At 36.9% G+C, this 46,155-nt stretch carries 54 protein-coding genes, 1 tRNA gene and 3 pseudogenes; 43 read left to right on the top strand and 15 right to left on the bottom strand.

What is annotated here, in order from left to right:
• Window positions 1-209, top strand: a 209-nt coding sequence (locus FJR37_RS07280) for a WD40 repeat domain-containing protein (protein ID WP_168465662.1), incomplete at its 5' end; no start/stop codon positions are given.
• A gap of 147 nt (window positions 210-356) precedes the next feature.
• On the opposite strand, the gene FJR37_RS07275 is transcribed toward FJR37_RS07280, so the two are convergent.
• Window positions 357-617, bottom strand: coding sequence for a Calvin cycle protein CP12 (locus FJR37_RS07275; RefSeq protein ID WP_168465661.1), 261 nt, complete (start codon window positions 615-617; stop codon window positions 357-359).
• A gap of 257 nt (window positions 618-874) precedes the next feature.
• Between FJR37_RS07275 and FJR37_RS07270 the strand changes: the two genes are divergently transcribed.
• The 3 genes from FJR37_RS07270 (at window position 875) to FJR37_RS07260 (ending at window position 1,736) form a co-directional block, all read left to right on the top strand.
• Window positions 875-1,156, top strand: a complete 282-nt coding sequence (locus FJR37_RS07270) for a hypothetical protein (protein WP_027402973.1) — start codon at window positions 875-877, stop codon at window positions 1,154-1,156.
• A 5-nt stretch (window positions 1,157-1,161) separates the two neighbouring features.
• Window positions 1,162-1,323 (top strand): hypothetical protein, encoded by a 162-nt coding sequence (locus FJR37_RS07265; protein ID WP_254434531.1) that lies wholly within the window; start codon window positions 1,162-1,164, stop codon window positions 1,321-1,323.
• Window positions 1,324-1,448: 125 nt separating this feature from the next.
• The gene (locus FJR37_RS07260; protein ID WP_152608946.1) at window positions 1,449-1,736 is read left to right on the top strand and encodes a type II toxin-antitoxin system PemK/MazF family toxin; all 288 of its coding nucleotides are present in this window, start codon (window positions 1,449-1,451) and stop codon (window positions 1,734-1,736) included.
• 196 nt (window positions 1,737-1,932) lie between these two features.
• Here the strand turns inward: FJR37_RS07260 and FJR37_RS07255 are convergent, their stop codons facing one another.
• The 5 genes and pseudogenes from FJR37_RS07255 to FJR37_RS07235 form a co-directional block, all read right to left on the bottom strand.
• Window positions 1,933-3,291, bottom strand: a complete 1,359-nt coding sequence (locus tag FJR37_RS07255) for a GTP-binding protein (RefSeq protein WP_168465660.1) — start codon at window positions 3,289-3,291, stop codon at window positions 1,933-1,935.
• A 54-nt stretch (window positions 3,292-3,345) separates the two neighbouring features.
• Window positions 3,346-3,558, bottom strand: a pseudogene (locus FJR37_RS07250) (type II toxin-antitoxin system HicB family antitoxin).
• A 194-nt stretch (window positions 3,559-3,752) separates the two neighbouring features.
• Window positions 3,753-4,538 (bottom strand): ABC transporter ATP-binding protein, encoded by a 786-nt coding sequence (locus FJR37_RS07245; RefSeq protein WP_168465658.1) that lies wholly within the window; start codon window positions 4,536-4,538, stop codon window positions 3,753-3,755.
• A gap of 88 nt (window positions 4,539-4,626) precedes the next feature.
• Window positions 4,627-5,196 carry a Uma2 family endonuclease gene (locus FJR37_RS07240; protein WP_168465657.1) on the bottom strand — a complete coding sequence of 190 codons (570 nt, stop codon included), beginning with the start codon at window positions 5,194-5,196 and terminating at the stop codon, window positions 4,627-4,629.
• A gap of 56 nt (window positions 5,197-5,252) precedes the next feature.
• Window positions 5,253-6,386, bottom strand: coding sequence for a branched-chain amino acid ABC transporter permease (locus FJR37_RS07235; protein WP_168465656.1), 1,134 nt, complete (start codon window positions 6,384-6,386; stop codon window positions 5,253-5,255).
• A gap of 182 nt (window positions 6,387-6,568) precedes the next feature.
• Here FJR37_RS07235 and FJR37_RS07230 point away from each other — a divergent pair, with 182 nt between their 5' ends.
• Together FJR37_RS07230 and FJR37_RS07225 are read left to right on the top strand one after the other, a co-directional pair.
• A complete protein-coding gene (locus tag FJR37_RS07230) occupies window positions 6,569-8,155 on the top strand; it encodes a glucose-6-phosphate isomerase (protein ID WP_168465655.1) in 1,587 nt (528 codons plus the stop codon).
• 531 nt (window positions 8,156-8,686) lie between these two features.
• Window positions 8,687-9,475 (top strand): peptidylprolyl isomerase, encoded by a 789-nt coding sequence (locus FJR37_RS07225; RefSeq protein WP_039203440.1) that lies wholly within the window; start codon window positions 8,687-8,689, stop codon window positions 9,473-9,475.
• Window positions 9,476-9,520: 45 nt separating this feature from the next.
• On the opposite strand, the gene FJR37_RS07220 is transcribed toward FJR37_RS07225, so the two are convergent.
• The 6 genes from FJR37_RS07220 to FJR37_RS07195 form a co-directional block, all read right to left on the bottom strand.
• Window positions 9,521-10,603, bottom strand: a complete 1,083-nt coding sequence (locus FJR37_RS07220) for a T3SS effector HopA1 family protein (RefSeq protein WP_168465654.1) — start codon at window positions 10,601-10,603, stop codon at window positions 9,521-9,523.
• A 15-nt stretch (window positions 10,604-10,618) separates the two neighbouring features.
• Complete coding sequence (locus tag FJR37_RS07215) at window positions 10,619-11,782, bottom strand: phosphotransferase family protein (protein WP_174763399.1); 1,164 nt, start codon at window positions 11,780-11,782, stop codon at window positions 10,619-10,621.
• 95 nt (window positions 11,783-11,877) lie between these two features.
• Entirely contained in the window at window positions 11,878-12,087 is a 210-nt protein-coding gene (locus FJR37_RS07210) for a hypothetical protein (RefSeq protein ID WP_039203437.1), read from the bottom strand.
• A 156-nt stretch (window positions 12,088-12,243) separates the two neighbouring features.
• Window positions 12,244-12,504, bottom strand: coding sequence for a hypothetical protein (locus FJR37_RS07205; protein ID WP_039203436.1), 261 nt, complete (start codon window positions 12,502-12,504; stop codon window positions 12,244-12,246).
• 271 nt (window positions 12,505-12,775) lie between these two features.
• Entirely contained in the window at window positions 12,776-13,021 is a 246-nt protein-coding gene (locus FJR37_RS07200) for a hypothetical protein (protein WP_039203434.1), read from the bottom strand.
• 424 nt (window positions 13,022-13,445) lie between these two features.
• Window positions 13,446-14,018, bottom strand: coding sequence for a peroxiredoxin (locus tag FJR37_RS07195; protein ID WP_168465653.1), 573 nt, complete (start codon window positions 14,016-14,018; stop codon window positions 13,446-13,448).
• A gap of 223 nt (window positions 14,019-14,241) precedes the next feature.
• On the opposite strand from FJR37_RS07195, the gene FJR37_RS07190 reads away from it, so the two are divergent.
• The 19 genes from FJR37_RS07190 (at window position 14,242) to FJR37_RS07105 (ending at window position 25,604) form a co-directional block, all read left to right on the top strand.
• Window positions 14,242-14,667, top strand: a complete 426-nt coding sequence (locus tag FJR37_RS07190) for a Fur family transcriptional regulator (protein WP_039203433.1) — start codon at window positions 14,242-14,244, stop codon at window positions 14,665-14,667.
• 35 nt (window positions 14,668-14,702) lie between these two features.
• On the top strand, window positions 14,703-15,062 hold the full coding sequence (locus tag FJR37_RS07185; RefSeq protein ID WP_168465652.1) for a DUF4870 domain-containing protein: 360 nt from the start codon (window positions 14,703-14,705) through the stop codon (window positions 15,060-15,062).
• A 282-nt stretch (window positions 15,063-15,344) separates the two neighbouring features.
• The gene (gene hemB / locus FJR37_RS07180) at window positions 15,345-16,322 is read left to right on the top strand and encodes a porphobilinogen synthase (RefSeq protein ID WP_168465651.1); all 978 of its coding nucleotides are present in this window, start codon (window positions 15,345-15,347) and stop codon (window positions 16,320-16,322) included.
• 306 nt (window positions 16,323-16,628) lie between these two features.
• Complete coding sequence (locus tag FJR37_RS07175) at window positions 16,629-16,910, top strand: hypothetical protein (protein ID WP_052150000.1); 282 nt, start codon at window positions 16,629-16,631, stop codon at window positions 16,908-16,910.
• Between the two features lie 130 nt (window positions 16,911-17,040).
• On the top strand, window positions 17,041-17,217 hold the full coding sequence (locus FJR37_RS07170; protein WP_174763398.1) for a hypothetical protein: 177 nt from the start codon (window positions 17,041-17,043) through the stop codon (window positions 17,215-17,217).
• 213 nt (window positions 17,218-17,430) lie between these two features.
• Window positions 17,431-18,891: an S-layer homology domain-containing protein gene (locus tag FJR37_RS07165; RefSeq protein ID WP_168465650.1), complete on the top strand. Its 1,461-nt coding sequence runs from the start codon at window positions 17,431-17,433 to the stop codon at window positions 18,889-18,891.
• A gap of 633 nt (window positions 18,892-19,524) precedes the next feature.
• On the top strand, window positions 19,525-20,253 hold the full coding sequence (locus FJR37_RS07160; protein ID WP_168465649.1) for an HAD family phosphatase: 729 nt from the start codon (window positions 19,525-19,527) through the stop codon (window positions 20,251-20,253).
• A 43-nt stretch (window positions 20,254-20,296) separates the two neighbouring features.
• A tRNA-Ala gene (locus FJR37_RS07155) sits at window positions 20,297-20,369 on the top strand.
• A gap of 223 nt (window positions 20,370-20,592) precedes the next feature.
• Entirely contained in the window at window positions 20,593-20,784 is a 192-nt protein-coding gene (locus tag FJR37_RS26905) for a MerR family transcriptional regulator (protein WP_235335356.1), read from the top strand.
• Window positions 20,757-21,017, top strand: coding sequence for a hypothetical protein (locus FJR37_RS26900; protein ID WP_235335354.1), 261 nt, complete (start codon window positions 20,757-20,759; stop codon window positions 21,015-21,017). The genes FJR37_RS26905 and FJR37_RS26900 overlap by 28 nt, the downstream gene beginning before the upstream one ends.
• Before the next feature lie 177 nt (window positions 21,018-21,194).
• Window positions 21,195-21,545: a type I restriction-modification system subunit M N-terminal domain-containing protein gene (locus tag FJR37_RS26395; protein WP_152608955.1), complete on the top strand. Its 351-nt coding sequence runs from the start codon at window positions 21,195-21,197 to the stop codon at window positions 21,543-21,545.
• A gap of 193 nt (window positions 21,546-21,738) precedes the next feature.
• Window positions 21,739-21,867, top strand: coding sequence for a hypothetical protein (locus tag FJR37_RS27395; protein WP_256366867.1), 129 nt, complete (start codon window positions 21,739-21,741; stop codon window positions 21,865-21,867).
• A 183-nt stretch (window positions 21,868-22,050) separates the two neighbouring features.
• Window positions 22,051-22,833 (top strand): TIGR04255 family protein, encoded by a 783-nt coding sequence (locus tag FJR37_RS07140; protein WP_039204110.1) that lies wholly within the window; start codon window positions 22,051-22,053, stop codon window positions 22,831-22,833.
• Entirely contained in the window at window positions 22,833-23,486 is a 654-nt protein-coding gene (locus tag FJR37_RS07135; RefSeq protein ID WP_052150056.1) for a hypothetical protein, read from the top strand. The genes FJR37_RS07140 and FJR37_RS07135 overlap by 1 nt, the downstream gene beginning before the upstream one ends.
• Window positions 23,476-23,841 (top strand): hypothetical protein, encoded by a 366-nt coding sequence (locus FJR37_RS07130; protein WP_217355207.1) that lies wholly within the window; start codon window positions 23,476-23,478, stop codon window positions 23,839-23,841. Before FJR37_RS07135 ends, FJR37_RS07130 begins: the two co-directional genes overlap by 11 nt.
• A gap of 232 nt (window positions 23,842-24,073) precedes the next feature.
• Window positions 24,074-24,274: a hypothetical protein gene (locus FJR37_RS07125; RefSeq protein ID WP_168465628.1), complete on the top strand. Its 201-nt coding sequence runs from the start codon at window positions 24,074-24,076 to the stop codon at window positions 24,272-24,274.
• A gap of 193 nt (window positions 24,275-24,467) precedes the next feature.
• A complete protein-coding gene (locus FJR37_RS07115; protein ID WP_168465648.1) occupies window positions 24,468-24,923 on the top strand; it encodes a restriction endonuclease subunit S in 456 nt (151 codons plus the stop codon).
• A 134-nt stretch (window positions 24,924-25,057) separates the two neighbouring features.
• On the top strand, window positions 25,058-25,294 hold the full coding sequence (locus FJR37_RS07110; RefSeq protein WP_039204107.1) for a type II toxin-antitoxin system Phd/YefM family antitoxin: 237 nt from the start codon (window positions 25,058-25,060) through the stop codon (window positions 25,292-25,294).
• Between the two features lie 190 nt (window positions 25,295-25,484).
• Window positions 25,485-25,604 (top strand): YgjP-like metallopeptidase domain-containing protein, encoded by a 120-nt coding sequence (locus tag FJR37_RS07105; protein WP_081981525.1) that lies wholly within the window; start codon window positions 25,485-25,487, stop codon window positions 25,602-25,604.
• Between the two features lie 236 nt (window positions 25,605-25,840).
• Here FJR37_RS07105 and FJR37_RS07100 read toward each other — a convergent pair whose 3' ends face one another.
• Window positions 25,841-26,218 (bottom strand): hypothetical protein, encoded by a 378-nt coding sequence (locus FJR37_RS07100; RefSeq protein WP_235335352.1) that lies wholly within the window; start codon window positions 26,216-26,218, stop codon window positions 25,841-25,843.
• Between the two features lie 470 nt (window positions 26,219-26,688).
• A pseudogene (locus FJR37_RS26895) lies at window positions 26,689-26,775 on the bottom strand (helix-turn-helix domain-containing protein); the annotation flags it as partial.
• 326 nt (window positions 26,776-27,101) lie between these two features.
• Here FJR37_RS26895 and FJR37_RS26890 point away from each other — a divergent pair.
• From FJR37_RS26890 to FJR37_RS07085, 3 genes are all read left to right on the top strand, one after another.
• Window positions 27,102-27,377, top strand: a complete 276-nt coding sequence (locus FJR37_RS26890; protein WP_254434530.1) for a hypothetical protein — start codon at window positions 27,102-27,104, stop codon at window positions 27,375-27,377.
• 8 nt (window positions 27,378-27,385) lie between these two features.
• On the top strand, window positions 27,386-28,045 hold the full coding sequence (locus FJR37_RS07090) for a CbbX protein (RefSeq protein WP_235335350.1): 660 nt from the start codon (window positions 27,386-27,388) through the stop codon (window positions 28,043-28,045).
• Between the two features lie 232 nt (window positions 28,046-28,277).
• Window positions 28,278-28,541 carry a hypothetical protein gene (locus tag FJR37_RS07085; protein ID WP_039204104.1) on the top strand — a complete coding sequence of 88 codons (264 nt, stop codon included), beginning with the start codon at window positions 28,278-28,280 and terminating at the stop codon, window positions 28,539-28,541.
• A gap of 351 nt (window positions 28,542-28,892) precedes the next feature.
• On the opposite strand, the gene FJR37_RS07080 is transcribed toward FJR37_RS07085, so the two are convergent.
• The gene (locus FJR37_RS07080; RefSeq protein ID WP_039204103.1) at window positions 28,893-30,275 is read right to left on the bottom strand and encodes a response regulator; all 1,383 of its coding nucleotides are present in this window, start codon (window positions 30,273-30,275) and stop codon (window positions 28,893-28,895) included.
• Between the two features lie 673 nt (window positions 30,276-30,948).
• Between FJR37_RS07080 and FJR37_RS07075 the strand changes: the two genes are divergently transcribed.
• From FJR37_RS07075 to FJR37_RS07005, 15 genes and pseudogenes are all read left to right on the top strand, one after another.
• Window positions 30,949-31,623 carry a VWA domain-containing protein gene (locus FJR37_RS07075; protein ID WP_039204101.1) on the top strand — a complete coding sequence of 225 codons (675 nt, stop codon included), beginning with the start codon at window positions 30,949-30,951 and terminating at the stop codon, window positions 31,621-31,623.
• Window positions 31,624-31,675: 52 nt separating this feature from the next.
• On the top strand, window positions 31,676-32,458 hold the full coding sequence (locus tag FJR37_RS07070; RefSeq protein WP_052150055.1) for a PP2C family serine/threonine-protein phosphatase: 783 nt from the start codon (window positions 31,676-31,678) through the stop codon (window positions 32,456-32,458).
• 102 nt (window positions 32,459-32,560) lie between these two features.
• On the top strand, window positions 32,561-34,756 hold the full coding sequence (locus FJR37_RS07065) for a tetratricopeptide repeat protein (protein WP_039204098.1): 2,196 nt from the start codon (window positions 32,561-32,563) through the stop codon (window positions 34,754-34,756).
• Between the two features lie 33 nt (window positions 34,757-34,789).
• The gene (locus FJR37_RS07060) at window positions 34,790-34,951 is read left to right on the top strand and encodes a hypothetical protein (protein ID WP_168465647.1); all 162 of its coding nucleotides are present in this window, start codon (window positions 34,790-34,792) and stop codon (window positions 34,949-34,951) included.
• A gap of 759 nt (window positions 34,952-35,710) precedes the next feature.
• On the top strand, window positions 35,711-36,484 hold the full coding sequence (gene rfbF / locus FJR37_RS07055) for a glucose-1-phosphate cytidylyltransferase (RefSeq protein ID WP_168465646.1): 774 nt from the start codon (window positions 35,711-35,713) through the stop codon (window positions 36,482-36,484).
• Window positions 36,485-36,542: 58 nt separating this feature from the next.
• Window positions 36,543-37,754, top strand: coding sequence for an L-2-hydroxyglutarate oxidase (gene lhgO, locus FJR37_RS07050; RefSeq protein ID WP_039204095.1), 1,212 nt, complete (start codon window positions 36,543-36,545; stop codon window positions 37,752-37,754).
• 131 nt (window positions 37,755-37,885) lie between these two features.
• On the top strand, window positions 37,886-38,923 hold the full coding sequence (locus FJR37_RS07045) for an NAD(P)-dependent oxidoreductase (protein ID WP_027403013.1): 1,038 nt from the start codon (window positions 37,886-37,888) through the stop codon (window positions 38,921-38,923).
• A 215-nt stretch (window positions 38,924-39,138) separates the two neighbouring features.
• Window positions 39,139-40,107 carry a glycosyltransferase family 2 protein gene (locus FJR37_RS07040; RefSeq protein WP_039204094.1) on the top strand — a complete coding sequence of 323 codons (969 nt, stop codon included), beginning with the start codon at window positions 39,139-39,141 and terminating at the stop codon, window positions 40,105-40,107.
• 39 nt (window positions 40,108-40,146) lie between these two features.
• Window positions 40,147-41,160, top strand: a complete 1,014-nt coding sequence (locus tag FJR37_RS07035; protein ID WP_168465645.1) for a glycosyltransferase family 2 protein — start codon at window positions 40,147-40,149, stop codon at window positions 41,158-41,160.
• Window positions 41,161-41,210: 50 nt separating this feature from the next.
• Window positions 41,211-41,396 (top strand): hypothetical protein, encoded by a 186-nt coding sequence (locus FJR37_RS26180; RefSeq protein ID WP_039204092.1) that lies wholly within the window; start codon window positions 41,211-41,213, stop codon window positions 41,394-41,396.
• Between the two features lie 167 nt (window positions 41,397-41,563).
• Window positions 41,564-41,686: pseudogene (locus FJR37_RS26885) on the top strand (phytanoyl-CoA dioxygenase); the annotation flags it as partial.
• A gap of 26 nt (window positions 41,687-41,712) precedes the next feature.
• Window positions 41,713-42,537 (top strand): phytanoyl-CoA dioxygenase, encoded by an 825-nt coding sequence (locus tag FJR37_RS07020; protein WP_168465644.1) that lies wholly within the window; start codon window positions 41,713-41,715, stop codon window positions 42,535-42,537.
• A 279-nt stretch (window positions 42,538-42,816) separates the two neighbouring features.
• Complete coding sequence (gene rfbC, locus FJR37_RS07015; RefSeq protein WP_039204310.1) at window positions 42,817-43,362, top strand: dTDP-4-dehydrorhamnose 3,5-epimerase; 546 nt, start codon at window positions 42,817-42,819, stop codon at window positions 43,360-43,362.
• A 2-nt stretch (window positions 43,363-43,364) separates the two neighbouring features.
• A complete protein-coding gene (locus tag FJR37_RS07010; RefSeq protein WP_168465643.1) occupies window positions 43,365-44,678 on the top strand; it encodes an NAD(P)H-dependent oxidoreductase in 1,314 nt (437 codons plus the stop codon).
• A gap of 385 nt (window positions 44,679-45,063) precedes the next feature.
• A partial coding sequence (locus FJR37_RS07005; protein ID WP_168465642.1) for a glycosyltransferase occupies window positions 45,064-46,155 on the top strand: 1,092 nt, incomplete at its 3' end.

Raw genomic sequence — 46,155 nt, 5'->3', positions numbered from 1 at the left:
ATTTTGTTAGGTCAGTAGCCTGGAGTGGAGATGGTCTGACCTTGGCTAGTGGTAGTTATGATGAAACGGTGAAACTGTGGGATGTGCAGTCTGGGGACTGTATCGCCACCTTTGACCATAGGTTATATGCAGGGTTGAAGATTCAGGGAGTGAAGGGGTTAAGTCGGGCGGAAATATTGACTTTGAAGGCGCTGGGCGCTGTGGAATAGGGGGGTTTATATATGTACTTGAATCTCTTACTTTTACTCTTGACTAAATATCTGGTGAAAATTAAATATGTGTGATCTCAAACCAATGTAGAGACGTTCCATGGGTAGGGATTCTCGTCTCTACATTCTTCTTGATCTCAATCTAAATCAAAGATCGTAAATCAAACACTCCAACGCATCTGGATACATTTCGCAATAGGTTTCTAAGGCTGTTTTGCGGTGTTTTGCTTGTTTTTGATGGGCTTTTTCTGCTTGCAATTCTTCGACAATATCCCAAGCTACTGCACAATTAGCGGAATTATTACCATTTTCTGTACAGGTTGTCCGCGCTTCTGTAATCGCTTCAAGAATTGCTGCTTCAATGGGTTTTTTACCGTTGATAACTTCGTTTAGGGAGACCATGATCATGTTACCTTTTTTGAGGGAGATAAAGGTTAATTAGGAATTTTAAGGATTGCTAATGAAGAGAATTACTCATAATTGGTAAACTCTTTTTCAAAGTAACAATTCCAATAATTATTTTTAGTTAATTTATATACTTTTTGATTCTATGATGGTATAATCATGACTTAATTATTCACTAATGGAGTTTTAGCAATGCTAAATTATTAAATAATCCAAATATTTTAGTTATAATTTAAACAGAGTATCTGTAACTTATAATTATGCGTGAATTAGCACTTCAATCTCAATCTTTACGTGAAGCCTGGGAACAAGGGTTACAAGAAGGTTTAACTCAAGTTGCACTCAATATGCTACAAGAAGGTATTGATTTATCTCTAGTAGCTAAACTAACTAATCTACCACTTGAAAAGATTCAAAATTTGCAAGTTAGTAATGTAGATGATTTGGAAATTTTAGTAAAAGATTTTCTTGAGTTAAGTGAATCATCACTCAATAAAGTTTGGCTTGAACCAGAAGAAGACGAAGCTTGGAAGGATTTATAGAATTTATGCTTATGGAAAAATTTGCTAAAGGTGACGTTATCTCTGTACCTTTTCCATTTTCTGACGCATCTGCTACTAAAAGAAGACCTGCCTTGATTATAGCAGAATCAGATAGTAATAATATTATTCTCTGTCCTATTAGAGGGTGTTTGAAAAGTTATGGTTGATGTATCAAATATTTTTTACCCCACCCTAACCCTCCCCTTGTAAAGGGGAGGGAACTGGATTTTTATTGTTTCCCCCCTTTACAAGGGGGGACTAAGGGGGGTAGCAATGTGATGAAAATTACGGAATACCACTTTTCAAACATCCTCTTACCAGTAAACCAGGTAGAGAATATGAAATTAAGTTAGAAGACCAGGATTTTATGTTTGGTCAACTTAATTTAAGTCCCTGTTATATTCGTCCTAACATCATTGCAACAGTTGACAAAAGTAATGTTATTAGGAATATCGGAAAATTAAGGGATGAAAAAATAAATCAAGTTATTGCTACCATTATTGAAATTTTACAAAAGCCTTGTGAACCTACACTTCCAGCATCAAAAGCATGGAAAAGAGGTAAAAATCCCAAATCATAAAGTTTGTGATGGTTACTTAGAGGTTGTTTGAAAAGTATCAGATGAAACCCATAATCTCCAAAAACCTAACCCCCCTGCCCCCCTTCCCTACCAGGGAATGGGGTTTTCAAAGCCTCTCCCTGCGTCGGGGAGAGGTTTGGAGAGGGGTCAATTTATACATTCAAAACTTTTCAAACACCCTCTTAGATTCAATCTCTCAAAATTCGCCGAAATTATCGCCTAATTCTTGCTGTAAGCGATACAAAATAGTATTTTTATCAACTTGTGAGAGAATTTCCTGAATGACAGTATTAGCGCCCAATTGTCCCCAAGTACAGCCTTTTTCTAGATATAACTGGGCGGCTTTACCGACTGTATAAGCACCATAACCAGCAATTCCACCTTGGGTAATGGCACTCCCGAAAAAAGTAGTAATATTAAAGGGATTATCACCACTAGCTATGGCTGCGGCACTTTTACCTAAACCTAATATAAAACTGCTGCCAATTTCACTTAATAATAAACCACCAGAACTAAATAAAATTGTTTTTAATAATTCACTAGCTTCATAGCCAGTCATGGGTAAACCATACAATTTAGCTAATGCCCGAATTAAGGCTAAATCGGTAATTAAACCACCTATTATATCTAAGAAAGCAATAGGATTTAAGCCAATGGCTAGGGCTTTATATTGGCTAAACCTCCAAATTATATCTTCTGCTTCTTTTTCGCGGATATGAACGGTTTTTTGGGCGATATTTTCTTCGGATTCTCTAGCTTGAATGAGTGCATTTAAAGCTAAAAGAGATCGTCCTTCTCGATTTAATATATTTAAAATTGTTTGCTTTAATTCATCTACTTGCGGTGGTGGTGTTTCCCATTCAGAGGTGATGCTTCCATCTGCATATTCTACTCTCACTTCCATTGGTGCAGGTTCAGCCGCTATCATGACAATTTCATCGGGTAACAATGGCTGATTTTGGGTATTTCCTGCCCCTAATTGTTGAAGATTTTTATAAATTGCATTTTTATCTGTATCGGGATATAAATCAATTTTATTAAATACCAAAATTAAAGGTTTTTGTGCTTGACGTAATTCTAATAATCCCTGATATTCAGTTCTCGTAATATCCCCAGAAACCACAAACAAGATTAAATCAGCTTGACGCGCTACGTCTCGTGCCATTTGCGCCCGTGAATCTCCGGCAATTTCATCTAAACCGGGAGTATCAATTAATTCAACTAATACCTTATCTCCGGGTTTCCAAGGTACAGAACGCGGCCATTGAGTGACACCATTTAGGGGTCCGGTTTGGAGAATTTTTTCTCCCAATAAAGAATTTAATACTGCTGATTTTCCCCGACTGACTAAACCAAAAGCGGCAATTCTGATAACATTTGCATCTAATTTATTGAGTGTGGCATTTAAGGTTTCTATTTCTGGTTTTAGCAAACTTGCTAACTCTGGATTTGCGGCTAGTTGTCCCGATTTACGGAGATATCCATACCAAGATAATGCTTGTCTGAGACTAGCACGGGCGCGGTTTAAATGTGTTTCTTGTAGGTTACGAGTCATAGGATTTTGGATTCTGTATTTTCAGATCCCCGACTTCTTAAAGAAGTCGGGGATCTAATTAATGCCGATAATTTGCGGTTCGGGTATTGGTTGTCCGTCTTCTAAATAAGATGAAATCAGCATTTATAAAACTTCTTGGGCATTTTTTAAAGCCTCTTCATAAGTGTCTCCATGAGTACAAGGCTGCATAATATCTGTAAAATCTGGTAATGAAACTACATAACATTTATCTTCATTTGACCATTGAATAATAATTGTATATTTCATTCCTCTGATTCCTCTTTTTCTTCTGTTTCTATTTTATTTAATTCGGCTATTGCTTCATTAACTTGTCATTGCGTAAGCGTTGCGTGGCGTTAGCCATATGGAACAAAGTGAAATGAAGCAATCGGAAGGGTTGTGATTGCTTCCCTTCGCTCGCAATGACTGTAAATATTTTTGTTCAATTACCTAATATAATATCATTGTCCCAAATATGCTTCTAAAACTTTGGTATTATTTTGGATTTCTGTGGGACTACCAACGGCTAGATTTTGTCCTTCAGCTAATACCCAAACTCGATCACATAAGGACATAATTACGTCCATGTTATGTTCAATAATCAAAAATGTCATGCCGTCGTGACGATTCCAGGCTAAAATGCGATCGCATATGTCATCAATTAATCTGGGATTTACGCCAGCAGCAGGTTCATCTAGCAATATTAACTTAGGATTAGTCATCAATGCCCGACCGATTTCTAAAAGTTTCCGCTGTCCCCCAGATAAACCACCGGCATAATCAGCGGCTTTTTTTTCTAACCCTACTGACTCTAATAAAAACATTGCCCGTTCTTTTAGTTGCTTTTCTTCCTTAGCAACAATGTGGGGTTGAAATTGCACTTGCCAAAAGTTCTCACCAGTTTGTTTTTGCGCCCCCAGTAACATATTTTCTAATACTGATAACTTCGATAAAGCCCGTGCAACTTGAAAGGTTCTCACTAATCCCTGTTGGGCAATTTGGTATGGTTGTAATTGATGAATGGGTTCACCATCAAAAATCACTCTACCTTTATCTGGACGAATAAAATTAGAGAGTAAATTAAATAAAGTAGTTTTCCCAGCCCCATTCGGACCAATTAACCCAGTAATGCTACCTTTGATCACTTCAATATTAGCTTCTTGAACTGCTTTAATTCCGCCAAAATTTTTACAAAGTCCAGTTGCAGCTAAAAGAGGTAGTTGGGGTGATGCGATATTATTTACCATTATAATTTTCTTCTCAACTTCATTTTTAGGTTTTTTGTTGGTTTTTAATTATTGTTATGAAATAAAAATTGTCGGAGTTCATCAAATTTCATCCCTGTAAAACCTCAGCCACAGTTAACTTTACATCACTAAATAGAGGCGAACAAATCATATCATCCCCGCTATATACTTGCTCCTCATAAAAACCCTCCACCCATTCCAAAACTGTCACTTTTTGCCCAATTGGATCAACAATCCAATACTCAGTAATTCCCCGCGCCGCATACTCAGAACGCTTATAACGATAATCACGATTTTCCTGATTTGGACTCACTACCTCAACCACCAACAAAGGCAGCGGCATATCCATTAAAATCAGCGAGCGTGTAGCCCCCTGCATCACTTGAGCTAATTCTTCAGAAAACACCACCAAATCAGGAACACGCACCCCCACCTGGCGACTATTCACAGCAATTTCTGTTTTCATACTCAAGCGGTAATAGGGAATACCCAATTGCAGAAAATAGGCAACTAAAAACATTGCTATGCGCCGATTTATCTCACTTTCTAAAGGCATAGGAATTAATTCTCCATTCTCAAATTCATATAAATTATCCGTCCCATCGTCAAACTGAAGAAATTCTTCCAAAGTCATCTTGTTAGCAGTTGCAACTATCATGGCTATTCCTCCCATAAACGGCTTGTATCAACTATTTTAACATCACAAATGCCCAATTATTTACCAAGAGTCAGTTCCTCCTTTTTCCCTAAAATACCTTGAGGTCGCCAAATCATCAATACCATTAAAAGTAACCCAATAAACATGATCCGAAACGCACCAATCCGTTCTACATCTAGGGGAACAATTTTGGGTAAAAATTCTCTAGTGATGGCATCATAGGTAAAGAAAATGACTGCACCTAAAATAGTTCCCAGATTGTTGCCAGAACCACCTAAAATTACCATAATCCAGGCATCAAAGGTAAGTTGGGTTTGGAAGTTATCGGGGTAAATTGCGCCTAGTTGCCAAGCAAAAAATGCTCCAGCAATCCCCGCAATTGCCCCACCTAACATTAATGATTGTAGTTTATAGGAAAAAACGTTTTTTCCTAAGGCTTTGGGAATTTCTTCATCTTCACGAATAGATTTTAGCACTCTTCCCCAAGGCGATCGCACTAAAATTTCTAACCGCCAAAAGACAAAAGCTAAAATCAACAATATGAACAACATTAACCCGGCTTTGGGATTATAATTATACAGTCCGATCACACCAGAAATATAAATTGCAGCAGTTAATAACCCTAAAGCAATTCCGACTATTAACCGAGAGGTAAATTCTTGTTTAAGACTACTATTTCTAACTATATTATTACTTGCAGAAATTTGAGCAGTTCGCACCCAACGCCATAGAGAAAATAATGTGATTCCTGCTAATAAAGTTAATACTCCAATCATTACCAAGCGGAAAAATAAATTGGGAGTTGTTGATAACGGGATAACATAACTTTGCACACCGAAAGATCCCGATATCCACGTATTACCTACAGGCAAATCCTGATTATTGACTATTAATCGAATTAATTCACCTGTACCAATGGTGACAATTGAAAGATAGTCTTCGCGTAAGCGCAAAGTTGCAAAGCCAATTACTAAACCAAGCATTGCGGCCACAACTGCTCCGATTCCCGCCGATAGCAGTAATGGTACGCCCTTGAGACTTAATAAAACCGTCGTATACGCACCCAAAGTCATAAAAGCAATATGACCAAAGTTAATTAAACCGGTAAAACCCCATTGGAGATTGAGTCCTAGTCCGAACAGGGCGAAGGTGGCGGTAGAAATGGCGAGAAAAATCAGGTATTCGATCATAATTTAGCTAGTGGTCATTGGTCATTTTTTAGTTCTCAGTTATCAGCCGTTAATGTAACGCAATGTAAACTGAAACCCCTCTATATCCGTTATTCTATTAAAAACTGTATAAGACAAAGCAGGGATCGCCAAAAGCATACATTAAACTTGTGTTTGACCAACACTTTATTTGAGATTTCCCTATGGATTCTAGGGTACTTTGGCAACGATACCAGGACTGGTTGTATTTCCATCCAGGATTAGGACTATATCTAGATATTAGTCGAATGCGGTTTGATGATGCGTTCGTGGCATCATTGCAGCCTAAGTTTGACAAAGCGTTTGCGGACATGGCAGAATTGGAAAAAGGGGCGATCGCCAATCCCGACGAAAACCGCATGGTAGGACATTACTGGTTGCGGAATCCAGATTTAGCCCCCACCCCCGAACTCACCCAAGAAATAGTTCAAACCTTAGAACAAATCGAAGCATTTGCCGACCAGGTACACACCGGGGCAATTCATCCCCCCAAGGAATGCCGCTTTACAGATATCATTTCCATTGGTATTGGTGGTTCAGCCTTGGGTCCCCAATTTGTCACCCAAGCCCTATCCCCCGACGTACCACCCCTACAAATTCACTTTATAGACAATTCCGACCCCACCGGAATTGATCGGGTTCTTGCCCAACTTGGCGATAAACTAGCCACCACTTTGGTATTAGTCATTTCCAAATCTGGAGGCACACCCGAACCTCGCAACGGCATGATTGAGGTTAAACAAGCCTACACAGCCAAAAAATTAGACTTTGCTAAATATGCAGTCGCTATTACCGGACAAGATAGCAACCTGGATCAAGTCGCCAAAGCTGAAAATTGGTTAGCCCGGTTTTCCATGTACGATTGGGTAGGTGGACGTACCTCAGAAATGTCCGCTGTAGGGCTAGTACCTGCGGCATTACAGGGCATTGATATCCGTGCCATGCTAGATGGTGCAAAAGAAATGGATGATGCCACCCGCGTCCCCAATCTCAAAAACAACCCAGCCGCTTTATTAGCCCTTGCTTGGTATTTCTCAGGAAATGGCAAAGGTGAAAAAGATATGGTAGTCCTCCCTTACAAAGACAGCCTGTTGCTATTTAGTCGCTATTTGCAACAACTCATCATGGAATCTTTGGGTAAAGAAAAAGATTTAGATGGGAAAACTGTATTTCAAGGGATTGCAGTTTATGGCAACAAAGGCTCTACCGACCAACACGCTTATGTGCAACAGTTGCGCGAAGGTGTCCCCAATTTCTTTGCCACCTTAATTGAAGTTTTAGAAGATCGTCGAGGAAAATCCATAGAAGTTGATCCTGGAGTGACTTCCGGTGATTATCTCTGTGGTTTCTTGTTAGGAACTCGTCAAGCATTGTATGAGAATAACCGCGATTCGATTACAGTCAGCATCCCTCAAGTTAATGCTCGCACAGTTGGCGCGTTAATTGCATTGTATGAACGGGCTGTGAGTTTATATGCCAGTTTAGTAAATGTCAATGCTTATCACCAACCAGGTGTGGAAGCTGGTAAAAAAGCTGCCGCTGTGATTCTCGATTTACAAAAACGAGTTTTAGAAGTGTTACAAACCCAGAAAAAAGCACTTTCTATTTCTGAACTGGCAGATATGTCCGGTGCTACTGAAGAAGTGGAAGCAATTTACAAAATTCTCCGTCATTTACACACCAATAATCGGGGTGTAGTATTAACTGGTGATTTTGCTAAACCTGGAAGCTTAACTGTTTCTCTAGGTTAAAAACTTCAGATCCCCGACTTCAATTTAGATCCCCGACTTCTTAAAGAAGTCGGGGATCTTGTTTTTTGGTTTTTATTTTCAAATTTTGTGGCTATAAATTATCAAAAATATTAAAACTACCATTAGATAGAGATAAGAAAATAACATATCAGGTAAATATGATAGATACGCTAATAACTTAGTTTAAGTAATACTAATTTTATATGAGACCGCACAAAATTATGAAATCCATTAATTCATCGATCTTTATCTGCGTTCATCTGCGTTCATCTGCGGTCAATAATTCTTGAATTCTTATTTTGAAAAAATGATTTTTACTAAATTTATTCAGAGGAAGAAGCAACAGGGAACAGAAAAAACTCATGTTTAAAAACATGAGATTGAAATAATGACACTGTTTTTTTCGTGCTACGCATCTTTTAAAAACATCTTTTTCTTGACTGAGCTTTAAACGCAGCAACTTTTGTTTCTTATCTGTTCCCTATTCCCTGTTCCCTGTTCCCTTTTTTTGTAAATTAAGGAGATTAAATCATGTCTAATATTGTAAAAATATCCCAAGAAGATATTATTTATCATCTGAAAATATCTTGTCAAATTCCTGGTTTATTAGAAGCGATCGCCACCAGAACAATTATCACAGAAACTGCCCAAAAAGAAGGCATTACCATCGAAATAGCAGAATTACAACAAACCGCAGATAGTTTACGATTAGCTAACAACCTGATTAAAGCAGAAGACACCTGGGAATGGTTACAAAAACATTATCTTACCTTAGATAACTTTGAAGAAATCGCAAACATCAATCTCCTATCAGCAAAATTAGCCCATCATTTATTCGCTGAAAAAGTTGAACCATTCTTTTATGCTCACCAACTTGATTACAGCGGAGCAGTTACCTATGAAGTCATATTAGATGATGAAGATCTAGCTTTAGAAATATTTTATGCTCTTCAAGAAGGAGAAATGAGTTTTCAAGAAGTGGCTCGTCAATATATCGAAAATCCCGAAATTCGTCGCGCTGGAGGATATCAAGGTATCCGCAAACGTAGTGATTTTCGACCAGAAATTGCTGCCGCAGTTTTTGCAGCTAATCCCCCAGAAATTATTAAACCAGTCATTACTCCCAAAGGAGTCCATATCATTATAGTTGAAGAAATCATTGCCCCCGAATTGAATGAACAAATGCGCGTAGCTATTCTCGGAGATTTATTTACTAATTGGTTAAAAGAGCAAATTAATAAATTAGAAATTGTCGCCACATTAGGAGATCAAATAAATTCTCCTCCTTCCCCAATAGAAATATTTAATGAAGCTAGTTAAAATTTTAGATCCCCGACTTCTTAGAGAAGTCGGGGATCTTGGATCTTAGTAATTCAAGGGAGTATAAATATCTTCTGAGTGGGCATTAAGATAAGGATATTCTAGCTTAATTTTGTGTAATGCAAATTGTTCAAAAATAGCTTTCATACGACTTTCAGGATGATTATTCCCCCCTTGCCAAGCAGCAATTAAACCATTAGCAATCATTTGACAACGATTAGTACCAAAACTTTCCTTTTCACCAAATTTATCTTCTGGTTCTTCAGCACAACTTAATCCCGGTGCCAGTGGCTTAGTAAACAACGGTACTTCTTGAGAAAAACTGTCTCGATTTTCTAAATATACCTTTTGTAAAATCGGGTAAATAGTTTTATATTCATGTTTATTAAAATACAGCACTGCTGAATCATAACGTCTATATTCATCAGGATTATATAGAGCTTTAAAAGAGAAAGCAACTTGCATATTATTGAACTCTCTAGTCACATTATCCATCACTGATGCTGCTCCTTCTGGTGATACATTAAAGTAGATTCTGACAATATCTTGATTGTCTTGAGTGCCTAGATTAGACACTGCCATATAAAATCCATTTTGGACTAGATTTTTAGGCATTTTGATTGCCACTAAATCACCAACATTAGCTGATTTATCAATTTCTGATAAATACAAATCCCGCTGAATATGCAAAGTCAACCCATTTTTTTGGACTGCTAAACAACCATCTTCTTCTTCATTAACTACTAACCAATTTTTACTCCAATAACCTCCACCTGTATTACTCGTATGGAGTCTTTCATAAAATGCCAAATCCATGCCAAATAAGCTATTATTACTAAGATTATTTATTTGAGTATCAGCCGAAGAAAAATCATGCCAAGAACCATTGTAATAAGCACTATAGAGAAAATTACGCAATTGGATACTCAAATGCTTCTGTTGAATATCTAAGGACAAATTTTTAAACCGAGCGATTACTGATTCTGGCAATTCTAATAATTTGTAATCTGGATGCTTAATAGAATAAAATGATTTAATTTCCAGATAATCAACAATATTTTGCAGTGCTGTTTGTAATTCTTTCGGAAGTTGAAAAAGTTGACTATAAATAGAATCTAATACTTGCATATAAGCCTTCCTTCTCTAAACAAGAGATAAATTTTTAGCAGTTATTGTTGACAATTCCATCCCCAAAATTGTGGGAATAGATGCTTGAGGACGACATAATAAACTCTTAGCAACTTGGAGCATACAAATACCTGAATTATCAAAGGTTTTTTCATGTTGAAGTCTAGCTTGAATAGCTCTAATTAAAGCTAAACCGCTAAACTGCATCACTAATTGTAAGAAATCTGGACGCAATTCTAAAATCTCTGGAAAAGTAGTTAAATAAGCAGTAACTAATGTTGATAAAGAAGGTTGAATCATTGATAAGGGAATCGCAGCTAAACGCAAACATTCCTCAATTGGTATGGTTTTACTAGAGACTATGCTATATAACCAAACTTGCAGATAACTAGCAATTATTGTGCCTAAATCATTAGCAGGATCTCCCCAATTACCTCTTTCCCAATCAATTAGTCGGATGATATTTTTATTTTCAGGTAATTTATCTTCTATTTCTGTTTCCCAGTTCAAAGATACAAGAATATTATTAAGTTTGAGATCATTATGGGTGAGACAAGCAGGAGTAAAAGCCTGATTTAATTGTGTAATTGCTTTTCCTAAATTATCGTAACGTTGATAGAGAGTAAAAAACTTTAAACCATCAGCCGGAAGTTGACCAAATATTTCTGGTGTAATTCTATCTAATCCTTTGTTAATATTTTGAGATTTTAAAGAATTTTCAAAGAACTTTTGATAGTTATTATTGTCTATTGTCATGCGATGAATAGCTGCAATAGTTGTTCCAACTACCTGAGCAATTTCCTCCGGAAATTCCTGATCTTTGGCGTAAAATTCAGCTAAGTCTTGATATTGATTTAGATAGTTAAAAACAATGATAGAGTCTTCTAAATCAAAATGAATTACTTCTGATAAAGATGACCGTAAATGATTTATTTCTGGGAATTTTTGCCAAAAATCATGAATTCTCCACTCATCTATAAATTCACCTAAAGTCTTACCATTTCGATCATAACGCTCTTGTTTTACTAATAGTTGACGACCATCTGATAAAGTGATTAATAGGTTAAAGTTTTTAGCAGATTTTAATTCGATTTTACTTAGTGACTCCTCTTGTGGCTGACAAATTTTGTTTTCAACAAGGTAATTGAAAACATTTGCAAAACTAATTAGGAATGGCATGATTTCAAATGATAATAATATATGTGTGTAAAATTGTTATTGCTCAGTTAATTTCAGGTTTAGTAAAATTATTAACTTGATAGGTTGAAAATTATTTATTTTCTAAATGTCTTCGTTAATAGTGAAATGGCATCTATAGCATAAATTACTAAGACAAATTCTAGAGCCTTAATGCCATAATTAAGTATTTGATTAGCATTATTATATTCACCTCCAAATACAGATACTGCGTCCAGATTACTTAAATTAATAATAAACTTTTTTTCATCAGTATTTTCTAGATTAGAAATCCTAATGTTTGCCATTTCTTACCTCTAGAAAGATTCGATTTTTGTGTATTGCAATTTTATTAACTATCCAGAATTATTAGTAATCAATCTCATGTAAGTAACATAGATTAGTTTTTACTTTTACTCCTGGATAGTTATATCGGCTTTGTAGTCAACTACAAAGCCAAGTAATTAGTGTCCGTAGCCACCAGAGTGAGAATCATTGCTGAAGGATTTAGCGATATGCTTAATACTAGCGATCGCATAGCCATCAACTAAGAATTCTAGATATTTAACACCAAAGTCACCATAAGCACTAAAACCGCTGAAATCGCTACCACCACCATTGATTGATACGGAAGCTGCATCATTCAATTCATTAAGATAGCTTTCAGAATCTGCAAATAATTCAGAACCAGTTGTATTTAGTTGAGAAAGGGTAATAGTTGCCATAATTTCCTCCAAAAAGATTTGTTTTTGTAAGTTAGAATTTGTGAGTCGGTTAAGTTGGTGTTTCCTTAACCGTTACTCCTATTTTTATTCATAAAAAATAGAAAAATCAAGGCTTTGAACCTAGTAAAAAAGACACAAATATCTGAATTCTGTCTTTTATAAAAACTGCAAATTATGGAATTAACCTCCATAAAAAATCGTGTATCTTCAGGTTACTAAATCTGAAAACACACGAAAATCAGGAAAATATTGAATTTTTTCACAGCAGATATTAAAAATCAAACCTGTTTATCAAACTATCTGTTGTATCTTTGAGACTAATTTTCCACTGTTCCATACTACTGTCTAGTTCCTTCAATAGTGTGGAAATATCAGTTGTATTGGTGGTTATTGGCGGATTTATTCTGTCTTTTCTCATCACATAACCGCCTTTAAGCGTCTTCATTTCCCAAGGTGTTAGTTCATCCAGAATCGGTTCTGAAATCCTCAGTTCTAATTCAGAAATTGTGATTTTCACTATTAATTCACCTCCTTGAATACTCCATTTGCATGGAATCAGGCTATAAATTTATCCTGCTCTTATATTCTGGAATAGTATCTGACAAAATAAATGATTTGAAACTAATTTATTAGACAGAAATAAGATTATTTTGTCTATGGAAACAAAAAAAGCAAAGGAAGTTTCATAAAAGTAACTTCCCTTGCCTTAGAGGGTGTTTGAAAAGTTATGGTTGATGTATCAACTATTTTTTACCCCACCCTAACCCTCCCCTTGTAAAGGGGAGGGAACTGGATTTTTATTGTTTCCCCCCTTTACAAGGGGAAAGGGGGGTAGCAATGTGATGAAAATTACGGAATACCACTTTTCAAACATCCTCCTAGATGAATTAAAAACTATCTACCTCTATCAAAAGGTGGAAGTTTCTTTCTAGCTTTAGTAATTAACCAACAAATGCTAACCGAGGTGCAACCGCAGCAGGACGTTCTACACCTTTGAGGTAAGCAAGAACGGTATCAGCATCAGATACTTCAAAAGGATCACTACCACAGTTATCTTCAAAACCTGGTTCAATGAACATTTTTTCAATTTCGCAGTTATTAACAACCATTGCATAACGCCAAGAACGCATTCCAAAACCGATGTTAGATTTATCAACTAACATTCCCATTTTGCGGCTAAATTCTCCACTACCATCTGGTAACAAGAAAACATTTTTAGCGCCTTGTTGTTTGCCCCATTGGAACATTACAAATGCGTCATTAACTGACAAACAAATGATTTGATCAACACCTTGCGCTTTGAATTCCTCAAACAGTTCTTCATAGCGAGGCAAATGAGTAGAAGAACAGGTAGGAGTGAAAGCACCAGGAAGCGCAAATAATACTACTTTCTTACCGTCGAAAATTTCTTGTGTGGTGACATCTTTCCATGTGTAAGGATTTGGTCCACCGATAGATTCATCCCGCACACGAGTCTTGAATACTACATTTGGAACGTGAGTAATAGCAGTCATAAATACCTTTTTTTTAGATGGAAGATTTTAACTCGTGTTGCTGCTTTTGCTTAGGGCATCAAGGGCATCAGTAGCTTATCTCACAAATCAGAGTAATTCTGATTTAGGAATTAGTCAATAGTCATAAATACTTATTTTATAATGTATTTATTAAAAAATATCAGTTCTTAAAAAATGAACGTTATAATGGAGAATTATATTTTTATATAGCTCAGTAAATCCTATGCAGCAAAAAGCTAATGATATTATCAAAACCCTTAAAAATAGAGGGTTGCGAGTCACCCCCCAAAGATTTGGCGTTTATGCCAACCTATTAGCCAGAGAAGATCACCCGACAGTTGATCAAATTCTGAGGGACTTGAATCAAGAAGCACCTACTTCCTCCCAAGCTACCGTATATGCGGCACTCCAGGCACTGCGAGAGGCGGGTTTGGTGCGAGAAGTGCTATTACAGGAAGGTGTATCTCGTTATGATGCTAACGTTGCCCCCCACCATCATTTCCGCTGTAACTGCTGTGGCGCGATTGAAGATATCAACTGGAATACTTTCCCGAATATTGATGTCAGTCAACTGCGACAGGGGTTAAAAGTAGAACGGTATGAAGTGACAGTTGAGGGAATGTGCGATGCTTGCGGCACTCATGTTTGATATAATAATTAACTAGAATTGAATAGGAGCAAACAATGTACGACAGCGATAAACGTAAATTATTATCAGCATTGTGTCATGGAGCAATTTTTTTTAGCACCACCATTGTCTCCATTGGTTTACCTATAGCCATACTATTTGTATCAGATGATCCTGTTGTTAAAGACAATGCCAAGGAATCTATCAATTTCCATTTTAACGTTTGGTTATATGGAGCAATTCTGGGGGCATTGTTTTTTCTCTTTGGTTGGTTGATTTTACCATTATTCATCTTGTTTCCACTCGCAGGTTTAGGTTATATCCTCCACTGGGGATTGACAATTTGGGCGCTAATTGGCGTTTTTAGTGATCCTAATCAACCTTGCCGTTATCCGTTTATTTTTCGAGTTCTTTAGATCAAATCAGGGAAAATATGGTAATTTAATTAATCATAGACTTTTGATTAAACAACTTACCAAAATTAATTGCATGATTTTTTAAGATTGTTTTTTGCAAATTTGTTATAAGCAAATGTCTATCAAGTTGTAAAATATAAAATTGCCCCACAGCTTCATCAACAGCAGGGCAAAAGACAGTTAAAGCACTGCTTGTAGTTTGTCTGAATAGAGCCAGCTAGAAACTTGCTTTTGTGACGCTTTATTCTGTGTCCATCTTATTGTTTTGCCTGAACAAAATTTATGTTTCCTATACATCGCCCTCGTCGTCTGCGTAGTCATACCCAATTACGCCGTATGGTACGTGAAACTGTTTTAACTACTAACGATTTGATTTATCCATTATTTGCAGTACCAGGAGAAGGTATTGCCAAGGAAGTCAAATCTATGCCCGGTGTTTATCAACTTTCAGTAGATAAGATTGTTGAAGAAGCTAAGGAAGTTTATGACTTAGGAATTCCGGCAATTATCTTATTTGGAATTCCGGCAGATAAAGACATAGATGCTACCGGAGCATGGCATGATTGTGGCATTGTTCAAAAAGCAGCAACCGCAGTTAAAAATGCCGTTCCTGATTTAATTGTCATGGCTGATACTTGTTTATGTGAGTATACAAGTCATGGTCATTGTGGTTATTTACAAGTTGGTGATTTAACAGGTAGAGTATTAAATGACCCAACTTTAGAATTATTAAAGAAAACCGCAGTTTCTCAAGCTCAAGCAGGTGCAGATATTATCGCACCTTCGGGGATGATGGATGGTTTTGTTCAAGCAATTCGCGCAGGTTTGGATGAGGCGGGATTTGAAGATATCCCCATTATGTCTTATGCTGCTAAATATGCTTCAGCTTATTATGGACCATTTAGGGATGCAGCGGACTCAACGCCACAATTCGGAGATAGACGCACTTACCAAATGGACCCCGGTAACGCCCGCGAAGCCCTGAAAGAAATTCAGTTGGATATTGCTGAAGGCGCTGATATGCTGATGGTTAAACCAGCTTTGGCATATATGGATATTATCTGGCGCGTTAAGGAAGCTACTAATTTACCTGTGGCGGCTTACAATGTCTCTGGTGAGTATGCGATGGTGAAGGCTGCGGCTTTAAATGGCTGGATTGATGAGCAGCGTGTTGTGATGGAAACTTTGACTGGCTTTAAACGGGCTGGTGCTGATTTGATTTTGACTTACCACGCTAAGGATGCGGCTCGGTGGTTGTAAGAGAATTGCAGGTTATTAAATTTGCGTTCCTTAGGATATTATCTCACGCTCCAGGCACAGAGGCGCGGAGAGGGTTTTTGTGTTTGGGCGTGAGATTTTTGGTATTTTGGATTGCAAGATGGGACAATTATTAAGAAAATATAAAATTTATTTTTGTAAGATTTATTTTTTAAAAGCAATTTTAATTGTAAAACCTTATAGCACAAGCACTTTAAGAAAAATTGGAGAAGTGGTTGAGAAGTGGTTGACAAGTGCTAAATGTCTGAGCTATTGGTAAAAGCGTCAACGGGTGTTAAGGTAAAAATTATGATTAAGACCTCAGATAAAGCACCAAGCTACATTAATTTATTACAAACTTTTCCTCCTAGACCTATCAAATCTGATGAGGAACTACTTGCTACTCAAAATGTAATTGATTCTCTATTAGAGAATACTCCATTAACACCAGATGAGCAAGACTATCTTGATTTACTCGGTACTTTAGTTTATGAATACGAGCAAACAAAAGAACCTGTTTCTGATATTTATGGAATAGAACTACTCAAAGCTCTTAGAGGGTGTTTGAAAAGTTTTGAATGTATAAATTGACCCCTCTCCAAACCTCTCCCCGACGCGGGGAGAGGCTTTGAAAACCCCATTCCCTGGTAGGGAAGGGGGGCAGGGGGGTTAGGTTTTTGGAGATTATGGGTTTCATCTGATACTTTTCAAACAACCTCTTATGGAAGAATATGGCTTTCATCAAAAAGATTTGATTCCTGTATTTAAGACAGAATCTATGGTGTCAGATATCTTAACAGAAAAAAGCCAACTCACTGTCAGTCATATCCAAGAGTTAGCAGAGTTTTTTCATCTTTCACCTGCTGTTTTTCTACCGTTACCTACGCAAAATCCATAAAATTAAACTGTGTTAATAATTACATTTATTCTGTAAATTCCGCCGTGTGTAACAGCTTATTCACGTTGAGACTGATAATGGATAATTGTCTCCTTTTTGCTTCTTTGACAAAAGTAATATAAAATGCCCTGTGTTACCAGTACGGTTCACTAGCATCAGAAGTTTTTGAGCTAGAGAACATTAGGTCCATTGGCCAGGTGTGAGATAAATACTATGAATCCCATTAACTTAAGTTGGAGTAAGCTGGTTGTTACAGCCGTTTCTGTTGTTGCATTATCGCCAATATCTTCGGCATTAGCAGTATCAAGACTTTCTTCCCCAGTTGCATCAAAATTTAGTAATTCTCCGCAAACACGACTTCTAGTAGGTCAATCTGACAGTAGAGGAATTGACATTCCCCTTGGTACGAGTTTTTCACCAGAGAAGAAATCAGCATTCACGCTTTATATATGGCAACCTGGGGGGACAATCAAAGAAGTAATTGCTCGGATTTCTATTAAGAGTAAATATGGTAATAAATATCGGCAAGAAAGGTTTTTAGGTGATTATAAATATAAGATTAAGCAAAAGGCTAAGTTTGTTAAAGGATTTAAATTAGGCGATCGCATTGTAATCCGCTTGTATGATACCAGTAATCGCTTTATTGGTTACAGTGAATTTGTTTGTTTGCCGGAAAATACTGCGGTTAACCTGATTTTATCTGCTAATCCCACAGAAAACAAAGTAGTCCGCACCTTTTATGGTTTTGATGCCAATAATGATAGCATTGTTGATAATACCAATGCCTACGATTATTTCACGGAAGTTAATAACCAAAAAGTTACTTTCTTGAATAGTTCGGAAAAGATTAATATTGTCCAATATCAAGCCGCTGGATTTGCCAAAGTTGCCACCACTGGAGTTTATCCTACCTCCTTTAGCGAAGGTGATTTTGCTGTAGCAGGTAAATCTGTCAATGCCTTTGATTCTAACTTAGCAAAAGCCTTAACTGCTAATCCTGGTAGTTTGGTAAAGTTGACTCCAATTCAGGACAACTCCAGTTTTGAACTGGGCAAATTATTAAGTGAATATCGGACAATAGGTGTAGGTAAGGGTATTCAAGTCTCATTTTCTGATATCTCCAAAAACTATTGGGCTAAAGAATATATTTCTGAATTGGCTGCAATGGAAGTAATTGGTGGATTTCCAGATGGTACTTTCCGTCCCAATGCACCAGTAACTCGTGCCGAATTAGCAGCATTATTGCAAAAAGTTTTTATTAAAAGTAAAGTTCGAGAAGCAATTAATTTTAAAGATGTTCCTAAGCGATATTGGGCTTATGATGCGATTCGAGAAACTTATGAAATGGGCTTTTTTACTATTCTCAACAGCAAAAACTTTAACCCCACACAAAAGCTGAATCGCCTAGATGTTTTAATAACTTTAGCCAAAGGATTGAATTATAAATTTACTGGTTCAACAGAAAATATCCTTGCTGTTTATAGTGATGCTTCTAGTATTAGAAACGAACATCGGAATTTTATCGCCGCTTTAACAGAAAATAATGTAATTACTAATTATCCCAATAAGAAATTGCTAAATTCTAAAAAAGTTGCCACTAGAGCCGATGTTTGTGCTTTACTTTATCGGGCAATGGTGAGCGCTGGAGAAGTACCAGATTTACCTGCAAAATAAAGCAATATGATTTAGGGTGGGATTTCCCCGCCCCTACTAAGTAATTAGACAAAAATATTTACAGTCATTGCGAGCGAAGGGAAGCAATCACAACCCTTGGAATTGCTTCATTTCACTTCGTTCCATATGGCTAATGCCACGCTATGCCTTCGGCACACTACGTGAACGCTATCAGGAATCAAACCGGAGTCCTATATGAATTATCACTTTGTTAACCGATATCTTATCTCGTTATCTCGTTCCTAGTCTCTGACTAGGAATGCAGTTGATGAGGCTCTGCCTCTAATATCATTGAAGGCAGAGCCTTCTAGAATTCATTCCCAGTCAGAGACTGGGAACGAGATGAATTCATTCCCAGGCGGGCTATGGGTTTTACGTTAAGTTGAATTTGAGGATGCGTCCATTTTGGGTATAATTACAAGTAAACGTAATTTTACAAGGTTGTGGAATATCGTGATTACAAAAAATAAACAGGTCCCAGCACAGAAATCCGTAATCAAGAGCAAAACAAGATCCCCGACTTCTTGAAGAAGTCGGGGATCTGACTCTTGTATATCTTCAAAAATGGGTTAATCTTAAATGTATTCCGGTAATTTACTCTGATAATCTGGAGGATTGTTTCCAGTTTGCACTATGAGTTTAAAGGCAGTTTTATTTGATTTTAATGGTGTCATTATTAAAGATGGATCAATTCATATCCAATTGATAGATGAGATTCTTGTACAGGAAAATCTTCAACCTCAACGGGTAAAAGAACGTGAAGATTTTTTAGGGATAGGCTCTCGCGCGTATCTGCAAAATCTGTTAAAAAGTCGCGGGAGGGTGGTGACGGAAGCTTATATGATGCAGTTACTTACCCGCAAAGCTCAAGCTTATGTGCTGGAATTGGAGAAGCTGGAAGAATTGCCTTTGTATTCGGGAATTGAAGATGTGATTTTTCAGATTCGTTCCCGTCATCTCAAAATGGCGTTAGTTAGTGATGCTTTATCCTCGGAAATAGAATTTGTATTAACATCTGCTAAATTAGCTGAATACTTTTCTGTGATTGTGTCGGGGCATGATATCAGCAGCAATAAACCTAACCCGGAAGGCTATTTGCTGGCGGTTTATCGCTTAAATCAGGCATATCCAGAATTAAACTTACAACCTGATGAATGTTTAGTGATTGAAAATACTCCCGCAGGTATTCAAGCTGCTAAATGCGCCCAAATGCAAGTGGTGGGAGTAGCAAATACTTATCCCTTCCAGATGCTACACCGTCAAGCTAATTGGACGATTGATTATCTGATTGATTTGGATTTGCAGCAGGTACAGGAAGTTTTTTTGGAAAAAGATGTGAAATCTGTCCTGCCTGAGTGTTAAGATATGGGGTGTGTGTTGAAGTTTTTGACTTAAGCACGACTAAGGGGAATTAGCTCAGTTGGTAGAGTGCTGCGATCGCACCGCAGAGGTCAGGGGTTCGAGTCTCCTATTCTCCATTTATGTACATTTGTCACTTGCCAAATTATTTGTCACTTTGACTTATTTTTTTCTATGAACTGGTTTTGACAGATTAATTGTCCTTAAGTTTTAGCTCCAGGTAATACACATAACCAATGTTGTGTGCGATCGCAGCACTCCTTTCAATTCACCTTAGTAATAAACATATTTGTCTAATACTAACATATTTGTATTGTGTTGGTTTTCTGTAAAATGTTTTTTATGCAAGAAACATTTTTTACAAGTAAGGAAGCGGCTCAAATTACAGGTTGTACTATCCGCCAGATCCAGTATTGGCGAGAGAAGGGGATTGTTGTGCCTGTGATTGGTGATACGGAAGACGCAGTATTTATTACTCCAGGTCTAATCTGCTGGAACTGGCTGCTTTGGTATATTGGCTGTCTACGGGGATAAGTTTTGATATTGCCTGTGAAACGCTGAAACAACTGAAGGAACAAGAACCGGAGTTGTTTATTTCTGGTCAGGGGAGGCGGTTTATGTTGTTGTTATCACAGGATGATTCGCTTTCTTTGGTAGAATTTGACAGGAAAAGAGCGATCGCATCCCTAGATGAAGGTAAAGCTGTGATTCCGGTGTGGTTAGATGTAATCTATCAAAATTTAGCTCTGAAGCTAGGAAAAAACTAAGACTCTCAATATAAAGCAGATACACTGTACTTTAAACTGTTACAACTATCAGGATGCGATCGCCTACTGTACTGGCAATATGAACTAAGTAGGTAAACAGAAAAATTTAAAGGTATATAACGGTATGTAAAGTTGTCTCAATGCGAGATTCTGATTGAGTTTCAGCCATTTTAAAAAATGCAATACCCCTCATTTTTATTTTGTTTACCTACTTACACGACACACAACGCTATTGTTAATTTTATTTGGGGTATTGCCGACGATGTATTGAGAGATGTCTATGTACGCGGTAAGTACCGAGATGTCATTCTGCCCATGACGGTACTAAGGCGTTTGGATTGCTTATTAGAACCAAGTAAAGATAAGGTACTTGAACTTCATAAGCGACTGGAAGAAGGCAGTTTTGGACAAAATGCCATAGCGCAACAACTTCCTAGAGTAACTGGTTATGTATTTTATAACCCACATTCAGCAGGTAATTTCAGACAAAAAATAATATCGGTGACAAGATGGACAAAGGAACTGTAAAATCAGTTTTTGTCTATCTGTGAGTTGAATTGAAGATTTAATCCCATCGACAAATACTAAATGAACTGACTGGAAACATTGAAGAATCCATCTTAAAGTAGGTCGAGCAGTGGGTTGACCTTTTTGATTAGGGAGGTGAGAATTAGTAAGTTTTAAGGATTGTCTGAGTTGACGTTGCCCTAAGCTATAAACCATGAGTGATAAGTTTCAGGAGTTTATTTTTGATCATGAACAAGCCTATCGTAAGTTTACGGATGATAATGACTTTAAAACATGGTTAGCCAATACCCTGTTCGATAATGATTATGACCAGGCAGCATAGGGAATACAAAAGCGTATATATGCTTATCGTCAATACTAATTATGTTATAACAAAACCTTACTATTGGCAATTTTTAGTTTCACGATATAAATTTTGCTGTGTATATAATATGGTTAATAAAATATGCAAGATAATTAGCTTTGTGAGTTAAGATAAAAGAGTGTAAGAAACCATAGTTTAAAAATGACCCTAGAAAACTTAACAAACAAACCTCTTGTCGAGGCAATATTTGAGATTAGATGGTATGTAGAACAACCACAATTAATAGGTGGTGATCCTAATACTCAATTAATACTTGGCAGATTATTTGACAGAATAAATGAGAATTATCCCGTATATGAACAATTGCCCTTTGCTTCTATTCCTGAGCAAATGGCAGAAGGTATTATTAAACATAGACTCAAGAGTAATAAAGGTTGGCCTCTAGTACAATTAGGTAATGGAGTTTTAACAGTTAATGATACAGAAAATTATGTTTGGCAAGATTTCAAAAAACGAATCATTGAAGTTGTAGATAATTTATATATAGTACATCCAAGTAAAGATAAATTTCGTCCACGTCATCTCATATTAAAATATATTGATGCTATAGATTTAAACTTAAAAGAAAATGAATTTTATGAATTTTTAAAAAATAAAATGAAAATAGAATTAAATTTGAATCCTTTACTTTTCGAGAAGACATTAGTAAAAAATAATCCCATACAATTAGATTTACAATTTGCCTTTAACTCTGAAAATCCTAAAGGAATTGTAAATTTCAGAATTGTTAAAGGGCAAAAGTTGGATGATCAAACAAATTTACCCAGTGATGCTTTAATATGGGAAATTACCATTCAATCAATTGCACCTGATTTACCGGAAATTCCTGCCAAATTAGATAAATGGCTGGAAAATGCTCACTCAGTTTGTCATAATTGGTTTTTCACATTAGTTGATGGTGATTTATTAAGGAGTTTTGAATAATGACTAACAATGGTACTTTTCAAATTGATAATAGGAGAAATAAATTAAAGGCATTAGAGAGAAATGTTCAAAGTCATTTCTCACCTGGTCTATCTACAAACAATAAATTAAAACTTAATCCATCTCCAATATACTGGGATATAGAAAATGAAACCGTAGAGTTAGCTGCTTGTTTGTTATATAGAGACAAAAATCAGAATGAACACCGTACAAATCCTTCCATAGAAAGCATACAAACTAACTTATTAGCAGGTTCTTATTTTTCAACAGACATATCTAATCACGTAATTAATAATAGTTCTTTTGCTTTATTAAGTAATTTTAATTTTTTCAGTGAAATTAAAAGTCTATACACTTTGATTAATCCAGGAGAAATATTGAAGTATTTCCATGAAAAAACAAATTTAATTCATTTATTAGTAGAAGCTCATGAACAAATCAAAAATATTTTTAATAATGAAAAAAATGTGCTGAGGGTTGCCTATGATCCAGAAATTATTGGTTGGCAAAAATTAATTATTGATATTCACACCAACCTTGATGTAGATGAAGCATTTGATAAATTAAAAATGCTAGATAACATTTGGTGGTTAGATGTCTCTTTTAAGTTCGGTAATGATTTAGAAATTAATATTAGTTTTGATGAAATTTAATTGGGCTGAATATCTTGAACTAGCAAAAGAACTAGCTGATATAACTTCTACCATTTCTAGTGATTCAGAAACAGATTCTAAACCCAGAATATCTGAAGCAAAACTACGTTCATCTATAAGTAGAGCCTATTATGCTGCCTTTTGTATAGCTAGAAATTATTTACGAGATGTTTTACATGAGCCAAGATTGTCAAAAGCCAGAACTGGTGATACCAATGAACACCAATTTGTGGCAGATGAATTTAGATACAATAAATCAAAAAATAAAAAAATGATAGAAATAGGAAATGATTTAGGTCGGCTTAGGCAATCTAGAAATAAAGCAGATTATGATGACACTATATATATACTTTAGAGAAAGATATGAAATTTTCGTTGAAAATAGCTCAAAATATTATTGAAAAAATCACAGAATTAATTAAAGATGCAAGCAAGTAAATTGCTATTTTTAGTATTGACTTTTATTCAGTACCCATATCATTCAATAAATATTTTTAAATTTCAGAATGTCAAAAATAGCTGTAGAACAAACAATCAAACAATCAAACCACATTGCCGAATTTTGCACCATTTGAGAAATTCAAAAAGTGGGCATAGCTGCTGGTTATAGACTATGCTGCACCGAGGAAATAACGAATCATTATTGTATACAAAATGCGATCACAGTTAGCACGAGTATAGGCGATCGCTCTCAATATCTTAAATTCTCTTCTGATGTTCTATCATCTCCCCAAACGGCAAAAAACACCGATGACACCAACCATCAACCCACAACGCCGGAACTTTAAACCTAGCCCCACAATTAGGACACTCAGACAGCAAACTTAAACTATGATGCTGACACCCCTGAGTCACCTTAAACTGCCACTCAATCCGATGACAAGGCGACTCCACATAACAAGCAGCACAAAGGGTGAACACAATAAAACCAAACTGTGTAAAGAAACGTAAAATCGCCCAAACCCTCTTCACTCTTGCCTCTTGCCTCTGGTTACTGAGCGAAGTCGAAGTATTGCCTTTTGCCTTGCCATAACGACAATTTTCAACGCCAACCTACTTACTGAAAATACAAAGTGTGTTAGTGAAGAAGAGTACCGTAAATACAAGAAAAATCTAGGTAGTACAACCATCTTAATTTCTATTAATGGAACAATAGGAAATATTGCTTTTTTTAACAGTGAAAATGTGATATTGGGAAAAAGTGCTGCATATATCAATATTAAGAATTTTATTTCAAAGCCATATATTTTTTATATCTTACAAACTTATGCTACTAACTGTTATTTTGAAGATGAATTGACAGGTTCTACAATACGAAATTTATCGCTCAAATCAATTAGAAATGCACCTATATTAGTACCTCCTACCTTAGAAGAACAAAAAGCGATCGCGCAAATCCTCAGCGACATGGACGCAGAAATCGCTGCATTAGAATAAAAACGCGATAAACACAAAGCCATAAAACAGGGGATGATGCAAGAACTTCTCACCGGCAAAATGAGACTAATTAGTAGTTCTTAATTAACGCCAATGTTATAAAATAGAAGCAAGAACAAGAGCTAAACCTTACTATGGAACACATTACTACCAGCGAATTACCCAAAACACTCCAACAAATATTTACAGAAATACAACGCACCAAAACACCCTTAACCGTCACCCATGACGGAGAACCCTTAGTGATTATTTATCCTGCCACTCTTCAACCCCAACACCCAGCATTTGGAGTAATGAAGGGTAGCGGTGAAATATTGGGAGACGTGATTGCTCCAGTAATCCCTGCTACCACATGGGAAGCACTCCAGTGAAGCTATTACTTGACACCTCAGAAAAATATTATCTCACCTGGAAAGAAGAAAATGAAAACCCCTCTCCAAACCTCTCCCCCACACAGAGAGAGGCTTTAAATTCCCCCCCTTCTTCTCCTGTCCCCCCTTCTTCTCTTGTCCCCCCTTCCCTACTAGGGAACACTGCTTAGAATATGTTGTGGTTCATGAAATGGTGCATTTGTTAGAACGCAATCATGGAGAGCGATTTGTGGCTTTAATGAATAAATTTATGCCCAATTGGCAATTTTATAAGGATGAGTTGAACCGTTCCCCCTTGAGTAGTTATTGAGTTTGATTGCTGTTGATATTTTTAGATGAACAGGCGCGATCGCACAACACATAGTATTTAAGTTTGCTGTCTGAGTTTCCTAATTGCGGCGCTAGGTTTAAAATTCCGGCGTTGTGGGTTGATGGTTGATGTCATCGGTGTTTTTTGCCGTTTGGGGAGATGGTCAAACGTCAGAAGAAAATTTAGGATATTGAGAGCGTTAGCGTAGCTGATTGTAGATAATCGCTTACTATTTTCTAGTAAAAAGTAACCACCGTAAGGTTTTCCATGAATTGATATTCAAGTACAATTCTATTTAATAAAATTATATTTTTAAAGTTAATTGGATAGGTGGTTGGTAAACCATTAAATGTTGTTTGTGAAGTCAGAGGAATCACAGAAAAAGTTGCTATATATCCAGATTCATCTTGAAATTGATCACTTGTCCAGATGATATAGGGATGTGTTCCTCTAAAAACCCTACTTGAATTAATATTTTCACTACAAGTTTGACATTCTACTTCTCCTGGCTCATCTAAATTATAAATATGAACATGACCCAGTTTGCAACGAAGAGATACCTTGTAAGGATTAATCCAATAAATCCAACCCTGTCTAGGTCTTTGTCCAGCCACTTTACAATCCTAATTCAACAACTAATTTTTCTCTTTCTGCTTGTAAGTTAAGTTTAACTTTCTCTTCTGGACGATGGGTATTTTTTGCTTCTAGCATTGGAGCAGTGCTATATACTTTTATAAGTTTAGATCGCCTAATTATAGTTTGTTTTTATCTAAATTACTGAGAATTTTTCAACTAGTTGTCCTGCAAGTAGTTCTAATGTACGATAGTATCATATTTGATTATGTAATTACGGTTAGCTACACAATTGTTGAGACAAGATCACCCTATACCTTCTTTCAAGTATTGGTAACTACCGAAAACTAGTAGTCTGTCAAGCTTGAAATTGTGAGTTATTAAATTTTATAACCGTTTGTTAGCAATACTTTCAAACTTCATTAACATACAAAATTAATATTGACAGACCACTAGTTACCTGTTCTCGAACAACAAAAAGCAATATCTACGATGAGCTAGGCGATCGCTCTCAATATCCTAAACCCTGTTCTTCCCATTTTTTAACCAGTCTGCGTACTGTTCGGACTGACTTACCTAGTTTTGCTGCTACCTCTCTTTGTCTTTCTCCATAGGTTTGGCGTTAGCGAAGCTTACCGAAGGTATCGCATGGTTTAAGTAGTTTTTGGATTAAGGGAACACCAAAAAATAAATTACCCAATTTTGTGGGATGGGCATACTATGGCTAACGCCATGCAACGCTTACGCAATGACATTGTGTAATTAATTCTGTCTCACTACTTATCATCTCTACAATTAGATTTTCCTTATCACTCCATTCAGTAATTGATAATTAAAAAATATATATCATTAGCATTAGAATTAAATTCTTTTATATTTCCCTATTCACAGCTATCATCAAAAGCACTACCAGAGGTGATAGTCATGAGTGAACAGCTTTTAGAAACAGAGACAGTTATTGCCATCAACGACGACAGAGGGATTGATTTAGAAGGTGCTTTTCAGGAATCTCAGATTCAAGAGATTCTTGATAAATTAGATCAAGAGTTAGTCGGATTAAAGTCCGTCAAAAACAAAATCAAAGAAATGGCAGCGTTATTACTAGTTGATCGTATTCGTAAAAGCTTAGGATTGGATGCAGGTGCGCCTAGTCTACACATGACATTTTTGGGCAATCCAGGCATGGGTAAACCACAGTAGCCATGCGAATGGCAGAAATTCTCTATCGTTTAGAATATATACGTAGAGAAACCGTCATGTTAGTAACCAGAGATGATTTAGTAGGTCAAGGTATTGGTCAAACAGCACCGAAAACCAGAGAAGTTTTAAATAATGCTATGGGTGGTGTCTTATTAGTAGATGAAGCCTATACATTATATCGTCCAGATCATCCTGGTGATTTTGGCTTATTATTAGAAGCCATTGAAATCCTCATACAAGTTATGGAAAATCAACGAGATGATATAGTAGTCATTCTCGCTGGTTATAAAACGCAAATGGAGCATTTTTTCCATAGTAACCCCGGCATGAATTCCCGCATTGGTTTACACATCGAATTTAATGATTATAGCGTTGACAATTTGATGATTATTGCCCAATTTATAGTCAAAGCACAAAACTATTGTTTTAGCCCAGATGCCGAAAAAGCCTTTCGGGAATATTTAATTAAACGTAAAACAATGGCTCATTTTGCTAATGCCCGCAGTGTCAGAAATGCTATAGATAGAGCAAGATTACGTCAAGCAAATCGTTTATTAAGTAGTGGGAAAAAATTAAATAAACAGGATTTAATTACCATTGAAGCAGTAGATATTTTAGCCAGTCGAGTATTTAGAGAAGGTATTCCTGATTGTGAAACCGAAAGTTAGATAATTGGGTAATTGGTAATTGGTAATTGGTGATTGGTGATTGGTGATTGGTGATTGGTGATTGGTAATTGTAAAATAATCCAAAATCTACCGCCGCCCTGTTTAGAGTATAAAATCAAACAGGGTGGATTTTTATTGTCCCCTTGGCAATATAGTAAATTTGTACTACTATATCAAAATAGTCTTCAAACCTGGAAAGACTTATGGAATAGGGATTTTAAGGACTACACCTATGATGAAGCATTATATTCTCAATCTTAACCCCACCGCCAAGCATGAATGGGATCGTTGTATTATCCGTGATCCTTTAACGGCAAAACGTCCAGATATAGCTAAAATAATTTCTGAAGCGGTAGGTGCAGATACAGGTAGTTATTTAGTCAGTGTAAATATTGAAGTAACTGTGTTACAGGAAGCACCATCACCATCACCCGAACAGCTTTCCCTACCGTTTCCAGAAGTGTCTGTACCCACCCCATTGAGAGAAGCAGCATAGAAATTGCAACTTATCCGCTTCAACTAAGTTCATAGTAGGTTGGGTTGACACAAGGAAACCCAACAGCATACAAACTTGTAGCTAAGTCAAAAAACCAAAACAGCACAAGCAGATCATATCCATAATAATAGCACAAAAAGTCTATTTAAAAAACTTATAAGAAAATAGGCTAAAAACCCTTGAGTTCTTCCCTCCCCTGCCCCCTGCCTCTTTTCTCCCCCTGCTTGCCTTCACCCGTCATTTTCGGGTTGACAGACTAGTAGGTTGGATTGACGTAAAAACACCCAACAGTTTCAAAACTCCACTGCTAATTGCTGACTGGGCGCAAGCCCTGCGCCCCTACGTTCTGAGTTATGCTAAGTGCATAAAGATCATTTTTAGCAACTCAGCGCGGGTAAAAGGCTTGGTCAAGTATCCAGACGCACCGACAAATCTCGCTTTTACTTTATCTATAATTCCCTTATTGCTAGTCACAAAAATAATGGGAATAGTTTTAAACAGGGAATTATTGCGGATAATTTTACACAGTTCATAACCGTCAATTCCTGCCATATTTAAATCCAGTAAAATTAGATCCGGCTTATGTCTAATAATTGACATTACTGCCTTCACAGGTTCATTAATAGTCACCAAAGTAAAATTCTCATCTTCCAAATAACGACTGATTTCTTTGAGAATTGTAGGACTATCATCTACAGAAATAATTTTGTAAGTCTTTTGGGTGATTTTCGTATTGATTTTGACTTTTTGTGAATCAACTTCTATGTTAGTATTAACAACTTCAGGTGAAAAATCCTCTGGAGGTAAATCAGCAACATCTGGTACTAGCTGTTGAACCGCTAGATGATTCTGCGAAATGATTGGAGTTTCTGAAGAAGCATCTTGACTGAGTGCTACATCCGCAACAAATAATTTACCCCTAATTAACTCTGTGCTATCTTCAGAAAATAGTAATGAACTTCCACAAGTTTTTGGTAACTTATCAAATGGGGGATCTGGTTCATGTAATACTATCGAACCCTTAACAATATAGGGGTATAAACTCAAAGCTAGTTGCAACTCATCCTGATTCATAATAATCGCTAGATGACGCAAGCTAAAACCCTTCATCCAATTGGTGATATTTTCTTTGAGTGGTGGTAATCTTTTATCCTGAAACTTGCTACTAACTAACAAATATGGACGCTGATAAGGAGAAGATATGTATCTACCAAGATACCGCCAATTTTGTAACTGGTTTTGGCATTTTTCGATGATATCATTAATATCTAATTTACAAATTTTGGTAAAATTTTCTAGTGGTTCTGTTAGTTCAAAATCACCTGTTTTAATGACGAGAAATGATTCAATTACCTCTTTAACTAATTCTTGAATCAGTAATGTTGCGTGATCAAGAAGGAGATATTGTTCATTAACCAGCCAATTAATCGCTTCATATTCGGGAATTTGGTTAGGTAAATGATGATTATCTTCAGGTTCAAATATCAAGCGCATTTGTACACGCACTTCATTATCAACTAAAGGAATTTGTGGATGGAGACGACGCATTTGTCGTTCTAATCTATCAAAGGGTTCTACGGAATGAGTCCCATAGATAATTTTTCCTTGTTCTATATATATCAACCAAGATACAGAGTTACTATGTGCTTGCAAACGGGTAGTTTCATAACAATTGCTTAATTGTCTTAATAAACCTTGGGGTGATAATTTGGTAAATGTGCCAGTATTCTTCATGTTTTTACAATTTTTTGGGCGGATACATCAACATAGTATGGGAAAAGATTAAATATCAGGCTGCAATATGATATCACCTGGAAATATGGTTATGATCACAAGTTGTTAAATTATGAATATCAATGAAAAACATCTTTTAAGCATTATCCTCCTCCGTTGAATGTAACAGTTTTTATAGTTTTTTATGTTGATTTTTTATCATTGGTCTGGATAAAAAATCTCTGTTTTGTCATATTTTGTCGCTATTTCATCTTGATTAACTAAGTAGGTGAACAGAAAAATTTAAAGGTATGTGAAGAAAAGTAAAATCACTCAAAACTCTCTTCCTGTTCCCAGTTAAGAGTTCCCTGTTCCCTTGCCCCAACGACAATTTTTAACGCCCACCTACTTATATAGTGATACTATTGAGTATGCTGAGACTTTTTTGGTAATTTAAATTCATCAATTTTCAGCCGGATCTGCTTACTTTTCCTGGATTTAACAGTAATGAATTGATTTACCTAAGGACAGACCTAAATCCCACATAGAATCTTTAAAAATTTATGGAGGTAAATGTATATATTGATTATTACAGTAGGTTGCAACTCAACAAACTGGAGAATCTGCACCAGAAACTATATACTTTGAGTAAAAGGAAAATAAGACTTTGGACTATAACATAACACAAAAAGTTATGATTGATACATTCAATCTTGACGAAGTTGTAGAATTTGCAGAAAACCCCGAACCCCGTTGTCCATGCGTGTTATTGCTAGATACTTCTGGTTCGATGCAAGGAGAACGAATCGAAGCCTTAAATCAAGGTTTGTTGAGTTTAAAGGATGAACTGGTTAAAAATTCCTTAGCATCCAGAAGGGTAGAAGTGGCAATTATTACATTTGATAGTAATGTTAATGTTGTTCAGGACTTTGTAACTGCTGATCAATTTAACCCGCCGATTCTCACAGCCCAGGGGTTAACAATTATGGGTTCGGCTATTCATAAAGCCTTGGATATTATTCAAGAGCGCAAATCCCAATATCGCACGAATGGTATTGCTTATTATCGTCCTTGGGTGTTTATGATTACTGATGGTGAACCCCAGGGTGAACTAGATCATGTTGTTGAACAAGCTGCCCAAAGACTGCAAGGGGATGAGTCTAATAAGCGAGTGGCGTTTTTTACGGTGGGTGTAGAGAATGCGAATATGAGCCGATTGAGTCAAATCGCTGTACGAAGTCCCCTGAAATTAAAGGGATTAAATTTCATTGAGATGTTTGTTTGGCTGTCTGCTAGTATGTCAGCGGTGTCTCATTCTCAGGTGGATGAACAGGTAGCACTACCACCAATTGGTTGGGGATCTGTTTAATGAAAATTGCAGCTTGTTATTTAAACTGAACTAGCTGTGGAAAACAAATTATATGAATACATCAAAACAGATTTCTCAATGGCGGGTAGTGGCTGCTTCTGTATGTGGGACTAGTCATTCAAAAAACCAGCAACTTTGTCAGGATGCTCACCATTGGCAGCTATTGGCTAATAATGTGTTGGTGATAGCAGCGGCCGATGGTGCGGGTTCTGCTAAACTAGGAAAGGTGGGATCAATGATTGCGGTGGAAACGGCAATAGATCATCTTTCTCGCCAAGAGATGACGAGTGATTCTCTGGCTAATGATAGTGTTTTGCGTTATTTGCTCAGTGACGCTATGTTAGTAGCCCGCAAAGCTATAGAAATTGAGGCGGATGTTTGTAATCATCAACCTCATGATTTAGCAACTACCTTGATTCTGATGATTGCTACACCAGAAATTGTGGCTGTAGGGCAGGTTGGGGATGGTTTGGCTGTGGCTAAAAATAGTATGGGTAATCTGATAGCGTTAACCATTCCTAGCAATGGCGAATATATCAATCAAACAACTTTTCTCACGTCTCCTGGTGCTTTGGAGACAGCACAATTTGAAATATGTCGGGAAGAGATTGTTAATGTGGGTGTTCTGACTGATGGGTTACAAATGTTAGCTTTGAATATGATTGTTGGTGAACCTCACAAACCTTTCTTTTTTCCTTTATTTCAGTTTGTAGCGAATGCTGAAGATAAAATATTAGCAAAAGAACATTTAATGCGGTTTTTAAGTTCTGATAAGATTACTCAGCGGACTGATGATGATTTAACTTTAATTTTGGCTGCATTTATTAACTCATAATTTATAGTCATTAGGGATTAAAGACAGTATGGTATTAGCCATACTCTTGAGTGTCTGAACTTTTGACGGATTCTAATCACCTCATATAACCTTTATTCTGCCATGCAGGTACTACGTCATCTTCCTAACCCGGAAATTCTCAACCTCTCTGTCAGTGTGGGACATGGTGGTGAAGCTTGTATCTATGCAGTTCCATCGGATGAGAATTTGGTAGCGAAAGTATATCATAAACCAACTGTCTCTTATGCCCAAAAACTGCGGGCGATGCTTGCTAATCCTCCTGTGAATCCGACGGATAATTTAGGGCATATTTCTATTGCTTGGCCACAGGAATTATTGCAAGCGGCTGATGGTAGCGGTAAGGTCGTTGGCTTTGTGATGCCCAGGATTCGGGGAATGCGACCAATTATGGATTTTTATAATCCAGGGATTCGCCGACAACATTGCCCTTTGTTTAATTATCAATATTTGTTGCGAACTGCCCGGAATCTGGCTGCGACTTTTTCGGCTTTGCACGCCAGCCGATACTGTGTTGGTGATGTGAATGAGTCGAATATTCTGGTGAGTGATACGGCTTTGGTGACGTTGGTGGATACGGACTCGTTTCAAGTGACCGAACCGTTGCAGAATGTTGTTTATCGTTGTTCTGTGGGTAAGCCTGAATATACGCCTCCAGAATTACAGAATAAAACTTTTGCGGACTATGATCGAGAAATTCATCATGATTTGTTTGGGTTAGCTGTGCTGATTTTTCAGTTGTTAATGGAAGGAACTCACCCATTTTCTGGGATATTTCAAGGGGCGATAGATCCTCCAACCTACCAAGGGAGGATTCTTTCTGGACATTTTACCTATAGTCAAAAGAAACAAGTTCCCTATCTACCAACGCCTATTTCTCCTAGCTGGGATCTGCTTCATCCTAGTTTGCGGGATTTATTTGTGCGTTGTTTTGAGGATGGTCATGATCAACCTTTGTTACGCCCTAATGCTCAAACTTGGTTGTCGGCTTTAACTGCGGTGGAGGAGAGTCTGATGATTTGTCAGGTGAATCTTCAGCATCTTTATCATAATCATTTGGATAAGTGTCCTTGGTGTGAGCGGACTAAAAGATTGGGTGGGAGAGATCCATTTCCGTCATTGCTGGCGATCGCTTCTAAACAACATCTACAACCACGCGCCCAACCTAAGTCTAAACGTCGCTATATTCCTACTCCCCGCATTACTCAGCCATTAACACCAAATTCTCCGGTATATCATTGGCAACCTATAGCTAATCAGCAATTTTATCATCCTGCTGCTGGTCAAAAATTAAATCGGAAGGTCTATGGTGTGATTTGTGGGGTGATGGGATTGGGTCTTTTGGGCTATTTGGATGTAATGATTAAATTTACCCGTCCTTTTGTTTCCCAAAATCCCTACACTCAACAAAGTTTGATGTCTCGTACATCTAATCAAACTGCTGATTTGCCAAGTCTTTCTTTTGCGGATTACTACCAGCGCGGTGATACTGCTTATCATCAAAAAGATTATGAAGAAGCAGTTGCCAACTTCACCGAAGCTACTAAAAAGAATCCCCAATCTGCCAAAGGGTATATAAATTTAGGTAATGCCCAATATAATTTAAATAATTATGAGGCTGCATTAACTAATTATAACCAAGCTTTGAAGTTGAATCCTCAAGAGGTTAAAGCCTATATAAGTCGCGGTAATGCTTACTATATGCTGGCTGACTATAGTAGTGATCCTGATAAGGAATACAAACAAGCGATCGCTGATTTTAATGCTGCCATCAATATAGATAAAACTGATGCGGAAGCTTATGTTAGACGGGGTATTGTCAGATTTGAAATTACTAAATACATCAATAATTCTTTTCCAGAATACCAAAGGTCAATTGCTGATTTTACTGAAGCCATTAAACTCAATTCAGCTAAAATAGATGCTTACTTTCAACGGGGTTTGGTTCGTTATCAAATGGCGCAATATAGCACCAATTATGCCACAGAATATAAACAGGCGATCGCTGATTTTACTGAAGCATTAAAACTTAATCCCCGATTGGCTAAAGGTTATCTAAAACGTGGGATGGCTTATTATGAACTAGCACAATATAGAGAAGGTATAGCTGACAAAAATCATGTTCAAGCAGTTGCGGATTTAGAAACAGCCGCTAAAGTTTCTTTGGAGCAAAATGATATGGATAATTATCAACAGTCTTTGAGTAGTATTTGTATCGTTGTTGCTAATAAATGTGATAGTTTATTATCTAACACAATTCTCGCTGGACAAAGTAATTGATTTAGGAGGAGTCAGGAGTCAGGAGTCAGGAGTATGGCTAACGCCACGCTGCGCTATCAGGAGTCAGGAGTCGGGAGTCAGGAGTTCAGGAGTATGGCTAACGCCACGCTGCGCTATCAGGAGTTCAGGAGTCAGGAGTCAGGAGTTCAGGAGTTCAGGAGTATGGCTAACGCCACGCTGCGCTATCAGGAGTAAGAAGAAGGAAGAAGAAGGAAGAGGAAAGAAGAGGAAAGAGGGAATAAGAAATAAGGAATTAAAATCATCTAAAATGTGAATAATCGGTTAAAAATAATAGTTAAAATTCACTCCTGACTTCATTAAGAAATTAGGGGTTTTATTTTTGTGATTAAAATTACTAGTACAAAACGGCGTAAATAAACCAACCATTCTAAATCCTCCAAAAGCCTATACTGTCTTCATTTTGACTTTTGACTTTTGACTTTTGACTTTTGACTTCCGCCTTGCGGTACTAGGGAGCATCCCAATTTTGCAGAAATAAGCTGGCGATTAGGAAGATGCCTCCGGCTCCCGTCAGGGATACACGGCTATACAAACAAAGTCCGCCTACGCGAACTAGGGAAATTTAAAACCCACGCAGGTGGTCACTGAGCCTGTCGAAGTGTGGGTTTTGCCTGTGTAGCCGTGACTTCGAGTCGCCTGAATTCTTATAGTGAAATGTGGCTTGAATGAGACACAAAATTCACGAAAAAAGACAAACACCAAAAGACTTTTATTCCTTCTTTTTCTCCTGAACTCTTACTATAAATATTTTACATATAAAATATCTTAATTTACTTATTCTTTATGATTTTCTAGAAAATAACAGTTAAATTATGTTTATCTACCTAATAAAGAGAAAGAAAAAATTATTTAATTTCTTTACCATCATTGTGCATTCTCTTCATTTCCATTAGTTGAAATTATCATCCACCTGCAAATCTTTGAGGTAACTACATGAAAGCAGTAATTTTAGCAGGAGGTCTGGGTACAAGGTTAAGTGAAGAAACCAGTATCAGACCCAAACCAATGGTTGAAGTTGGTGGTAAGCCAATTCTTTGGCACATAATGAAAACTTACTCTGCTCATGGTATTAATGATTTCATCATTTGTTGCGGTTACAAAGGTTATGTCATTAAAGAATACTTTGCTAACTATTTTTTACATATGTCAGATGTGACATTTGATATGCGATTTAATCAAATGAATGTCCATTCTGGATATGCTGAACCCTGGCGCATCACCTTAGTAAATACAGGTGATAATACAATGACAGGCGGACGTTTAAAGCAAGTTCGTGAACATATTGGGAATGAAACCTTTTGCTTTACCTATGGTGATGGTGTAAGTAATATCAATATTACAGAATTAATTAAATTCCATCGAGAGCAAAAGACATTAGCAACACTCAGCGCAGTGCAACCAGCAGGAAGATTTGGAGCAATTTCTCTAGGACAGGAACAAACTAAAATAACTAGTTTTAAAGAAAAACCTGAAGGTGATGGTGCTTGGATTAATGGGGGCTATTTTGTTCTCGAACCCCAAGTAATTGATTTTATTGCTGATACCTCAACTGTGTGGGAGAAAGAACCATTAGAAAAGTTAGCTGATTTAGAACAGTTAGCGGCTTACAAACATGATGGTTTTTGGCAACCAATGGACACATTAAGAGATAAAAACTATCTAGAGGATCTATGGAAAAGTGGTAAAGCTCCTTGGCAAGTTTGGTAATAGCAATTTTGGATTTGAGAGTTGAGATTTTAGATATTGGATTGGGGAAAGATTACTAATGTACGATTTTGCGATTATTGGTGGGGGAATAGTTGGACTTTCCACTGCAATGGCTTTAGGAGAGCGTTATTCTCATGCTAAAATATTAGTGTTAGAAAAAGAGAGCGAATGGGCATTTCATCAAACTGGTAATAATAGCGGTGTCATTCATTCCGGTATTTACTATAAACCGGGAAGCTTTAAGGCTAAATTTTCCCGTGATGGTAGCCGTTCAATGGTAGAATTTTGCCAGAAATATGATATTGATCATGAAGTTTGTGGTAAAGTAATTGTTGCCAGTAATCGACAAGAATTACCTCGCTTAGAAAATCTCTACACACGCGGGTTAGAAAACGGTATTCCTGTTAAAAGAATTAGCCCAGAAGAAGTTAAAGAAATTGAACCTCATGTTAGTTGCGTTGGTGGAGTTCAGGTATTCAGCACAGGAATTGTCAATTACAAACAGGTTTGTTTAAAATATGCGGAATTAATTCGCAATCAAGGGGGAGATTTACGTCTCAACACCCAAGTTTTAAAAATTGTCCGCAGTGGTAGAAATCAGGTATTAGAAACTAACAATGGCAGGTTTGAAACTCGATTTGTGATCAATTGTGCCGGATTGCATAGCGATCGCATTGCAAAATTAGGTAAAGCTAATCCTGAAGCTAAGATCGTTCCCTTTCGCGGTGAATATTACGAACTTACCCCCGAAAAACGCTATTTGGTGAAAACTCTCATTTACCCAGTTCCTAACCCAGATTTCCCCTTCCTCGGCGTGCATTTCACCCGGATGATTGATAACACTGTCCACGCAGGACCCAATGCAGTTTTAAGTCTGAAACGTGAAGGTTACAAAAAGACCGACTTTGACTTCAGAGATTTTGCCGAAGTTATCACCTATCCTGGCTTTTGGAAACTAGCAGCAAAACACGCCGATGAAGGAATTCAAGAAATAATTCGTTCCTTTAGTAAAGCAGCCTTTGTCAAAAGTTTGCAAAAACTCATTCCCGAAATTCAAGCAAAAGATGTAATTCCCACCCATGCAGGAGTTCGCGCTCAAGCATTAATGAATAATGGTTCTCTGGTAGATGACTTTTTAATCATTGCAGGTGAGAATTCCATTCATGTTTGCAATGCACCTTCACCCGCTGCAACTTCTTCCTTAGAAATTGGTAAAGCTATAGTTAAGCAAATACCAGAACCTACTCATTTGCACAGTTTAGTAAGTTAGTAGGGTGCGTCAGATACTAAAAATCTGTTAACTTTACTAACAAATCAAGTCTGACGCACCCTACAAGAGAATTTTATCTGCGGATTTTTCAAGCAACAACATATTTTTCCACATCAAAAGTTTTAACAATCATGAAAGTTTTAGTAACTGGCACAGAAGGTTATCTTGGTTCTTTATTGCCTTCTTTATTAATGCAAAAAGGACATGAAGTTATTGGTGTTGATACTGGTTTTTATAAAGTTGGTTGGCTATATAATGGAACTAACGTCACAGCTAAAACCCTAAATAAAGATATTCGTGATATCAATCCCGAAGATTTAGAAGGTGTGGAAGCTATTGTTCACATGGCGGAATTATCTAATGATCCTACTGGACAATTATCTCCTACCATTACTTATGATATTAATCATTTAGGTTCAGTTCGTCTAGCTAATTTGGCAAAATCAGTAGGTGTCCGCCGTTTTGTTTATATGTCCTCCTGTAGTGTTTACGGTGTGGCTAGTGAAGGTGATATTACAGAATCATCACCAGTTAATCCCCAAACAGCTTACGCAGAATGTAAAACATTAGTAGAAAGAGATGTTCAACCATTAGCTGATGATGACTTTTCTCCTACTTTCATGCGGAATGCTACTGCTTTTGGTGCTTCCCCCAGAATGCGTTTTGATATTGTTTTAAACAACTTGGCGGGGTTAGCTTGGACTACAAAAGAAATTAAAATGACCAGTGATGGTACACCTTGGCGGCCATTAGTTCACGCTTTAGATATTTGTAAAGCCATTGTTTGTGCCTTGGAAGCACCCAGAGATATTATTCACAATCAAATCTTTAATGTTGGCGATACAGCAAATAATTATCGAGTTAAAGAAATAGCGGAAATCGTTGCTGATGTTTTCCCCGGTTGTCAATTATCTTTTGGAACTAATGGTTCAGATAATCGCAGCTATCGAGTATCTTTTGAAAAAATTAACACAATTCTACCTGGATTTAAGTGTGATTGGAATGCTCAACTTGGTGCTGGACAATTATTTAGTTTGTTCAAGCAAATTGATATGAATGAAGATACTTTCTTGTCTAGAGGATTCACCCGCTTAAAACAATTAGAGTATCTAATTCGCACAGAACAAATTGACAAAGATTTCTTCTGGAACAAGCAGGAAAACTATTAATTTATTCGGAAAATATTGTAAGTTGGGTTGAGCGACAGCAAAACCCAACATGATTAATAATTTTGTTGGGTTTCCTTGCGTCAACCCAACCTACATTTCTACATTTCCTTAACCAAACATTATTGCATCAAGGTGGATTAAATTGAATTTTCTTAATTCAAGATATTCGATTTAAAAGCCTATTTTAAATTTATACCAAGTTAAATTAACAGATAATGCAAAAGTTACTAACCATTGCTATTCCTACATACAATCGCGCTGCTTTACTAGATAAACAACTGGCTTGGTTAGCAACAGCAATCAAAGGGTGGGAATCAGAATGTGAAATTATTATTTCTGATAATTGCTCAACAGATAATACACCGGGAGTTGTGAAAAAATGGCAAACTGCTTTTAGTAATACTGTATTTATAGCGAATAGAAATCGGGAAAATATAGGGTTAATGCCAAACATTGCTTTTTGTCTTCAAGCTGCTGGTAGTAAATATGTTTGGACGGTGGGTGATGACGATCCAATTCAGGAAAGGACTCTAGGTTATGTCGTAACTACAATTAAAAGAAATCCCAGTTTATCACTGATGTTTCTCAACTGTTGTGGACGAGACAAAAATACAAATAAAGTTTTGGTAGAACACTGGTTTCCTAGTGATAGTGATGAAATCATTGTTGATAGTAAACCTGTATTTCAAAGGTATTTACAGGGTAGTTTTGGGGGTGTACTATTCATGACAGCTACCATTTATAATACCGAACTTGTGCAACAAGCTTTGCAAAACTGGACTACTTCATGTAAAAATTTAGCATCCCAAGCATATTGGACTGGATTTTGTGCGGCTCATGGAAATATCATTGTTACTCAAGATAATTATTTGGAATGTACAATGCACGCTAGTTCCCTAGAAGAAAATCCTCGATGGTCATTAATGATGCGATATGTCTACATCCCGGAGATTTATCTGAAATTATTAAGTTTAGGATATTCTGCTAAATTTTGTCAAGGAATGATTCTAGAAAATATTTTCAACCTGAGTGATTGGAAAATATTATTGGGTGCTTTAAGAAGATGGCCAGTTCTAGCCACCAATATTATAATTACCTACTTGCAATTAGTAGGTAGATTCATCTATCAAATGAATTTTAATCAAAGAAAATCAGCAATAAATATCTCACAAATAAGTAATTAAATAAAAGATAAAATCCTTCTCTATTAACCATCAAAAATTATGAGCAAACTACTAACTATTGCTATTCCTACTTACAATCGAGCCGAGTTACTAGATAAACAATTAACTTGGTTATCCCAAGCTATTCAAGGATTTGAATCAGAGTGTGAAATTTTAGTTTCTGATAACTGTTCTACAGATCATACTCAATCTATTATTAGCAAATGGCAAAATATTCTCACAAACATCACATTTAAATCCAATAAAAATCCTGAAAACATAGGCGTAATGCGAAATATTTTTCATTGCCTAAGTTCTGCCACAACCAAGTATGTTTGGACAATTGGTGATGATGATCCAATTCAGGAAAGAGCAGTTGCCTATCTGATGGATAAAATTAAAAATATTGATGATTTATCATTATTGTTTCTGAATTTTTCTGGTCGAAACAAAATTACTGGTGAACCAATACATCCACCAAAAATAGTTGGTAATCGCTGGTTTGATGCCGATACAGAAGATGGTGAAGGTGATGGTAAAGCAATATTTGAACATTGTTTTACTAAAAGTGTAGGAGCAGTAATTTTTCTAACTGCTACAGTATATCGTGCTGATTTAATTAAACGCGCTCTCCAAATTTGGCCAACTGCTAGTAATAATTGGATATCTTTAGCATATTTAGCCGGTTATTGTGCTGCTAATGGCAGAGTAATTGTGACTAAAGATATCTATTTAGAATGTATTGTTGGTGTTAGTTATTGGCAAAAAGAACCGAAATCTGCACTTTTAATGCAATACCAACATATCCCTGAAGTGATTTTAAAACTTGAGCAAGTTGGTTATTCTAAAGCATATTGTTGTCGGATGCTTTTACAAAACTACCATGAAGTAGACCTGAAAGTTTTTTTAGGAGCGATGAGAAGATGGCCTGTATCGGCTATTAAGACAGTAGTTCCTTTTTTAGGTTTAGCTAGTGTGGCAGCATTGGAATTAATACCAATGAGAGAATTTAAAGTAGCAGAAACAGAAATGGATAGAACAACGACTTCAGAAGTCAGAAACTATAAGGGATAAATCAGCAATTGTTTGGAAAAAATAACTTTTGATTGGGAGGTGTTTGAATTGTGATTAATAAAGTTGCAGAAAAAATATCAGTCTTAAAAGATGAGTTAGCTTATCAAGTGAAACTTTGGCAGCATCAGGGTAATTTGCCTGTCTTAACAGGAAATGATGCTATAGCGGTTATCGCTAGGATGCAATACAGTCTAGGGCGCAGACCCTGCGCCCCTACAGGCTTTACAATTAGCTGACTGTATTTCGCTCAAGTGCATACCGCTATATCATTGCCAATTCTCTTAAAAATGAAGGAATTTGCATAACAACTCTTGAGTCCTTATGATGAATGCTGCTCATAGTTTTTTACCAAATATGGGTAGGTCTAATTATCATCCTTCATGCCAAAATTCACCAGAAATTTACACAGTTACGATCAACACTATTTTTTGTTTACACAGCTAACCCACCAAAACGACCGGGACTTTGTACTCAATATTGGGATGATACTTTTCCCAAACCGGAGTTATCTAAACAAGTTAATTAGGTTTACATAGGAAGGGAATTCCTGTCATGCTGAACAAAATTTCAACTATAAGTTCTGAGTTGAATTATCGAGTATCACTTTGGCATCATGGTAAAAATTTACCTGCTATTAGTGCAAAAGATCAATTGATTGTTGATACCCTAAAAACATCAGGTGTTTATATCACATCTTTGGAAAATTTAGGTTTTTCATCTACGGCTACAATGTTAGCTACTGCTAATAGTTGTACTGATAGGATGGTAAATCCTAGAGATATTCATGCAGGATACAAATTACCACAAATTTATACCGTTACAGATTTACCAGAATTTTTTAATTGGGGAATGGAATCCCGCTTACAAAATATCATTGAGCATTATATAGGTTTACCTATCGCTTTTCATGGTGTTCATGTACGGAAAGACTTTCCTAATGAAAAACAATTGGAAACTTTACTATGGCATAAAGATTCTGAAGATAGACGCATGATTAAAGTCATTATCTATCTAAATGATGTGACTGAAGAACATGGACCATTTGAATATATTCGACTACCGACTAATGCTTTAGAGCAAGTTAAAAATTATCAAGTTGATTATGAGTTGTGGCGGGTTAATTTTTTGGGAATTCATGATGATAAAATGATGAAAGTCATTCCTAAATCAGCTTGGAAATCATGTCCTGGTAAAGCTGGAACTGTGATTTTTGCAGATGTGAGAAATATTTTACATCATGGGACTGTGAGAACCCAAGAACGATCAACTATATTTTTCACATACACGGCTAAATCTCCTAAACGACCTGAACTTTGTACACAATATCATGATGATACCTTTCCCAAAATAAATCCCCAATTAGGATTAAAGGTATAAACCTAAAATGCAGAAATTCAGGAGTCAGAATAAGTAGTGAGACAGAATTAATTACACAATGTCATTGCGTTAGCGTTGCGTGGCGTTAGCCATATGGAACGAAGTGAAATGAAGCAATTCCAAGGGTTGTGATTGCTTCCCTTCGCTCGCAATGACTGTAAATATTTTTGTCCAATTACTTAATTGGTATCAATCATGATCATGCCAGTTTTATTTCCTGAATTTTGCTATCTAAAATCAAAACCATTCTATTATCTTCAAAAAACTTCCGAAATAACCATGATTTTTACCTCTACTAAACTCGCTGGTGCTTTTATTATTGACTTAGAAGAAAAGCCTGATTCTCGTGGTTTTTTTGCTCGGACTTTTTGCGCTGATGAATTTCTCGCTCATGGGTTAAAACCAACAGTTGCCCAATGTAACCTTTCTTTTAATCATAAAAAAGGCACATTACGAGGAATGCACTATCAAACTCTCCCCGCAGCGGAAACAAAATTAATTCGCTGTACTCAAGGAGCTATTTATGATGTGATTGTGGATATGCGTCCTGAATCTCCTACTTATCTAGCGCATATTGGTGTAGAACTGAGTGCAGAAAATCGCCGCGCTCTTTATGTTCCTGAAATGTTTGCTCATGGTTATCAAGCTTTAACAGATGGTGCAGAAGTTGTATATCAAGTGGGTGAATTTTACACTCCTGGATATGAACGGGGTTTGCGTTATGATGATCCAATTTTAGAAATTTCCTGGCCACTGAGTGCAACAGAAATGTCTGATAAAGATCGCAATTGGCCTTTACTAGAATCTATTTTGATAGGAGTTTAATCATGATTATTGTTGATAAAGCTTTACAAGCACGAGCGGATTTAGGTAAACCAGTTAAGGTGGCAATGATTGGTGCTGGTTTTATGGGTCGAGGAATTGCTAATCAAATTATCAATTCTGTGCCAGGAATGGAGTTGGTGGCTATTTCTAATCGTCACATTGATAACGCTAAACGAGCTTATTTAGAAGCAGGAATTGAAGATATCAAAATTGTTACTAATTTAGCTGATTTAGAAGAAGCGATCGCTCAAAATGAATATGCAATCACCGAAGATGCCATGCTCCTGTGTGAAGCTGATGGCATAGATGCAATCATTGAAGTCACCGGGACAATTGAATACGCGGCTCATTTAGTGATGTGTGCGATCGCTCATCACAAGCATATCATCCTCATGAATGCCGAACTAGATGGAACAATTGGACCGATACTCAAAGTCCATGCAGACCGCGCTGGAGTCATCCTGAGCGCCTGTGACGGCGACCAACCAGGGGTAGAAATGAACCTGTACCGCTTTGTCAAAAGCATCGGTTTAAAACCCCTCCTGTGCGGCAACATCAAAGGCTTACAAGACCCCTACCGCAACCCCACCACCCAAGCCGATTTTGCTCAACGCTGGGGTCAAAATCCTGCTATGGTGACAAGCTTTGCTGATGGTACAAAAATCTCCTTTGAGCAAGCCATAGTCGCCAACGGCACAGGTATGAAAGTAGCCAAGCGGGGAATGTTGGGATATGACTACACAGGTCATGTTGATGAAATGACCAAAATGTACGACATTGACCAACTTCAAGAACTAGGCGGTATCGTTGATTACGTCGTTGGCACCAAACCCGGTCCAGGAGTATTCGTATTTGCCACCCACGAAGACCCCAAACAACGTCATTACCTCAACCTTTATAAACTCGGTGAAGGCCCCCTCTACAGCTTCTACACCCCCTATCACCTATGCCATTTTGAAGTTCCCCTCTCCGTAGCTCGGGCTGTCCTCTTCCATGATGCGGTGCTTGCACCAATCGCCGGTCCCGTTGTTGATGTCGTCGCCACCGCCAAAATTGACCTCCAAGCCGGAGCAACCCTTGATGGTATTGGTTATTACATGACCTATGGACAATGTGAAAATTCCCCAATTGTGCAACAACAAAACCTACTGCCAATGGGTCTAGCGGAAGGATGCCGCTTGAAGCGCGATATTCCTAAAGATCAAGTCCTCACTTATGATGACGTGGAACTACCAGAAGGTAGACTTTGTGATCAATTACGCGCTGAACAAGCAGTTTACTTTACTCCTGTGAAAACTTTAGCACTAACAAAATAGTTTTCTTTCTTCGCATCAAGATAATTCAGAGGTTTCCTGATATTTTCATTTAACCTCTGAATTCACATATAAGTAGGTGAACAAAATAAAAATGAGGGGTATTGCGTTTTGTAAAATGGCTGAAACTCAATCAGAATCTCGCATTGAGACAACTTTACATACCGTTATATACCTTTAAATTTTTCTGTTCACCTACTTATACAATAAATGACAGAGATTATTTTGATAATCTTGCGAGGTTTCCCATGATTCAACTCCTTATTAAACAACATAAAATAATTGATACAAAACAACTGACACAACTTAGTAATGCAACATTAAAAATTCAATTACTAGAGAATAAATATTAAAACCAATCATCACTTACCAAATTATCAAGAAAAAGATGAAAATAGCTCTCGTCCATGATTACTTAACCCAACGCGGTGGAGCAGAGCGCGTATTTGAATTATTGTGTAAACGGTATCCCGACGCTGACATTTTCACCTCATTATACGACCCGCAAAAAAGTATTGATTTAGGTGAGAGAATTATCAACACCACATTTTTACAAAAAATTCCTGGTGCAACCAAATATTTTCGGATGTTAGCCCCCCTATATTTTCCCGCATTTCGTTCCTTGGATCTTCAAGATTATGACCTAATTATCAGCAGTAGCACTAGTTTTGCCAAAGCAGTACGGAAAAATCCCCAAGCAAAACATATTTGTTTTTGTCATAATGTTACCCGCTTTTTATGGGACACAGAAACATATTTACGGGAGTACGGAGACTATAGATACTTTGCTCCTCTCATCGAAAAAATCTTTCAAATGATGAGAGATGTAGACCTGAAATATGCTCAAGAACCCGATCTCTACATCGCTAACTCTACCATTGTTGCCCAACGAATTCAAAAGATTTATCACAAACAAGCGATCGCCATTAACTATCCAATTGATACTAGCAACTTTGTTTTTTCCGATACTAAAGAAGAATACTACTTGGCATCGGCGCGGATGATAAGTTATAAACGTCTTGATATAATAGTCGAAGCTTTTAATTGGTTAGGCTGGAACTTATTAATATCAGGTGATGGACCAGAACAAGAAAGATTAAAAGCCCAGGCATTACCCAACATCCAGTTTCTAGGTCATGTCAGTGATAGAGAACGTAAAGACTTATTTTCTAAAGCCAAATCAGTTATTGTTGCGGCTTTAGAAGATTATGGATTAGTTCCAGTCGAGGCAAATGCCAGTGGTACACCGGTCATTGCTTATGGAGCCGGAGGAGTCTTAGACACTCAAATACCAGGTAAAACAGGTGTGTTTTTCAAAAGACAAGCACCATGCTCTTTACAAGCAGCTTTACTAGAAGCTGGAGGAATATCTTGGGATTACGAAACTATCCGTAATCATGCCGTTAGCAATTTCTCAGAACAGTCATTTTTTAGTAAAGTTGAGCAAGTTATTGATCAAGCTAGTAGTTCGTCAAATTTA

Origin of the sequence: Aphanizomenon sp. UHCC 0183 (assembly GCF_009712065.1) — a bacterium.
GTDB lineage: Bacteria > Cyanobacteriota > Cyanobacteriia > Cyanobacteriales > Nostocaceae > Dolichospermum > Dolichospermum heterosporum.
The sequence above is the reverse complement of the archived record's forward strand: the minus strand, read 5'-3'. Positions and strand labels throughout refer to the sequence as shown.

Bases quoted from the DNA above. Each gene is read 5' to 3' on its own strand.
- FJR37_RS07275 (WP_168465661.1), bottom strand. From the start codon at position 617: ATGATCATGGTCTCCCTAAACGAAGTTATCAACGGTAAAAAACCCATT.
- FJR37_RS07270 (WP_027402973.1), top strand. From the start codon at position 875: ATGCGTGAATTAGCACTTCAATCTCAATCTTTACGTGAAGCCTGGGAA.
- FJR37_RS07265 (WP_254434531.1), top strand. From the start codon at position 1,162: ATGCTTATGGAAAAATTTGCTAAAGGTGACGTTATCTCTGTACCTTTT.
- FJR37_RS07255 (WP_168465660.1), bottom strand. From the start codon at position 3,291: ATGACTCGTAACCTACAAGAAACACATTTAAACCGCGCCCGTGCTAGT.
- FJR37_RS07245 (WP_168465658.1), bottom strand. From the start codon at position 4,538: ATGGTAAATAATATCGCATCACCCCAACTACCTCTTTTAGCTGCAACT.
- FJR37_RS07240 (WP_168465657.1), bottom strand. From the start codon at position 5,196: ATGATAGTTGCAACTGCTAACAAGATGACTTTGGAAGAATTTCTTCAG.
- FJR37_RS07235 (WP_168465656.1), bottom strand. From the start codon at position 6,386: ATGATCGAATACCTGATTTTTCTCGCCATTTCTACCGCCACCTTCGCC.
- FJR37_RS07230 (WP_168465655.1), top strand. From the start codon at position 6,569: ATGGATTCTAGGGTACTTTGGCAACGATACCAGGACTGGTTGTATTTC.
- FJR37_RS07225 (WP_039203440.1), top strand. From the start codon at position 8,687: ATGTCTAATATTGTAAAAATATCCCAAGAAGATATTATTTATCATCTG.
- FJR37_RS07220 (WP_168465654.1), bottom strand. From the start codon at position 10,603: ATGCAAGTATTAGATTCTATTTATAGTCAACTTTTTCAACTTCCGAAA.
- FJR37_RS07215 (WP_174763399.1), bottom strand. From the start codon at position 11,782: ATGCCATTCCTAATTAGTTTTGCAAATGTTTTCAATTACCTTGTTGAA.
- FJR37_RS07210 (WP_039203437.1), bottom strand. From the start codon at position 12,087: ATGGCAAACATTAGGATTTCTAATCTAGAAAATACTGATGAAAAAAAG.
- FJR37_RS07205 (WP_039203436.1), bottom strand. From the start codon at position 12,504: ATGGCAACTATTACCCTTTCTCAACTAAATACAACTGGTTCTGAATTA.
- FJR37_RS07195 (WP_168465653.1), bottom strand. From the start codon at position 14,018: ATGACTGCTATTACTCACGTTCCAAATGTAGTATTCAAGACTCGTGTG.
- FJR37_RS07190 (WP_039203433.1), top strand. From the start codon at position 14,242: ATGCAGCAAAAAGCTAATGATATTATCAAAACCCTTAAAAATAGAGGG.
- FJR37_RS07185 (WP_168465652.1), top strand. From the start codon at position 14,703: ATGTACGACAGCGATAAACGTAAATTATTATCAGCATTGTGTCATGGA.
- hemB (WP_168465651.1), top strand. From the start codon at position 15,345: ATGTTTCCTATACATCGCCCTCGTCGTCTGCGTAGTCATACCCAATTA.
- FJR37_RS07175 (WP_052150000.1), top strand. From the start codon at position 16,629: ATGATTAAGACCTCAGATAAAGCACCAAGCTACATTAATTTATTACAA.
- FJR37_RS07170 (WP_174763398.1), top strand. From the start codon at position 17,041: ATGGAAGAATATGGCTTTCATCAAAAAGATTTGATTCCTGTATTTAAG.
- FJR37_RS07165 (WP_168465650.1), top strand. From the start codon at position 17,431: ATGAATCCCATTAACTTAAGTTGGAGTAAGCTGGTTGTTACAGCCGTT.
- FJR37_RS07160 (WP_168465649.1), top strand. From the start codon at position 19,525: ATGAGTTTAAAGGCAGTTTTATTTGATTTTAATGGTGTCATTATTAAA.
- FJR37_RS26905 (WP_235335356.1), top strand. From the start codon at position 20,593: ATGCAAGAAACATTTTTTACAAGTAAGGAAGCGGCTCAAATTACAGGT.
- FJR37_RS26395 (WP_152608955.1), top strand. From the start codon at position 21,195: ATGCAATACCCCTCATTTTTATTTTGTTTACCTACTTACACGACACAC.
- FJR37_RS27395 (WP_256366867.1), top strand. From the start codon at position 21,739: ATGAGTGATAAGTTTCAGGAGTTTATTTTTGATCATGAACAAGCCTAT.
- FJR37_RS07140 (WP_039204110.1), top strand. From the start codon at position 22,051: ATGACCCTAGAAAACTTAACAAACAAACCTCTTGTCGAGGCAATATTT.
- FJR37_RS07135 (WP_052150056.1), top strand. From the start codon at position 22,833: ATGACTAACAATGGTACTTTTCAAATTGATAATAGGAGAAATAAATTA.
- FJR37_RS07130 (WP_217355207.1), top strand. From the start codon at position 23,476: ATGAAATTTAATTGGGCTGAATATCTTGAACTAGCAAAAGAACTAGCT.
- FJR37_RS07110 (WP_039204107.1), top strand. From the start codon at position 25,058: ATGGAACACATTACTACCAGCGAATTACCCAAAACACTCCAACAAATA.
- FJR37_RS07105 (WP_081981525.1), top strand. From the start codon at position 25,485: ATGGTGCATTTGTTAGAACGCAATCATGGAGAGCGATTTGTGGCTTTA.
- FJR37_RS26890 (WP_254434530.1), top strand. From the start codon at position 27,102: ATGAGTGAACAGCTTTTAGAAACAGAGACAGTTATTGCCATCAACGAC.
- FJR37_RS07090 (WP_235335350.1), top strand. From the start codon at position 27,386: ATGGCAGAAATTCTCTATCGTTTAGAATATATACGTAGAGAAACCGTC.
- FJR37_RS07085 (WP_039204104.1), top strand. From the start codon at position 28,278: ATGATGAAGCATTATATTCTCAATCTTAACCCCACCGCCAAGCATGAA.
- FJR37_RS07080 (WP_039204103.1), bottom strand. From the start codon at position 30,275: ATGAAGAATACTGGCACATTTACCAAATTATCACCCCAAGGTTTATTA.
- FJR37_RS07075 (WP_039204101.1), top strand. From the start codon at position 30,949: ATGATTGATACATTCAATCTTGACGAAGTTGTAGAATTTGCAGAAAAC.
- FJR37_RS07070 (WP_052150055.1), top strand. From the start codon at position 31,676: ATGAATACATCAAAACAGATTTCTCAATGGCGGGTAGTGGCTGCTTCT.
- FJR37_RS07065 (WP_039204098.1), top strand. From the start codon at position 32,561: ATGCAGGTACTACGTCATCTTCCTAACCCGGAAATTCTCAACCTCTCT.
- FJR37_RS07060 (WP_168465647.1), top strand. From the start codon at position 34,790: ATGGCTAACGCCACGCTGCGCTATCAGGAGTCAGGAGTCGGGAGTCAG.
- rfbF (WP_168465646.1), top strand. From the start codon at position 35,711: ATGAAAGCAGTAATTTTAGCAGGAGGTCTGGGTACAAGGTTAAGTGAA.
- lhgO (WP_039204095.1), top strand. From the start codon at position 36,543: ATGTACGATTTTGCGATTATTGGTGGGGGAATAGTTGGACTTTCCACT.
- FJR37_RS07045 (WP_027403013.1), top strand. From the start codon at position 37,886: ATGAAAGTTTTAGTAACTGGCACAGAAGGTTATCTTGGTTCTTTATTG.
- FJR37_RS07040 (WP_039204094.1), top strand. From the start codon at position 39,139: ATGCAAAAGTTACTAACCATTGCTATTCCTACATACAATCGCGCTGCT.
- FJR37_RS07035 (WP_168465645.1), top strand. From the start codon at position 40,147: ATGAGCAAACTACTAACTATTGCTATTCCTACTTACAATCGAGCCGAG.
- FJR37_RS07020 (WP_168465644.1), top strand. From the start codon at position 41,713: ATGCTGAACAAAATTTCAACTATAAGTTCTGAGTTGAATTATCGAGTA.
- rfbC (WP_039204310.1), top strand. From the start codon at position 42,817: ATGATTTTTACCTCTACTAAACTCGCTGGTGCTTTTATTATTGACTTA.
- FJR37_RS07010 (WP_168465643.1), top strand. From the start codon at position 43,365: ATGATTATTGTTGATAAAGCTTTACAAGCACGAGCGGATTTAGGTAAA.